This is a genomic window from Cognatishimia sp. WU-CL00825, from assembly GCF_040364665.1.
GTDB lineage: Bacteria > Pseudomonadota > Alphaproteobacteria > Rhodobacterales > Rhodobacteraceae > Cognatishimia.
The window spans coordinates 1-56,617 of the sequence record NZ_BAABWX010000003.1 but is presented as its reverse complement, the minus strand read 5'-3'; the positions used below and the strand labels follow the sequence as shown (position 1 = coordinate 56,617).

Below are 56,617 nucleotides of genomic sequence, written 5' to 3'. Positions count from 1 at the left end.
GGCCGCGCTGGTGAAGGCCATGCCACAGTCTGTGATCTGACCGAACCGATGCTGGTGGCCGGGCGTCAGCGAGCCCAAGCAGAACAACTGGCCGACAGTTTGGATTGGGTTGTTGGCGACGCAATGGCGCTGCCGTTTGAAGACAGCACCTTTGATGTTTATACAATTTCTTTTGGCATCCGTAACGTGACACGCCCACAGGAAGCCTTGAACGAAGCCTATAGGGTGTTGAAACCCGGTGGCCGTTTGATGGTGCTAGAATTTAGCCAATTGCCAAACCCAGCTATGCAATGGGCCTATGATCGCTATTCCTTTAATGTGATTCCTGAAATGGGAAAACTGATCGCCAACGACCGCGACAGCTATCAATACCTTGTTGAATCTATTCGTAAATTTCCAGACCAAGAGACCTTTTTAGATATGGTAAAAACCGCTGGATTTGAAAATGCGAAGTACCGAAATCTGAGCATGGGCATCGCCGCCCTACATTCTGGGTGGAAAATCTAATATGCGCGGACCCCACAATATCTGGCGCTTGATCCGCACGGGTGCAACACTTGAACGCACCGGCGCGATGAGCGTCGTTCTAGAGGCCTTTGAAGCCCCCAAAGCCCTGCGCATTGTTGCCCGAGGTTTGGTTTTCCCGTTCCGTTGGATTGGTATCAAGGGCGACGTTAGCCAGCCACCGGTCGTGCGCGCGCTAACCGCCCTGGGACCGGCCTATATCAAATTTGGCCAGGTGCTTTCGACCCGGCCTGACGTGGTGGGCAATGAATTGGCGACGCAATTGCGCGTGCTGCAAGACCGCCTGCCTCCCTTTAGTGTTGCAGAAGCCAAGGCGGCTGTGGCCGCGGAACGCGGCACAGACGCTGACGAAATCTTCTCTGAGTTTTCGGAACCGGTTGCAGCAGCTTCCATCGCTCAGGTGCACAAGGCGCGACTGGTCGACAGCGGCGAAGTTGTGGCCGTCAAGGTGCTGCGCCCCGGTATCGAACGCGCCTTTCGTAAGGATGTGGATGCGTTCTACTTTGCGGCGGATTTCATCGAATTCGTTGCCCCGTTTTCGCGCCGCTTGCGGCCGCGCGCAGTGATCGAACATTTTGACGGAGTGGTAACTGGTGAGCTGGATCTGCGCTTGGAAAGCAGTTCTGCCAGTGAGTTTTCTGCCAATACTGCGGCAGACGCCGGCTTTCAGGTGCCGGCTGTAAACTGGGAACATTCAGGGCGTCGTGTTATGACGATGGACTGGGCTGAGGGCGTTTCTTTAGGGGATAACGCGGCATTGGACGCGGCCGGCCACGATCGTCATGCGCTTGGCAGCCGAGTGCTGGAACTGTTTTTAAGCCACGCGTTGCGGGATGGGTTTTTTCACGCTGATATGCATCAGGGCAACCTGAAAGTGGCCGCCAATGGCGATATCATCGCCTATGATTTTGGGATCATGGGCCATATCGACGAATATACCCGCCGGGTATATGCGGAAATCCTCTATGGGTTTATCCAACGCGATTACCAGCGTGTGGCCGAAGTGCATTTTGAAGCTGGCTATGTGCCTGCTGATCAAGATGTCGATGAATTTGCCCGAGCGCTTCGGGCCGTCGGCGAACCGATATTCGGCATGGACGCCAGCAAGCTTTCAATGGGTCGGCTGCTAAACTATCTGTTTGAAGTGACTGAACGGTTTGGCATGGAAACCCGTACCGAACTTATTTTGTTGCAGCGCACCATGGTTGTGGTCGAAGGCGTGGCGCGGTCCTTGGACAATTCCCTAAATATCTGGGATGTCGCTAAGCCGGTTGTCGGCGGCTATATTAAAGAGTCGATTGGTCCAAAGGCCGCGGCACGCGATCTGTTGAAAACCGCAAAAGTACTGGCGCGGTTTGGGCCACGTCTTCCCGGGCTTGTGGAAGCAGCGCTTATCAAACAGGTCACACCGCAAGACACAGCAAAGAAACGCGCCTGGCCACTGGTGACACTGGCTGGATTGGGCGGTGTTATGATCGGGGCTGCAGGGGCTTGCGCGATCTTCTGGTTGATTTAAGCAAGGCGGCGGGTCTGCTGTTGCATTACCTGCTAGGCCATGATCCCGCCGGTAGCCGAAGGCTGGGGTAGCTGGGTCGGTCGAATGCCTCTGGCAGGGGTATTTAGGTCAAGAACAACATGGTCGGTCAACGAAAAGCCCCAGCGTTGGCCAGGGCTTTGTAGATCGTAGCGGACTTGCTTAGTCAATCAGGCCTGCGTGGCGCATGGCGGCATCAAGTTGGGCTTTGGTTTCATCCAGCAGCCCCGTCAGCGGCGAGCGCACTTCTTCGGAGCACAGGCCGAGTTTGGCCATTGCATATTTTGCACCCACCAGGCCGGGTTCGACAAAGATGGCTTCGTGCAAAGGGAACAGGCGATCCTGTAGCTCAAGCGCTTTGGAGTAGTCGCCCGCCAATGTGGCGGCCTGAAATGCAGCACAAAGGCGGGGCGCGACATTGGCTGTTACTGAAATACAGCCTTGGCCGCCATGAGCATTAAACGCCAATGCTGTGCCATCTTCGCCAGACAGCTGGACAAAATCTGTGCCGCAGGTCAGGCGTTGCTGGCTGACACGATTGATATCGCCAGTGGCGTCTTTGACCCCAACAATGCGCGGCAGTTCTGCCAGCTTGCCCATGGTTTCCGGTGTCATATCGACAACTGAACGACCGGGGATGTTATAGATGATGATGGGTAAATTGCAGCAGTCATGGAGCGCGGTGAAATGCGCGATCAGGCCACGTTGCGTTGGCTTGTTATAATATGGCGTCACCACAAGCCCCGCGTCAGCACCGGCTTTTTCGGCGAACTGCATCAGGCGCATGGCCTCTAGCGTATTGTTGCTGCCGGCTCCTGCGATCACAGGCACCCGTCCTGCGGCGGCGCGCACAACTTCTTGGATCACTGTTTCATGTTCTTCATGCGTCAGTGTCGGAGATTCGCCGGTGGTGCCAACCGGCACAAATCCATTGGTGCCTTCGCCAATATGCCATTCGACCAGCTTCTTAAGCGTTTCCAAATCCAGCTCGCCGTTCGTAAACGGCGTGACGAGTGCGGGAAAAGACCCTTTGAGCATGACACGCTCCTTTGTTTTTGCGTAGCTGGGCGAAACGCCCGATGATAGATCGCGCGGACACTAGCGATATGTCGCCAGTTTGCCAAGTTTGTGATTGGCGCTTTTTACTGCACGGACTAATGTTTGGTTCGTATCCAGTGTCACCTAGGAAAATGCAAGACATGATAAGGCTAATTTGGGCGGTACTGTTGACGGTGTTTTTGGCAGATGCGGCGGTGGCGCAGGCAAGCCAGCGTTTGGCGGCCGCGATGGAAGCAGTGCGCCAGAAAGACTGGGTTGCGGCAGCACGGGCTGTCCAGCGTGAAAATGATGTGCTGCGCGATTTGGTCGAGTGGCACCGCTTACGCGCAGGCGAAGGGAGTGCAGGCGAGGCCGCGGCGTTTCTTGCCCGTCGCGGGGATTGGCCCGGTCTGCCCTATTTGCGCAAACAGTCAGAGCCGTCTTTTCAGAATGCCAGTGCCGACCGTGTGATTGCCTTCTTTGATACGCCGGGCACGCAGACGGCAAGGGGCGCATTAGCCTATGCACAGGCGTTGCGCTCCAAGGGGCGGCGCGGAGATGCAGAGGCCGAGATTGTCAAAGCTTGGCTAAGCTTTCCAATGGGGTCAGAAACCCATGATGCCTTTTTGAAAGATCATGGGCGATTGCTTAAGAAACACCATGCGGCAAGATTGGACCATGCCCTGTGGCAGGGCTGGGAAAGTGACGCCAAGCGGCTTTATCCATTGGTGAGCGATGGGCGGCAAAAACTGGCGCAAGCACGCTTGGCGTTGCGGTTTGATCGTCAAGGGGTTGATAGCTATATCGCGGCGGTCCCCGGACGGCTTGCCAAAGATCCAGGGTTGGCATTTGAGCGGTTTCAATGGCGCGCGCGCAAGGGGCGCAATGCCAGCGCGATAGAATTGTTACTGGCCCAAAGCAGCGCAAATCGACTGGGGGATGCGGCCAAATGGGCCGGGTGGCGGCGCGCACTGGCCCGCAGCGAAATGCGTGCGGGACGTCATAGCATGGCGTATCGCGTTGCATCAGCCCACGGTCTGTCAGACGGCAGCAGTTATGCTGATCTAGAGTGGTTGTCAGGCTATCTGGCGCTGCGGTTTTTGAACAAACCCGGCGTGGCACTGCAGCATTTTGTGCGCTTTGAGCAAGCGGTCGCAACCCCAATATCTTATGGTCGTGCCGGGTATTGGATTGGCCGCGCTTACGAGGCGATGGGCGAGCGTGACGCGGCCTTGAGGGCCTATGCGGGTGGAGGCGCACATCAAACCTCTTTTTATGGTTTGCTGGCTGCCGAAAAAGCCGGGCTGCCAATAGAGCCGGGGCTTTCTGGCAATTCAAAGGTCACACCTTGGCGCGGGGCTCCTTACACACGCACATCCGTGCATCAGGCCGCCGTTGTTTTGCTCAATGCGGGCGAACTATCTTTGGCGGAACGGTTTTGGACACACCTGGCGGAAAGTCAGGACTCAGCTACAATGGCACAAATGGGCCAAATGGCGATTGAAATCAACGAACCGCATATCGCGGTGATGTTGGGCAAGCGATTTGTACAATATGACACAACGGTGGTCGCGCCTTATTATGCCTTGCATCCCTTGGCCAAACGCAACTTGCCTGTACCTGCTGAAATGGCACTGGCCATTGCGCGACGCGAAAGCGAGTTTGATCCCAAGGTGGTATCTGGTGCAAATGCGCAGGGCTTGATGCAAATCTTGCCCGGCACGGCCAAGCAAGTTGCGGGTGCCTTAGGCGTGCCCTATTCCAAATCACGTTTGTTGTCTGATCCAGATTATAATGTGACGCTTGGGACCGCCTATTTGGCGGGTCTGGCTGATGAATTTGAAGGCAACGTGATCATGGTGGCTGCGGGGTATAACGCTGGACCTAGCCGTCCAACGCGCTGGATGAAAACCAATGGCGATCCGAGACGCCGGGGCGGGATGGATATTATTGATTGGATCGAACACATTCCGTTTAATGAAACCCGCAATTATGTGATGCGCGTCGCAGAAAGCCTTCCAGTGTATAGGGCGCGATTGGGTAAGATCCCACTGCCTGTCCCCTTTAGCAAAGAACTGGTTGGTGCGACTTTGTTACAGCGCTAGACCAACGTCTGAAGTAGCACAAAACAGCCAGAAACTAGCAAGAGGCACAAAATCCAAATTCGGAAACTATTTTCTGATACCCGCGCATAGGCTTTGACACCAAACCAAGCGGCGATCACCGTCAGGGGCACCGCAAAAAGGGCCAGCTTCAAGACTTCGGCTGTTATCACGCCGAAAATGGCCATGGAAAGTGCTGAAAGCGCCAGAATGCACAAGTTAAAAGGCTGATAACGTGCGCGTTGCTCGCTTGCGGGCAGGGCCTGCAATTGCAGCCATACGATTGGCACAGGGCCCGCCAGACCTGCGATGCCGCCAAGAATGCCGCCAATAAACCCAATGGCGCGGTCAAGCGCCAAGGGCTGGGGGCCAATCGTGATGCGGAACTTTTCACCCAGCATTTGCCACAAGGCATAGCTGACCAAAAACAGCCCAATGCCCAACTTGATCACCCAAGGCGATAATACAAACAAAACCAATGTGCCAATCGGCACCCCAATGATTCCACCTGAAATCAGAGGTAAAGCTCGCTTGAAAGTCAGTTGTCTTTTCAGGCGGGCCAGTCCGACGATTTGGCCAGCAACCGCTGCCAGAATGACCAGTGGCGGCACAAGATGTGCTGGCAACACCGCAAACCAGAACGCCGAGGCAAACAAAGCCGTGCCAAATCCAGCAAAACCGCTGACAAACCCCGACACCAAAGCCCCGGTTCCAAGCGCAACCAACGTGTAAATATCCACTGTATTGGCTTCCCCGCTATGGCCCCTGATGATGCTCGCGCCAAAGCGTAAACACCCCAGCACACACCACAATGCTCGCACCCATCGCTACGTTGATACGCAATGTTTCTGCAAAAAAAGCTATACCCAAGATTACGGCAAAGGGCAGCTGTAAAAACGCAAAGGGCTGAACGACGCTTGCTTCTGCATATTCATAGGTTTTGATCAGCAGCCAGTGCCCGACCAACGCGCCACAGCTCAGGATAAGCATCCAAACCAAATCTGTTCCGACAATAGGTTGCCAATAAAACAGTCCGATCACGGTCATGACCACACAACCGCTGACCCCGGTATAGAAAAAACTTGTGGCCGTTGAGTCCTTGATCGCCACATAGCGCGTCATCAGGTGATAAGCCGCAAACATCGCAGCCCCCAATAGGGGCACCGCTGCGGCGGGTGCAAATACCCCATTACCTGGGCGCAGTATCACCAGGACTCCGACAGCCCCCAATCCAATGGCAAACCAGCGCCTGATCCCAACCGTCTCACCCAATACAGGGCCTGAAAGGGCCGCAATCATCAGCGGAAAACAGGCGAAAATGGCGTGGGTTTCCGTTAACCCCAATAGCGTGAACGCTGCGACTGTCACGCAGATCTCCAGTGCTAAAATCAGGCCCCGGATAATTTGCAGATAGGGATGCTTGGTGCGCACCGCCTGTCCAAGCCCCCCATTGCGCATGGCCATCAGAATAACAAATGCCGCAAAAAACCAATATCGGATCATCACCACGACAAAGACATTGTAGTTTTCTGCAAGATGCCGCGAAAGCCCGTCCTGCAACGCAAAGACGAGGGACGTCAGGCACATCAACAGGATGCCAAGCCGATTGTTTGACTTGGCCATATTTAGGTCTTTAACGCCGTTGTCATATGACGTTTGCGGCCAAAACCAGATAGACGGGTCACATCAAATCCGGCGGCTTGCAAATTTCTGCGTACAAACCCGGCAGCAGTATAGGTGGCGGCGGTACCCCCAGCTGTCGTGTGCCGCCCAACCTCTGCCATCAATTTCTCGTCCCAAAGCTCAGGGTTCTTTGCGGGGGAAAACCCATCTAGAAACCAGGCGTCCGCCTGCCAGCTTTCGCGTGGCAACGTCTGTCTGGCGTCACCCAAAATCACCTTGGCCTCTACGCCTTTCAATGTCGCAAGTGTTTTGTCTTGGGCCCAAGCGGCACAGAGCCGCTCTGCAAAAGCACCGACCTCGGGAAAAGACGTCAAAGCCCGCGCCATGTCTTCGGCCTCCATCGGAAAAGCTTCGAAACTGGTAAACTTCAAAGGCGTGGTTTGCCCAGACGCCTCCCAAGCACGCCAGGCAGCCAAAAAGTTCAACCCCGTGCCAAAACCCAACTCGGCAATATGGAACCCTGGCGTGAACCGCGCTGGCAGATTATTGCCGGACAAAAAGACATGACGGGTTTCATTCAGGCCATGGTCCAAGCTGAAATATGGGTCGTCGAAATGGGTCGAGACGGGAATCTTTTCGTCGCGCCATTCCAGTTTTGCTGACTGGTCGCTCATGCGGGAATGCCTTAGAGAATATGGAACGCGTAACTGTGGGCAATGACAGGTGATTTGGCAATGGTGGATGTAACCGTGATGGGGGCAGGGGCCTTTGGGCTTTCAGTGGCTTGGGCCTGCATTCAACGTGGGGCCAAGGTACAGGTCATTGATCCCAATGGTGTAGCCGCGGGCGCATCTGGCGGCATAGTTGGCGCGCTCGCACCGCATACGCCTGAAAACTGGAACGACAAGAAAGCCTTTCAGTTTGAAAGCCTGATTATGGCACGGCAATTTTGGCCCAAAGTGGAAAGTGTCGGTGGTAAGGCTTCAGGATATGGCAGCACGGGGCGCCTGCAGCCCATTGTTGACACGCGTGCGCTGGAATTGGCACACAGGCGGTCTGAAAACGCTCTGACGCTTTGGCAAGGCAAGGCCACGTGGCAAGTGTTGCCTGCCAATTCGGCAGATACATGGTCACCGCAATCAGTCACAGGTTTCCTGATCAAAGACAGTCTAAGTGCCAGAATCCACCCGCGTATGGCCTGCGAAGCATTAGCCGCCGCTATTTTGGCCAAAGGCGGGCGTATATCCACAGATGCCCAGCCCAAGGGGGCTGTTGTCTGGGCGACAGGATGGCAGGGTTTGACTGAGCTTTCCACAGAGCTTGGACGGCCCATCGGCAATGGCGTAAAGGGTCAGGCGATCTTGCTTAAGTACAACCAGTCTTTGATGCCACAGCTCTTTGCAGACAGTGTTCACATGGTGCCGCACATTGATGGCACAGTTGCGATCGGCTCGACCAGCGAACGTGAATTTGACGACCCAACAAGCACGGATGCGCAAATCGATCTGGTACTTGCCCGCGCCATCGAGGCCGTGCCAAGCCTTGCAAAGGCCCCGATATTGCGCCGCTGGGCGGGCGTAAGACCGCGGGCAAAATCTCGGGCACCCATGCTTGGTGCACACCCGACTCGCCCAAAGGACTATATCGCTAACGGCGGCTTTAAAATTGGCTTTGGCATGGCCCCCAAAGTGGGTGAAGTCATGGCGGACCTTATCCTAGAAAACCGGGACACAATTCCCGAACCGTTCAAACCTTCTGCGTCGCTCTAGTGCAGGTCCACACCATCCTAACGCCCGCGGTTAAGGTCAGTCTGCAAAGCCTCCATCAGTCGTTGCACTGCGACCTGATACCGCTCTGAGATCAACCGCCCCTCTGCGTCAAATGCGTCAGCGCTGCTTGAAACGGCCACTTCCGCAGCCGGAACAATACGTGCTTTGAACGGGGTCATACAGGTGCGCAACATGGTTTGAGCGCGAATGCCGCCAGCCCGTCCCGCCGCCGCACTCATGACCGCAACAGGTTTGCCGTCCCAAGGTTTGAGTTTGCTGCGGCTGACCCAATCCAAAGTATTTTTCAAAACACCTGTGATGCCCGAGTTGTACTCTGGGGTTGAAATCAATACCGCATCAGCCTCGGAAATTTGTTGCACCAGTTTTTGCACCGCCAATGGCAACCCGTTTTGCACTTCATCGTCCCCGTCATACAGCGGGATATTCAGGTCAGCCTGCACATAGTCCGCATCGCCAAACAAACGCGCAGCCTCGCGCACAAGCTTGGTATTTGTGGCGTCTTTGCGCAGAGATCCCGAAATGCCAAGCAATTGCAATGTCATAGTGTTCCCTTTAAATCCCTGTTTGCTCAATCCAGAGCCTACGGAAAAACACGCCATAAACAACTTTGATTGCCGCTCATTGGCGCACAGGGTCTGTGCAACCATTGTTCGATCGCCAAACACCTCGTCTGCAATCCTCAAAAAAACCCCGGCACAATTGCACCGGGGTGTCTTAAGTCAATAGATTGCACGGTTGCCGCTATCAGGCGTTGGGTAAAATCACAATTTCAACCCGGCGATTCTGAGCACGACCCTCGGGGGTCAGGTTTGTGGCAAGCGGCTGGTCTTCTCCGCGACCGCTGGTCTGAACACGGGCAAACGGCACACCCGCCTCAAGCAACACATCCGCCACAGCTTCGGCGCGGCGTTGGCTTAGCCCCTGATTGTAGCCCGCATCGCCGACATTGTCGGTGTGGCCTAGAATTTGAATGGTTGAATTTGGATAGGCGCTGAGATTGCCCGCGATGGTACGCAGATCCCGTTGCAAATCAGAACGCACTGCACTGCTGTCAGTTGCAAACAGGATGTCCTGCGGCAGAGTGACAATCAAACGATCACCGGTGTTGGTGATCTGAACATTGTCATTGTTCAGATCGCGCCTCAGATCGGCCTCTTGTTTATCAAGCTCGTTGCCCACCAATGCGCCGATACCAGCGCCGATGGCCGCGCCACGCACCGCCCCTTTGCCTTTGTTGTCGGCGGTCAGGGCACCAAAGATACCCCCCAAAGCCGCGCCAACAGCGGCTCCGTTTTTGGTTTTTGTGCGGTCGATGCCCGCATAATTTGGATCAGTACAGGCGCTAAGCAACAGCGTTGCACCAAGGGTCAGGCCAATGGCCAATTTTGCTCGGATCATATTTGCCTCATTTATGCAGGTCCGTATGCCGGACATGTAAGCTCTGAAGCAAACCTGCGCCTTAGATATGTAAGTCACAAGGGGGAAATCGGCGAGGAATTGCCCATTTTCCTAGGAAAACCGACATTTCAGGCCTCCGCACGGGCTGTTTCATAGGCCAGCATGGCGCGTTTCACCGGCAAACCCCAATGATATCCGCCCAAGCCCCCTGACTTGCGTAGGGCACGATGGCAAGGGATCAGCCAACTGATCGGGTTTCGCCCGACGGCTGTGCCCACGGCGCGCACCGCCTTTGGGTTGGCGATCGCTGCTGCAATTTCCGAATAGGTGGTCACCTGTCCCGAGGGCACGGACAGCAAAGCTTCCCAGACCTTGATTTGCATCGGGCTGCCAATCAAATGCAGCGAAAGGGATTGATCGGTGCGCTTGTCTGCAAAGGCTGCTTGTCCCCACGGCGCTACGCGCGCGCTATCTTCGATGAACCGCGCCATTGGCCAACGCGATTGTAAGTCTTCCAAGGTCTGATCAGCGCCGGTTTCAGCGGCAAAGCCGACCCCACAAATGCCTTTTTGGGTCCCCATTACAATTGCTGGCCCAAACGGCGAGTCAACCCAACTCCAATAGATGTCCAGCCCTCTCCCGTTTCGGGCATACTCACCGGGGCTCATCGCCTCCCAGCGCAAGAATAAATCGTGCAAGCGCCCACTTCCCGAGAGCCCCAGCTCATGCGCTGTATCCAAAGTGGTGTGCTGCGCACGCAGCAACGCCTTTGCATGCCCTAAAGTTAGGTATTGCTGGAACCGCTTTGGAGAAACGCCCGCCCACCGAGAGAACAAGCGCTGAAAATGTGCTGGACTCATGCCCATGGCTTTCGCCAGGTCATCCAGCGACAAATTCTCGTTGCTGTCATCAATCAATTCGATGGCGCGGCGCATAACGCCATAATGATAACTTTGGTCCATATCGCTCATTGCGTCGCCTCCATGCAAAATACCCTAGGGACCAAAATGTCCCAGCGCGACCCGAAACCTGCTGTTTTGCAGACCAAAGATTGATCTTCTGCTACGACACATTTATGGCGACTTCTGTTGTCACCAACCGTCCGGAAGCGATATGGCAAAGCAGCTTGATTATCACACGATCCGCGAGATTTTCACCCGTTTTCACGCGGCAGAGCCAGAACCCAAAGGGGAACTGGACCATGTAAACGCCTTTACGCTTGTCGTGGCCGTGGCCCTGTCTGCCCAAGCCACAGACGTTGGTGTGAACAAAGCCACTAAAGAACTGTTTAAGGTCGCTGACACGCCGCAAAAGATGTTGGATCTCGGCGAAGAGGCTCTGATTGCCCATATTAAGACCATCGGTCTTTATCGCAACAAAGCCAAAAACGTGATGAAGCTCTCCAAAATTTTGGTCGAGCAATATGACAGCATCGTGCCCAATTCTCGCGCTGCCCTTGAAAGCTTGCCTGGCGTAGGCCGCAAAACTGCCAACGTGGTGCTGAACATGTGGTGGCAAACGCCGGCCCAGGCCGTCGACACCCATATTTTTCGCTTTGGCAACCGTTCGGGTGTTTGCCCGGGCAAAGACGTGGTGGCAGTCGAACGGGCCATCGAAGACAATATCCCAGCGGATTTTCAGCTGCACGCCCATCACTGGATGATTTTGCACGGGCGCTATCATTGCAAAGCGCGCAAGCCACTTTGCGGCACCTGCTTGATCCGCGATCTCTGTATGTTTGAGGACAAAAACCTATGACCACCTATCAAGTTGTCGGAATTGGCAATGCAATCGTCGATGTTATCAGCCAGTCAAATGACAGCTTTCTGGACCTGATGGGCATTCAAAAAGGCATCATGCAGCTGATCGAAAAAGAACGTGGCGAATTGCTATATGGCGCGATGACCAACCGGGTGCAGGCCCCGGGAGGGTCTGTGGCAAACACTTTGGCAGGCCTTGGAAATCTGGGTTTGACCACGGCCTTTATCGGCCGCGTGAATGACGACGCGTTGGGCCGGTTTTACGCGCAGGAAATGGTCTCTGGTGGGACCGATTTCCCAAATGCGCCGGTGACAGATGGCGAGTTGCCAACGTCACGTTCGATGATCTTTGTGTCCCCGGATGGCGAGCGTTCGATGAACACCTATCTTGGTATCTCGTCCGAAGTTGGCCCCGATGATGTAGCCGATGACGTGGCCGGACAGGCGATGATCTTGTTTCTGGAAGGCTATTTGTATGACAAGCCCAAAGGTAAAGCCGCCTTTGAGCGCGCCGCGCAATTGACCAAAGCAGGCGGCGGCAAAGCCGGAATTTCATTGTCTGATCCCTTCTGCGTTGACCGGCACCGGGAGGATTTTCAACGACTGGTCGGCGAGCTGGATTATGTGATCGGCAATGAACACGAATGGAAATCGCTTTACGAAACCGATGATCTGGATTTGGCGCTAAGCCAAGCGGCAGAGGCGTCAGGTCTGGTGGTCTGCACCCGGTCTGGTCAGGATGTTTTGCTGATCAAAGGCACAGAGCGCGCGACCGTTGCGGTGACAAAGATTGTCCCGGTCGACGCCACTGGCGCGGGCGACCAATTTGCGGCAGGTTTTCTTTATGGCTATGCCACAGGTCAGGATCTGGCCACCTGCGGACAGATGGGTTGCCTGGCCGCAGCCGAAGTGATTGGCCATTTCGGTGCGCGCCCCGAACATGACCTGAAGGCGCTGTTTCGCAAAAATGGGCTGATGTAGCCAGGCTTTGCGCGCGTGAATTTGGGTATTTGAATCAAGAACAAAGCCAAGGTGCACCTCGCCCTTGCGCCGTTTGAAACTGCATCAATGCTTACGCAAAGGACGGGGCGACTTGTCCTTGAGCGGTCATCGGCTCCCCAGCCTGTACCGCAGAACAATCATTGCTGAATTTGGTTAACAATTTCTTGCCCTTGTTCTTGACCTAAATACCCGGGGGAGAGGCGGTGCTTTGTGGCAGCGCCCCTCAGCGCAGCTCCTTGCGGATCACCAGCTTCAGGCCGGACCAAGTGCTATCAACCGCGCAAACCTTGATATCAACCAGCCCCAACGGCAGGGCGGCCTCGCGGATGACGTCTTCAGTCACAGTTGTGGCAACCTTCGACGACTTTTTAGGCCAGCTTACCCATAGCATTCCGTCACGCGCCATTTGGGCGCGAAAATCTGTGCAATGCTGGCAAAGTTCGGGCCGGGATGTTGTAAAAACATGGCCAATATCACAGCCCTCAAACACCTTAGATCGCCAGATGATGTCAGGCGCGCCTTTTCCCAGCAATTGCTGATAATTGTCAGGCGCTGCAATCAAGGCACCCGACATGCCGGATCTTAGCCCAAGTTTTTGAAACAACTGTCGATCTGAATAGCCAGCCATTTTAGTCCCCTAATTTGGCATGCACCTCATCCAGATCAATGTCTCCGATTGGCAGCTTATTTGACGGATCACCGGCGTCATATTTGAATAGATCAAAATCTCGTTTGTACATTTCATAGACCAAGTGCATTGACAGATCGTCAAAATAGTCTTCGATCGGATGCGCCCGTTTGGGCCCGTGACCTTCGGATTCATTAAAGCGTGGCACATCCGCCAAGGTAATCGGATGCGCGACCTCTATTTGATCCAAAACAGTTCGCATGCCGTCATCAAATTTTTCTGTCCATATGATTTGATCATAACGGCCACCATTCACAATATAGGTGGACACATGTCCCGAACTGGCGGACCAGTGAATGTCCGGGTCCATCGGCCGCCGCCAACGGATGGTGTCCCGCGCAAACAGCAAGAACCGCCGGAAACTTTTGATTTGGTCAAACTCTGCCTGCCCATCATCGCCGCCAACATCAATGCCGTACTTTTGCACCAGCATCGGCACCAGATTTCCGCGATAGCGTCGACCATTGCGTTGAATGCCACAGATCTTGTCAAAGTAAGAACTTAAGATGCGGGTGTATGGATTGCGCACGCAGGTAAAAGCATAGCTGCTGTGATCCTGTACGACCTTGCGGATAGGCTCTTTGCTGTCCTCATGCGCCCATTTGTGCAACCCTGTCTTTGCATCATGGATGTCACCGTCAAAATACGCGCCATGATCAGTGTAATACATGATCTGACCAATGGTGGAACACGCGCATTTTGGAACAACGCGGTACACAACACTCTGACTTTCTGTCATCCAGGTGCCCGGGAATCCCATATTCAATGCCTCCGGTTATTGGCAGCTTAAATTCTTCAAGCCACACTTTTGTATTGGAATTAAAAAACCAAAATTTCGCTGTTTATTCAATCTGTCTTCACCTTTATCAAGTAAACAATCGGGTTAACACAGGGTTACAGTTTCCAGTATGGCAAAGATCGCATACATTCTTTTGTGTCACAAAGACCCGGTGGCGATTGTTCAACAGGCGCAGCAATTGACGGCCAAGGGCGACTGCATGGCCATCCACTTTGATGCCAGCGCTGACCCACAAGATTTCCAAGAGATTCAAGCGGCGCTTGCGGATAACCCCAATGTGACCTTTGCAGATCGGCGCATCAAATGTGGTTGGGGGGAATGGTCTTTGGTTCAGGCCACGCTACATGCGATTTCTGCAGCGCTGCGTGATTTCCCAAAAGCCACACATTTTTACATGTTGTCAGGCGACTGCATGGCGATCAAAACCTCTGAATACGTGCACAATTTTGTGGATGACCACGATTGCGACTTTATCGAAAGCTTTGACTTTTTTGAAAGCAATTGGATCAAAACCGGCATGAAAAAAGAACGGCTGATTTATCGGCATTTCTTTAACGAACGCGAACAGAAACGTCTCTTTTATCATGCTTTTACGCTGCAAAAGCGCCTGGGCCTGACCCGGAAAATACCCAGTGACCTTCAGGTGCAAATTGGCAGCCAATGGTGGTGTTTGCGTCGGCCTACGGTCGAAGCGGTGATGGAATTCATTCAAAAGCGCAAAGATGTCATGCGATTTTTCCGCACCACTTGGATTCCGGATGAAACTTTTTTCCAAACGCTCGTGCGTCATCTGATTCCCGCCGATGAAATCAATTCCCGCAGCCTGACGTTTCTGATGTTCACCGACTACGGCATGCCTTTGGTGTTCTATAATGATCACTATGACTTGCTCTTGAACCAAGATTACCTCTTTGCCCGCAAAATCAGCCCAGATGCGGTCGAGCTGAAAGAACGGCTGGGCAAGCTTTATGCGGCCTCGGGCATTGAGTTTAAAATCTCGGGCGAAGGGCCGAGCCTGTTTAAATTCGTCACCGAACGCGGCCGGGTAGGGCGGCGCTTTGCCAATCGCTTTTGGGAAACCGAGGCCACGCTTGGGCGTGATCGCGAGCTGATGATTCTTGTGTGTAAGAAATGGCATGTGGCCAAACGGCTGCTGGGCAAGATCAAACAAGAAACCAACATCCCGGCCATCGATTACCTATTCCAAGAAGAAGACACCGATCTGCCGGATCTGGGGGGCATTCAGGCCACCATCGAAAAACGCACGCGCCACCGGCGGGCATTGATCCGTATGTTGTTTGATTATTTCCAGACCAATCGTATGATCATTTGCATGGATCCGGGCTCGCTAGATCTTTTGCACGATTTTTACAGTGATCGCTCAACCACCCGGGCGATGGAAATTCAATGCAGCTATTCTGACAGCTATCTAAAGGGGCATGCCAGCCGTATCGGCCTTGCGGGTGAACAGACGCCACAAGATACGTTTAATCGAATCCTGCCCACTATTTTGCGCGACATTGATGACGAAAGCGACGCGATTCGGGATGCAAATTTTGAAAACTACGGCCGCATTCGCGAGGTTGACGAGATTGGTGATTTTCTCCAACCAATTGCGTCTTTCCTCTCCATCCCCGAAGACAAAGCGCTTGCAATCGCCACAACCCCCCACCTTTTTTCCGATTAGACAGCCCAGACGAAACCTGCAGCACGCATTGCCGCATTGCAGGTCTTGCCCCCATCTTCTAGATCACTCATATTGCTCGGCAGATTTGACACCCACCCGACCGCCCAAAAGGACTGTGCCACATGACAATCGACGCGCCAGAAACCAAAATCGTAGACAGTTTTCGCGTTGCCTGTGACGGCGGAGAAGGCGCATTGGGGCATCCTCGCGTCTGGCTTAGCCTGCCACATGACACCGGGGTCGTTGAATGTGGCTATTGTGACTGCAAATTCATTCACAAAGATTACGTCGAAAAAGCCGCTGCCGAATAAGCATTTGTTCTTGAAATAAATACCCAGGGGTGAGCGCTGAAATTGCAGTTGCAGCGCGAGGGGCATCGCCCCTCACTTATCGTGTTGCAAATCGCCTTATAAATGTGTCTGCGCATAATGCCGGTCTGGGGTTTCCAGATGCGGGATGGCGTTGAACTGGGTCAAAAGCGGGCGGTCCAACACCCGGTGCCACCGATGCACCGATGTGTTCATGATCGCAAGACACATGCCGGCCCAGCCCTGCACGGTCAAATCCAGACTGTGGCGCAGGACCGTACTGATCAACCCGCCAGAACTGACAACCAACGCCGGGCCCTGACCGGCTGCAATCTCATCAATGACAGAACGCACGCGTTGGCTAAAGGCATCATGGCGCTCTGGGATATTCTCCAACTCGCCGGCTTCCCAGGCCGCCAATACCTTGGGTATGCTTGCGGCAAAACCTTCCCGGTTTGTTGGCATCGGATGGTTGAATTGCCGCTGCATGGCTTGGGCCAGTGAAAAATACGGAAATTCATTCAAGCGCGCGTCAGTTTGAATCTCGCAATGGGCCGCGGCCCCCATGCTTTCGGCGGTCTCTTGGTGTCGCTGCATCGTGCCGCAATACACCCGCTGATAGCTTTCGCCAGACTGACGTAAGTGCGCCCCCAGCCACCGTGCTTGCTGATGCCCAAGCTCTGACAATTTGTCATAGCTGGCCTCATCCTGCGCCGAGGAATTGGCCTGCCCGTGGCGTATCAAGGTCATATTTGACATATCTGCCCCTCTTGTTGCCACCTGCCTAGGGTGTGCGCCTTGATTTGAAAAGGGGCGAAGCTCTAACTTGACCTTTGCTGCCAAAAGGAAATTTTTGCGCTCAAGCGCAGCGGATGGCGCAAACTTACGTTTGTTCGTCGCGAAAGCCGCCTTGGCACCTTGATATCTTAAGGTAAGCTGGCCGCAACCAAGGAGACGCAGCATGTCTGACCCCATCACTTTTGTCTTGGACGGCAAAGAAGTTACCGCTGAAAAAGGGCTGACCATTTGGGAAGTTGCACATGGCAGAGGGTTGGTGATCCCGCATCTGTGTCATAAGCCAGCCCCAGGCTACCGCCCTGATGGCAATTGCCGCGCCTGCATGGTCGAGATTGAAGGCGAGCGGACCCTGGCGGCTTCTTGTATTCGTGAACCCCAAGACGGCATGGTTGTACATACCAACACCGCACGCGCTGAGTCTGCGCGCAAGATGGTGGTCGAGATGCTACTGGCGGATCAGCCAGAGCGGGACCAAAGCCACGACAAATCCAGCCACCTCTGGGATATGGCTGATTTGAACGGGGTCAGCGAAAGCCGCTTTCCAAAACTCGAAGATGGCCGCATTCCTTTGTTGGACGCGTCACATGTTGCCATGAGTGTCAATTTGGATGCCTGTATTTCCTGTGGTCTCTGCGTACGCGCGTGTCGCGAAGTGCAGGTCAACGACGTGATTGGCATGGCGGGCCGCGGCCACGATGCCTATCCAACTTTTGATATCGCCGATCCTATGGGCACCTCATCCTGCGTGGCCTGTGGCGAATGTGTGCAAGCCTGCCCAACCGGGGCCCTGCTGCCCGCAACCGTGGTGGATGAAAATCAAGTTGGCGACAGCGCTGATTTTGACAGCGAAACCGAAAGCGTGTGCCCGTTTTGTGGCGTCGGCTGCAAGGTCTCACTCAAAGTCAAAGACGGCAAAGTCAAATATGTCGAAGGCGTCAACGGCCCAGCAAACGAAGGCCGCCTATGTGTCAAAGGCCGGTTTGGGTTTGACTATATCCACCATCCGCACCGGTTGACGAAACCACTGATCCGCCGCGACGATGCACCTGCCAAGGGGTTGAATGTCGATCCAGGTAATTTGGCCACGCATTTCCGCGAAGCCACTTGGGACGAAGCATTGAACTTGGCCGCCAACGGTCTGATGAAACTGCGCGACGAAAACCCCAAGAATGTCGCGGGATTTGGCTCGGCGAAATGCACCAACGAAGAAGCCTATTTGTTCCAAAAATTCATCCGTCAGGGCTTTAAACACAACAACGTTGATCACTGCACAAGGCTGTGCCACGCCTCATCCGTAACCGCGTTGATCGAAAACGTTGGCTCTGGTGCTGTGACCGCAACTTTCAACGAAATCGAAAATGCGGATGTGGCGATTGTCATTGGGGCAAACCCAATTGAAAACCACCCGGTTGCCGCAACCTATTTCAAACAGTTCACCAAACGCGGTGGCAAGCTTATTGTGATGGATCCGCGCGGCGTTGGCCTGCGTCGCTTTGCAGATGAAATGGTGCAATTCCGCCCCGGCGCCGATGTGTCGATGCTGAACGCGATTATGAATGTGATTGTCGAGGAAAAGCTCTACGACAGCCAATACATCGACCGCTGGACAGAAAACTGGGAGGCCGAAAAAGCCCACCTAGCGGGGTTCACGCCCGAGGCCATGAGCGAAATTTGTGGGGTTTCCCCCGATCAAATCCGTCGCGTGGCACGTACATTTGCCAAGGCAAAAGCGGGGCTAATCTTTTGGGGCATGGGCGTCAGCCAGCATATCCACGGCACCGACAATTCTCGCTGCCTGATTTCACTGGCGCTGATGACCGGAAATGTCGGCAAACCGGGGGCAGGCCTGCACCCGCTGCGTGGACAAAACAACGTTCAGGGGGCCTCGGATGCGGGTCTTGTGCCGATGTTCCTTCCCGATTACCAAACGGTGACCAGCGACGACGTGCGCAAATCCTTTACCGATGTTTGGGGTGGTGGCGATTTCAGCAATGAAAAAGGTCTGACTGTCACCGAAATTGTTGATCAAGTCTATGCTGGAAATATCAAAGGCATGTATATTCAGGGTGAAAACCCGGCAATGTCTGACCCCGATGTCGAACACGCGCGCGACGCGTTTGCCAAACTCGAGATGTTGATCGTTCAGGATATCTTTCTGACCGAAACCGCCAATTATGCGGATATCATCCTGCCGGCTTCTGCGCTTTACGAGAAAAACGGCACTGTCAGCAACACCAACCGTCAGGTTCAGCGCGTGCGCCCGGCCGTGACCCCGCCAGGCGACGCCCGCGAAGACTGGAAAATCACCGTCGAGCTGGCACAGCGCATAGGCCTGCCATGGGACTACAAAGAGGTTTCAGAGGTCTTTGCCGAAATGAAGCTGAACATGAACAGCCTCAACAATATCACCTGGGAGCGACTGGAAACAGAAACCGTAACCTACCCGTCGTTGTCGCCAACTGATCCCGGTCAGGCGATTGTATTTGGCGATGGTTTCCCACGCTCGGAGGGTCGGGCGCGCTTTACCCCAGCCAGCGTAATTGCCCCAGACGAGGCCCCAGACGCCGAATATCCGATGGTTCTGACCACCGGGCGGCAGCTTGAACATTGGCACACTGGGTCGATGACTCGCCGTTCGCTGGTTTTGGATGCGGTTGAGCCGGAAGCCAATTGTTCGTTGCACCCCAAAACACTGCGCCGAATGGGTGTTCAACCGGGCGAGATGCTGCGCCTGTCAACACGCCGCGGCACCATCGAGATTATGGCGCGCGCAGACCGCGCGGTGGCCGAGGATATGGTTTTTGTACCCTTTGCTTATGTCGAAGCCGCGGCAAATGTTCTGACCAACCCGGCCATCGACCCTTATGGTAAAATTCCAGAATTCAAATTCGCCGCCGTGCGCGTTGAAAAGGTCGAAAATCAGATCGCCAACGCCTAGCGCAAGATTCACATTGCGCGGGCTTCACATTTCTCAAAATACTCCCGCCGGAGGCTCCGTCGGGGCCTCTGGTTGCAAGGTTTGTGATTGGGGCTTAGGCCACTGCCAAAGCGCGATCCAGCCTTAAATACCCACGGCGCTGGGCCCGTTTGCGCAACCTATCGGCTGCTTCTGACGCCTCGCGTAGGTTGGAAAACGTGGTTTTCAACTCAATGCCTGCGCCACCAGCCACACCCCATTCGCAAAACACCGATACATGGTCAAACATGTCATAGCTTATTTCGACCCGATAATACCGAGGCCGGGCAGCGCGACGTTGACGATATAAGAGACATACAGCCATAGGTAGAGTTTAGCGTTCCATGTGGGAGGAGGCAACTATCCTGTGGAAGATCAGCGTTCAACCACAAATTAACATGGTGTTAATGCTTGAATTTGGTCGAAGAGATACATGGCTGCCCAGCCCTGTCAGAAAACGTCAGTGGGGTTACTGCATCGGATAATTCTGGGGGGAATTACCTTGATGGCTACGCGTAAGTGCATAGATAGCGAGTCAAACCCGCGCCTTTGCAGGCACGACATGCGAAAATGCAGAGGATAGACAATGGCAGCTCACTGGGACGATCTAAAAACCGTGATGCATTTGGTACGCGGGGGCTCGTTGGCGGCCGCTGCGGATGCGCTTGATGTTTCTTACACAACAGTCGCGCGCCGCGTTAAACGCGCCGAAGAAGACCTTGGTTTGCAACTCTTTGACAGGCTAGCCGATGGTTACCAAGCCACCGCCGCCGGTGAACGCGTCGCCGAAAAAGCCTCAGCGATGGAAATGGAAGAGCTGGATTTGATGCGCGGTCTTGTCAGCGAAGATCCAACGCTTTCTGGCTCGCTAACAGTCACAGCCCCACAGCTTGTTTGCTCGCAAATGCTGCTGCCTGTCTTTCAGGAATTCACTGAAAAGTATCCCGAAGTCGAGCTTCACATTCGGGCGGATGCGCAGCTTTTAGATCTTAATCGCCGCGAAGCTGACATTGCCATTCGGGTGAGTAACGAGCCGGGCGACTCATTGACGGGCCGCCGACTTGCGTCACAAAAATGCTTGGCCTATGGCACCCAAAAATGGGCGGATCTCATTGCCGAGGGCAGCAATGCCGAGGTCTCTTGGATCGCGCCAGAACGCATTCCAGCGGCGTTCAAGGATTTTGTGCCAGATTTGGGCAATGCCAAAGTGTGCCTGCGGTCCGACGATATGATCACTATGATCGAAGCCGCGCGCGCAGGTATGGGGGTCCTATGCCTGCCTGTATCTTTGGGTCGCAGTTACAGTGACCTTGTACAACTGCCGCTCCTGCCACCCTTGCCCTTTCCTGATATCTGGGCCGTTGCGCATCGTGATATCTGGCGGTCAGCGCGTGTCACGGCATTCCGTGAAATCTTGTTTGCGCATTTCAAATCCACAGAAGCGCTATTCAGGCTTTCAGAAACAGAAAGCCCCCGCGGATAAAGCGTCCAGCGGGGGAAGTGGGAGTGACTAAGCCCGGTACGTTACTGAGGCAGACGGCCCGAGTTTCCATTCTTGGAAGAGAAAATCAGTCTTAAGCTCCGATAAGGCCAATATAGCCCAATTCGGCACGACTTTCCAGATATTGTGTTTTCTTTGGCTCGAGGCGCTGTATGTTGAGCAGTTTTTTGCCGCTACATCCAGGTCACTTCCCCTAGAAAGATGTAACCAGCCCCGTAAATGGTCTTGATCAACTGCGGGTTTTTTGGGTCTTCGCGCAATTTGGTACGCAGCCGCGAAATGCGCACATCCATGGCTCGATCAAAGCTTTCCCCGGCGGCTCCCCCCAGGGTCTCTTGCATTTGGGCGCGGCTGATCAACCGGTTTGGGCTGTCAAGAAACAGGCGCAAAACCTCTCCCTCGGCATGGCTAAACGGCGTTTCAACGGCCTCTTCGTCAACCAGAACATAGCGATCAAAATAGGCGGTCCAGCCACTGAATTCCGCGGTATTAGAGCTTACCGCGGCAGGTTTTCCTTGCCGCAATCGCGCCCGCACTCGGGCCACGACCTCGGCAGGGTCAAACGGTTTGATGATATAATCGTCGGCCCCAAGTTCCAGGCCCGTGACCCGGTCTTGCACCTGGGCCCGTCCAGAAATGATGATCACCACTGCACCCTGCTCAAGCGCAAGCCGATGTACCAAGGTCAGGCCGTCTTTGTCAGGCAAACTCAGATCAACCAGACACACATCAGGGGTGAATTTGCGCAACGACGCTTCAAATTCAGTGGCGCGCCCAAAGCTCATGGTGCGAAATCCAGCGTCTTCCAAAGCATCTGACAAGATTTGCCGTATCTCTGGCTCGTCATCCAGAATGGTGACCAAAGGTGCCGTCATTATATGACCTCCAGAGCCAAAAACTTGGCCAGCGCACTCGCGCCAAATGGTTTGCTAAGAATGGGTGCTTGTGCAGCACCTTCGACATAAAGCGGGTGGGTTTGCGCCAAGCTTGTCATCAAGAACACAGGTATCGCATGCGGACCTGAATGCAACTGTTTTGCCAGATCAACACCCGTGGCCGCTCCCTCCAGCTTAACGTCTGACAGCACCATCGAAATGCCGGGAACTTGATCCAACAAAGATAATGCTTCATCCACCCGCGTCGCCTCAATCACCATATGTCCGATATCTGTCAGCATGCCGCGGATCAGGCCGCGTAATTCCGGATTGTCCTCGACCAACAAGGCAAGACCCGGCGTCGACATCGAGGGCACCCACCGCAGCGGCAAGCGCAAAGTGACCCTTGCCCCATTGCCCTTGTTTCCAATGCGAATCTCGCCCCCCATCAGCTTGATCGCGTCATAAACCATCGGCAGGCCCAGCCCCGATCCTTCGCTGCCTTTTGTGGTGAAAAACGGGTCTAAAGCGCGGTCCAAAACCCCATCGGGAAACCCACCGCCACTGTCTTGCACATCAATCTGCAACCAGGTGTCTTTCACAGCCGAAACCGAAATTTCTATCTTTCCGGTGTCACCACATGCATCACGTGCATTCAGGACAAGGTTCAAAAGACCGTCCTGCAACATGCCCCGATCCAGCAACAATGCGCGATCAGGGAAATCATTTTTGATCACTAGCAAGATTTCCGGAGGCAGGCTGGGAACGGCGATGGTTTCCAAATTTGCTAGCAGGTTTTTGATATGGGTGGGCTTCAACTGGGGTGTGCGCTGAGCGGTCATATCAGCGATGCGGTTCAACAGGGTGCCGCCACGCCGCGCCGCACCCAGTGTTGCTTCTACCAGTGCGGCAGCTTCGTCTGGCAAGGTCATTTTGCCCATTCGGCTTTGCATGCCCAAAATGATAGTCAGCAAGTTGGAAAAATCATGCGCCAACCCGCTGGTCATCTGTGCTGCCAATTCGCGTCTGTGGGTTTGCTGCAAGGCGGCCCGCGTTTGGGTCTCTTCGGTGATGTCCATCGACAAAATATAGACGCCCCGCGTTGCGTCCGGTTCGCCGTCCGGGGTCAAGGCCACGCGAATGCGGCGCGCACTTAAGACGTCATTGAACTCAAACACGCTGGGGCTGCCACCAAAAGCGGCAATAAGATGCGGTTCAATGTGTTCAAAAGCCGCGCGCCCCATGGTTTCTGAGATGGCAGCCCCGACAATATTGCTGGGGCGGCCAGGCATCACGGCTGTCAGCCGACGGTTAGAATAAGTATAGTTTCCATCCCGTCCGACATGCGCAATATGGGCGGGCATCATCTCTGCGGTTAGCCGCATCCGGGCTTCGCTCTCGATCAATTGGCGCTTGGCTTCTTCCAGCGCGACCACAGTGCTTTCCAGCTCTCGGTTCGCTGCTGACAATTCTTCGGCATACCGCAGCAGTTGATCTGACAGTTCTTCAGAGCGCCCGCGCAGCAATTCTTCTTGGCGTTTGCTGCGGGTGATATCGGTATAGACCGCAACCCAGCCGCCATCGGGCAAAGGCGAACCCTCTACGCTGATCCAGCGCCCGTCAGATCTTTGACGCTCCAAGTAATGCGGTTCAAAATTCAGCGCGCGCCTGACGCGTTCGCGCACCAAGGCTTCAACGTCGCTTGGGTCGCCATATTCCCCCCGCGAAGCGATCACCCGCAGGGTGTCTTCAAAAGAGGCCCCCGGCTCTAGCAGCGGACGGGGCATCTCAAACATCTCGCGGAACCGCGCATTGGCCACAACCAATTTCAGGTCACTGTCATAGATCGTGAGCGCCTGTTGAATCAGGTTCAATCCAGCCATCGTCATGGCTTGCGTTGTATCGGTCCTGGCAGACATTTGCGGCCTCCTCTCTCTTGGCTAGCACTGCAATATGCCCTTGGGGAAGGGGCAAATCCCACCTGTTACAATTCGTAAGGATTGGGAAATGTTCGAGAAAAAGTTGACGACCAATAATTAACCCACGCCTAATAAGGTAGAGAATCGCACCTGCGGTTTCAGCTCATAGTTGTGAGCTTGAGGGAGGAATGAATTTGGTACAGTCGTCACAGGCGACCGATGGGCTTATGTCCATCCCCGCACTATTGCAGCGCAATGTCGAAAAGTTCGGCACCAAGGCTGCCTATCGAGAAAAAGAATTTGGCATCTGGCAAAGCTGGACCTGGGCAGAAGCTGCCCAGGAAATAGAATCCTTTGCATTGGGTTTGATCAACCTCGGTGTCGGCGAGGGCGATTTTGTCGCCATCATCGGCCGCAACCGTCCCTATTTCTACTGGGCCATGGTTGCGATTCAATCCGCTGGCGCTGTCCCAGTGCCGGTCTACCAAGACAGTGCCGCCGAAGAGATGGCGCATGTCTTGGCAAACTGTGGCGCGCAATACGCCGTGGTTGAGGATCAGGAACAAGTCGATAAGGTCATCGATATTCTTGATCAGCTGTCAGAATTTAAGCACATGATCTATGTGGACCCGCGCGGACTGCGGAAATATGACCACACAACATTGCATGAATATTCGCATGTCCAAAACCAAGGGCGCGCTGCCTATGATGAATATATCGGCGAACTAAAAAGCCGCAGCGCCAAGCTGACCTACGACAGCATCTGCGTCATGCTTTATACCTCTGGGACAACCGGCAAGCCCAAGGGCGTTGTCCTGTCTAATCGCAATATCATTGAAAGCGCCAAAAACGCGTCTGAATTTGATGGGCTGCACAAAAACGACGAGGTATTTGCCTATTTGCCTATGGCTTGGGTTGGCGATTTCATCTTCTCGATCGGTCAGGCCTATTGGACAGGCCTCAGCGTCAATTGTCCTGAATCTGAAAGCACAATCAGCGCAGATTTGCGTGAAATTGGCCCGACGTACTTTTTCGCCCCACCACCGGTATTTGAAAAACACCTCACCGAGGTGATGATCCGGATGGAAGATTCCGGACGTTTCAAAAAGTGGTTGTTTGATCACTACATGGCGCATGCCAACAAAGTTGGTCCAGCTATTTTGGATGGTAAATCCGTTGGGCTTTGGGATCGGCTCCAGTACAAACTGGGTGAATTATTTGTCTACGGACCACTGAAAAACACCCTTGGCTTGTCTCGGGTGCGGGTTGGATATACCGCGGGCGAGGCCATCGGCCCCGAGCTTTTTGATTTCTACCGCAGCCTCGGCATCAACCTTAAACAGCTATACGGCCAGACCGAAGCGACGGTGTTTATCACGCTTCAGCCCAACGGTCAGGTGCGCGCCGATACTGTCGGTGTGCCCGCGCCTCAGGTCGAACTTAAGATCGATGACTCCGGAGAGATCTATTATCGCTCGCCGGGCGTATTTGTCGAATATTACAACAACCCAGAAAGCACGGCGTCCACCAAAGACGCTGACGGCTGGGTTGCCACGGGCGATGCTGGCTTTATCGAAGAGAAGTCTGGCCATCTGCGCATCATTGACCGCGTCAAAGACGTGGGCAAATTGATTGACGGCAGTATGTTTGCACCAAAGTTCGTCGAGAACAAAATGAAGTTCTTCCCGGACGTCCTGGAAGTGGTGTTGTTTGGCAATGGCAAAGATCGCTGCGTGGCCTTTATCAACATCGACCTCACCGCGGTGGGCAATTGGGCGGAACGCAATAACATCGCCTATGCCTCTTACCAAGAATTGGCTGGACATCCCAAGGTTCTAGACACCATCCAAGAGCACGTGGAAACCGTGAACAAGTCAGTTGCCGAAGACACGATGCTGTCAGGCTGCCAAATTCACCGCTTTCTTGTATTGCACAAAGAACTTGATGCCGATGATGGCGAAATGACTCGCACACGCAAAGTGCGGCGCAAGATTGTCGAGGAGAAATTCTCGGATCTGGTGACAGCGCTGTATGACGGGTCTTCTGAAATTCACACCACAACCGAAGTGACTTACGAGGATGGCCGCAAAGGCAGCATCAGCGCCACGCTAGAGCTGCGCGATGCTGCAGTTGTGCCGGTTGGTATCCAAAAGGTGGCTGCAGAATGAACGATATGACCCCCGATAGCTATGTCACCAGCGACGGCCGCACGATTGGCGGCGTTGTCATGGAGATGAAAAACATCACCCTGCGTTTTGGTGGTGTGGTCGCGATCCAGGATATTAGTTTTGACATTCGTCAGGGCGAAATCCGTGCGATCATTGGTCCAAACGGGGCTGGTAAATCCTCGATGCTGAACGTTATTTCAGGGTTCTACAAACCCCAAGAAGGTCAGGTCATCTACAAAGGCAAGCCGCGCCCCGCGATGCGCCCCTATCAGGTGGCACGTCAAGGCATTGCACGAACCTTCCAAAACATCGCCTTGTTCGAAGGCATGTCGGTGCTCGACAACGTCATGACCGGACGCATCAATCAGATGAATGCCGGCTTGTTCAGCCAGGCCCTGTGGAAAGGCCGCGCCGAAACGGAAGAAGTCGAAAATCGCGAGGCCGTCGAACGCATCATCGACTTTCTTGAAATTCAACACATCCGCAAAACGCCTGTTGGCCGGCTGCCATATGGGTTGAAAAAACGCGTCGAACTGGCGCGGGCCTTGGCCGCAGAGCCTTCTATTCTTCTGCTGGACGAACCGATGGCCGGCATGAACGTCGAAGAAAAAGAGGACATGAGCCGCTTTATCCTGGACGTAAACGATGAATTTGGCACGACAATTGCCCTGATCGAACACGATATGGGCGTTGTCATGGATCTGTCTGACCGCGTGGTTGTGATGGATTACGGCAAGAAAATCGGTGACGGCACCCCACAAGAGGTGCGCAGCAACCAAGACGTCATCGACGCCTATCTGGGGGTCGCTCATGACTAATCCAACACTCACGAAATGCGGAGGTCTGCGCCATGTCTGACCAATTAATTTTTGGCATGGAGGTCTTTTTGAATGGCCTCATGGCTGGCGTGCTCTATGCGCTTGTCGCATTGGGCTTTGTCCTGATTTACAAAGCTTCTGGCATCTTTAACTACGCTCAGGGTGTGATGGCGCTGTTCTCGGCACTCACACTCGTGGGGATCATGGAGGGCCAGATCCCCTTTGCCCATGTGATCAATGCGATCTTTGGCACGGAAATCCATCACTTTGGTTGGCATGTCCCCGGCATTCTGGCCATTGCACTGACCATGGTTGTCATGGTGGTGCTGGCGGTTTGTGTGCAAAAATTCCTGTTCCGCCATCTTGTCGGCCAAGAGCCGATCATCTTGTTTATGGCCACCATTGGTCTGGCATACTTTTTGGAAGGTGTCGGTGACCTGATGTGGGGCTCCGAGATCAAAAAGCTGGATGTTGGGCTGCCCCAGGGCATCAACCTGGTGATTGACGAAGTCACCGCTGGTTGGTTCGGCTATGGGTTCTTTATCGACAACCTTGATATCGTGGCGACGGTGATTGCTGCCTTGCTGGTCGCAGCGCTGGTGATCTTTGCGCAATATACCAAGCAAGGCCGCGCCATGCGTGCGGTGGCGGATGACCACCAAGCCGCGCTGTCTGTTGGTATTTCCCTGAACTTCATCTGGGTGATGGTCTGGTCTGTGGCTGGCTTCGTCGCACTGGTGGCCGGCATCATGTGGGGCACAAAGTCAGGCGTTCAGTTCTCGCTCTCTCTGATCGCTCTGAAAGCACTACCCGTTTTGATGCTCGGTGGCTTTACTTCCATCCCTGGCGCGATTGTTGGGGGCTTGATCATCGGGGTTGGCGAGAAACTCTTTGAATTTGCGATTGGCCCATTGGTGGGTGGCGCAACCGAAAACTGGTTCGCTTACGTGCTCGCCCTGATCTTTCTGGTGTTCCGTCCGCAAGGCCTATTTGGGGAGAAGATCATTGAACGCGTCTAGCTTACCGCAGCTTCCCCTCACCCTCACATCCCTAGCACTACATCGGGAGTTTTGATCCATGTTCTATCGTGAAGCGGGCGATTTCAAAACGTCTTACGCCGAAGACAACCAGACGTTCCCGATCAAATTTGATCGCTATCGTTACTATGCAGTGATGTTTGCGGCCTTTGCTGTCGTGCCATTCCTGATCAACGACTATTGGGTCAACGCAATCTTCTTGCCCTTCCTGATCTATTCCATCGCAGCCATTGGCCTGAATATTCTGGTTGGGTATTGTGGTCAGGTCAGCCTGGGCACCGGTGGCTTTATGGCAGTAGGCGCCTATGCCTGCTACAAGTTGATGACCAGTTTCCCCGAAGTCAGCATCTTTTTTCACGTCATACTCGCGGGCGGTGTCACCGCCTTGGTCTGTATCCTGTTTGGCCTGCCGTCGTTGCGCATCAAAGGGTTTTACCTTGCGGTGGCTACCCTTGCGGCACAGTTTTTTCTGGTCTGGTTGTTCAATCGCGTGCCGTGGTTTTACAACTATTCAGCTTCAGGTCAGATCAACTCGCCAGAACGCACCGTCTTTGGCATCGCAGTCACGGGTCCGCATACCTCGGCTTGGGCAACCTATTTGTTCTGCTTGGTGTTCCTGACCGCCTGCGCTTTGATTGGCCGCAACCTGACGCGCGGCATGGTTGGCCGTAAATGGATGGCCATTCGCGACATGGATATTGCGGCCGAAATCATTGGGGTGAACCCACTTAAGGCCAAAATCTCTGCCTTTGGTGTCTCAGGCTTCTTTGTCGGCATCTCCGGTGCATTGCTCTTTGCTGTTTACCTTGGGGCCGCCGAAGCTGGCGACAGCTTTGGCATCAACAAAAGCTTTCTGGTGCTCTTCATGATCATCATTGGCGGTCTGGGCTCTATCTTTGGCAGCTTTGCTGGGGCGGCCTTTCTGGTCCTGCTGCCAGTGCTGCTGAAAAACGTCCTTGTGGGCGTGCTTGGATGGCCCACTGACATGGCTGCGCATCTTGAATTCATCATTGTTGGGGGGCTGATCATCACATTCCTGATCCTTGAACCCCATGGCCTTGCCCAGCTTTGGCGCGTGGCAAAAGAAAAACTGCGTCTCTGGCCCTTTCCGCACTAAGGCGGGGCCTCTGGCAACCAAAACTTAACACTTAAGGGGTGATCAACATCCCATCAGTCGGATTACCTAAGGGAGGAAACACCGATGAAATTGAAATTAGCAACCCTAGCGCTTGGCGCAACGATGGCAGCAGCCCCTGCGATGGCTGACCTTGTATTCCCATCGCTCAGCTATCGCACAGGCCCCTTTGCCGCAGGTGGTATTCCATTTGCCGACGGTTATGCAGATTACTTTACGCTGCTCAACGAACGCGATGGCGGCATTGGTGGGGAATTGACCCAGGTGCCAGAATGCGAAACAGCCTATAACACCGAGAAAGGTGTGGAATGCTACGAAGCGACCAAAGATTCCGGCGCTTTGATCTATCAACCCTTGTCCACAGGCATCACCTATCAGCTGATCCCCAAGGTCACCGCAGATGGCATTCCGCTGCACACCATGGGCTATGGCCGGACTTCTGCGAAAAACGGCAAAGTCTTTAGCCACGTGTTCAACTATCCAGCCAACTATTGGGATGGGGCCTCTGCGGGCGTAAACCACTTCCTCGAAAAATCCGGTGGGTCACTCGAAGGCAAAAAGATCACATTGCTGCACTTCAACGGTGCCTATGGCCGCGAGCCAATCCCGACATTGGAAGCATTGTCTGAAAAGCACGGCTTTGATTTCAACGCGATCCCAATTGACTACCCGGGCCAAGAGCAAAAATCTCAGTGGCTGCAAATCCGTCGCGAACGTCCAGATTTCGTTCTGTTCTGGGGCTGGGGCGTCATGAACCAAGTTGCGATCCAAGAGGCGGCTAACATCCGTTTTGACATGGAAAACTTCATGGGCATCTGGTGGTCTGGTTCCGAGAATGACGTGAAACCGGCGGGCGACGGCGCAAACGGCTACAAAGCGCTGCAGTTTCATAACGTTGGCAATGATTATCCAGTATTTGACGATATCCAGAAATATGTTGTGGATAGCGGCAAAGCAGCGGGTGCAGGCGATCAAATCGGGACGGTTTTGTACAACCGTGGCGTCTATGCAGCCTTCCTCGCGGCCGAAGCTGCCAAGCAAGCGCAAAAAGCAAACGGTACGTCTGCCATCAATGCTGCAATGATGCGTGATGCGATGGAAAGCCTTGAAATCAATGCGGAAATCATGACCGCTGCGGGCCTTCCAAACTTTGGTCCAGAATTCAATGTTACCTGCACCAACCACGGTGGTGAAGGCATGGCTGCAGTGGCGCAATGGGATGCCGGTGCTGCCAGCTGGTCGTTGATTTCTGACTTTGCCCCTGCAGACGCCTCTGTAGTTGGGCCGCTGATTGATGCGGACTCCGCAGCATATGCCGCAGAAAACAACATCGAAATGGGCTGCAACTAAGCTCTGTTTGCCTGGCCGGCACCGTCGGCCAGGCACCTTCTGAATATAGGAACAACGCTCATGTTTGACGCGCCCCCAACCGAAGAAAACCTGCTTGAGGTCAACAATATCGAGGTGATTTACAATCACGTTATCCTGGTGCTGAAAGGCGTCAGTCTCAATGTGCCAAAGGGCGGAATCACGGCGCTTTTGGGTGGCAACGGTGCTGGCAAAACCACGACTCTCAAAGCCATTTCTAACCTGCTGCATTCTGAACGCGGAGAGGTGACCAAAGGGTCGATTTCTTATCGTGGCAAACGCGTGCAGGATCTGGATCCCGCATCGCTTGTCAAAACCGGTGTGATTCAGGTCATGGAAGGCCGGCATTGCTTCGAGCATCTGACTGTTGAAGAAAACATTCTGACCGGGGCTTATACCCGCACAGACAATCGCGCCGACATTCAGCGCGATCTGGAAATGGTCTATTCGTATTTCCCACGTCTCAAAGAACGCCGCAAATCCCAAGCGGGCTATACCTCGGGTGGCGAGCAGCAAATGGTTGCTATGGGCCGCGCCTTGATGAGCCGACCGGAAACCATCCTGCTGGACGAGCCGTCCATGGGGTTGGCACCGCAATTGGTTGAACAGATTTTTGAAATTGTGAAATCCGTAAACGAAAAAGAAGGCGTTAGCTTTTTGCTGGCAGAGCAGAACACCAATGTTGCGCTGCGCTATGCCCACTACGGCTATATCCTGGAATCAGGCCGCGTTGTCATGGACGGTCCAGCCGCAGATTTGCGTGAAAACCCCGACGTCAAAGAATTCTACCTTGGCGTTTCCGAAGAAGGCCGCAAATCCTTTCGCGACGTGCGCTCTTACCGTCGCCGCAAACGGTGGCTCAGCTAATATGCCTACAGGTCATCCAGAACAGCGGTCAGTGCTTTCTTGGCCTCTGCGCGTGTCTTGCAAGTCGTATTGTGCAACCGCACCTGCAGCGAGACACGGTCCAAATCTTCGCGCTGTTCGGGTGACAAACCATATTGCACCGCCCCCAAAGCGGCCCCTTCAAGCAGCCGGCGCAGTCGAAATGACCAACGTATCCATGCGGGCTGATCGACTTCAAACCCTGTGTTGCAAGTCAGCAAAAACCACCGACGACGTGTCTGTTTAATCCGTTGTTCCACGTAACCAAAATAGGCATCCACATCGCCTGCATTTCGAAATCTGAGGTCTGAATGATCCAGCTCCAAAATCAGATGATCCGGTTCAAACCGCAAACGTTGGTCAAAATCGGCGACGTTCATTGGGGTGCGCGCTTGCGCGAGGGTTTCTTGGCGCGCAGAGGTCAGCTCGGCCACGCGTTTCAACGCAGACTCCCGATCCGCCAGCAAATTGGCGTCAAAATTCTCGGATTGGGCGCGGCTTTCAATCTCCAGCCGGGTTTCCGGGGTGGCGTCACAGCGCACCGATCCCTGACTATGGGCCAAATTCAGCCGTTTGCCGCGCAAGGCAAATGTGGGCCAAGCTTTGGGCGTGATGTGGCAGCGCGAATAATTCACCAGAAAAAACCATTTGCTATGGCCGCTCTCGGCTATGCGTTGCTCGATGCGATCATAAAACCGATGCACAACGTCAGCATTGGCAAAGTGGAAAGACGAAAAATCCGCCTCCATGCATTCCAGATCCTCGTGAAACTGCAAGCGCTGGTCAAACCCGTGGGTGAACGAGTTTGTCGCAGTTTCGGCATTCATCACGGAATCAGACGTTCCTGGCATTGCACGACTTTCTTGAGTGGGCGTCACGCGAAATCTTGCCTTCAAGACGTAAACAAATCCTTCGTGCGGGCCGCGAAAATTCATAAAATCAAAAAGGATCGGGACTATGCGCCGGTATTTTGACGACTTAGAAACCAGATCTTCGGATGCAAGGGCTGCTGATTTGGCAGGTGCTTTGCCCAAACAAATTGCGCGGGTCAAAGCATTGGCGGGCTATGCGGCGGCATTTGCCGATGTGGACGCAGCAGAGATCACCTCTGCGGATAAGCTGGCCTCTTTGCCCGTCTTGCGCAAATCTGACATCGGAAAGGCTCAGGCCAAACACCCACCCCTCGGAGGGTTCAACGCGATTCCAGTTTCGGATTTCTCTCATATCTTCCAGTCTCCTGGGTCGATTTACGAGCCCGGAAAAATCAGCCATGACTGGTGGCGCATGGGGCGGTTCTTGCATGCCTGTGGCATCGGGCGGGGCGATATTGTGCAAAACTGCTTTGGCTATCACCTGACCCCCGCTGGTATGATCTTTGAAAACGGTGCACAGGCTGTCGGGGCCACAGTTGTACCTGCTGGAACAGGCCAAACCGAACTGCAGGTGCAGGCCGCCGACGCTATTGGTGCCACCGCCTATGCAGGCACGCCTGATTACCTAAAAGTAATCTTGGATTGCGCCGATGCGCTTGGGACCCGCTTGGCCTTTACCAAAGCGGTGGTTGGGGGTGGGGCGCTCTTTCCCAGTTTGCGCCAGGAATACGCTGATCGTGGCATCACTTGCCTTCAGTCTTATGCCACCGCCGATTTGGGCAATATCGCCTATGAAACCCCCGCCCTCGACGGGCTTGTGATTGATGAACATGTGATTGTCGAAATCGTCACACCGGGCACTGGATCACCCGTGGTCCCCGGCCACGTTGGCGAAGTTGTGGTCACCAGTTTGAACCCAGATTACCCACTGATCCGTTTTGCCACCGGCGACCTTTCCGCCGTTTTACCGGGGCAAAGCCCCTGCGGCCGCACAAATATGCGCATCAAAGGCTGGATGGGCCGCGCCGATCAAACCGCCAAAATCAAAGGCATGTTTGTGCGCCCCGAGCAGGTTGCCGCCCTAGTAGAGCGGCATGAGGATGTTGCCAAAGCGCGGGTGATTGCCTCACGCGAAGGCGAAATGGATATCATGACCGTGCAACTTGAAACCGATGTCAGTGACAGCGATCTTTATCGCGACAGTGTGGTTGGGCTGCTCAAGCTGAAAGGCCGCATCGAATTGGTTGCTCCAGGGACCCTGCCCAACGATGGCATCGTGATCGAAGACAAGCGCAAATACGACTAAACGGATTTTCCTCCCCGTCAAAGGCGCGCCTCTAGGGGCGCGCTTTTTCGTATTTTTCCCCGCCAATTTCCCAAATCTTTGCTCTAGCCTTGATTATAGCGCACACTGAGACCGGGGTGCTGACACAAGTAGGGGGGAACCAAAATGCGTTTTCTGATGGCGGCCTTGACCGCAAGTCTTATCTTTGCAGGCACCGCAGGGGGCGCCCGTGACCTGGCGTTGCTCATTGACCAACAGGACTATCGGTATTTGCCTGACCTGCGCAATGACCGTGCCCTAGAGGACCTGTCCCAAGATCTTCAGCAAGCGGGTTTCGAAGTCACCCGCCTGAAGGATGCACGACTTGGTGCCATGCGCGCCGCCTTGTTTTCCACCCAAGCCAGCGCCCAATCGGAACCCGGGCGTTTGTTGATCGTATTGCGCGGTCACGTGCTGAGCGATGGGCGCGACAATTGGCTTGTGGCACAGGACGCTCGCCGTCCGGACGGATTTGACATCGGTAGCAAGGCCATTGCGCTTGGTTCAATGGACACGACGTTGCAGGCTGCGGCGGGGCATGCTGTTCTGGCGGTGATCACCCAGCCAGCTCCGCTCAGTGGGCTGGCGGATCTGACAGCAACCACACAGGCCCACCCGGTGCCTCAGGGAGTCACAACGGTCTTTGGCCCGCAAGCAGATGTTGTGCGGTCTCTTTCGCAATTGCTTCAACCAGGCGTCACTTCGCAAGAGGTCGCGCAAAATGCAGGCCGCGCCACAATCGCCGGTTTCCGGTCGCGCAATGTGGCCTTCACTCCCGAGGAAACGCCACAACAACCTTTGCAAGATATGGGCGAGCTGGCCTATTGGAGTGCTGTGCGAGACATCGGCAGCAAAGAGGCGCTAGATGCCTATTTGAACCGCTATCCGACGGGGCGCTTTGTGACCGAAGCCCGCCGGTTGATATCGCAACAGATTTCAGATCGTGAAACGCAAATTCAACAAGCAGAACAATCTCTTGGCTTGAACCGATCCCAACGCCGCAACATTCAAAAAGACCTCAATACTTTGGGGTATAACACGCGCGGAGTTGACGGGGTGTTTGGCCCTGCCACGCGCAGCGCAGTGGCCGCTTGGCAGGCAGATACGGGCTATGAGGCTCATGGTTATCTCAATTTGGATCAATTGCGCGACCTACAGGAATTTGCCCGCTTGCGCGCCGCAGAACTCGAGGAAGAAGCCCGCCGTCGTCGCGCCATCCAAGACGCCAGAGACCGGGCTTATTGGCAAGATACCGGGGCACGTGACACCGAGGCGGGTTATCGCAGCTATTTGCGTGAGTTCCCCAATGGGGTGTATGCCACCCTGGCGCGGGACCGGCTGCAAGACATCGAAAACGCGCGCCGCCCAACCCAAGATCAGCTGGAACGCACCGCTTGGAACACAGCCAGCACGCAAAACACCGAACGGGCCTATCAAAACTTCCTTAACGATTTTCCAAACGGGCTCTTTGCGCCCGAAGCTCAGGCGCGTTTGTCAGCCCTACGCAGTCAGGCCAGCGATGATGAAGCGCGCAAACGCTATCTGCGCGCCGAGCAATCTGTGGTGGGCAACTCAGCGGCGCGCTTGCTGATTGAAACCCGCCTGTCGCGCCTTGGGCTTGATCCCGGCCCGGTGGACGGCAATTTCAACGAACAGACCCGCGCGGCTTTGCGCCAACTGCAAAAGTCGCGCAATATGCAGCCCACGGGTTATGTCAATCAGGCCACTATGTTGCAGCTGTTGCTGGGGCGATAATCTTGCAAAAGCCGCTTAGGTTTGCAGGCACCTGATGCCCACAAATGGCCCTATTTGCACACTATACTTGCTGTTGACCTCAGATTTGGGCCACGATTCGTTGTTTTTGGCCCATCAACAGCCAGCAAAGGACACGTCATGCCCGCGACGTATACAGACCAGTTTTGGATAATTGATCCCTATGCTCCGCCCGCGGTGGGCACCACTTTGACCGTGCAAAAATATGAAATGGTCGACCAGGATGATGACGGTGACATTGGCAGCGTCAGCACAGGATCAACCCCCGATACAATCAACGGGCTGGATGTCACGCGGGCCTATCCCGGCGATACAATCACCGTGGATCTGGCGGGGGGCGGAACCACCACAATAACCGGCACAACCTTCTATCTCTCAGATGGCACCCAGGTGTTCACCCCTACCGACGGCAGTGTCTTAGAGGACTCTGATCTGGTGTCGACAACCTATGTGTCTTCAACCGGCGAATTGGATGTCGCAGACCTCGGGCCACCCTGTTTGGTCAAGGGCACACAGGTTGACACTCCGATGGGTTTGATCCCGGTCGAAAACCTCAAGGCTGGCATGTCTGTGCTGGGCCAAGACGGGCAACACCTGACGCTACGTATGGTGCTTTCCACCGAATTGTCAGCTGCGCGACTGGCGGAAAACCCCAAGCTACAACCGATCTGCATTGTGTCAGGCGCGCTGGGCCATGGCTTGCCAAAACGCGACCTCAAAGTCTCGCGCCAACATCGCATGGTGGTGAATACCCCCGTGGTTTCGCGCATGTTTGATCAGCCCGAAGTGCTTGTGCCCGCAATCAAATTAACCTCTTTGCCCGGCATATATGTCGATAGCACCGCAAGCGCTGTCACCTATTTTCACTTGGTGTTTGATCAGCACGAAATCATCTTTGCCGAAGGTGCGGCCACCGAAAGCCTTTATACTGGTCCCGAGGCTTTGAAATCGATATCGCCAGAGGCCCGAAGCGAGTTGTTTGCGCTGTTTCCTGATCTCAAACGTCGCCCGAAGTTAAAGATCGCCGCGGCGCGCCACATTCCCAGCGATAGCAAACAAAAGGCATTGGTCAATCGCTTGGCCAAAAACCAGCAACCCGTTCAAAAAGACGTGTTGCCAAGTTGATATCCACAAGTTGATATCCAGCTGGCAAACATCCTTCTGCCATAAAAAAAGCCGCTCCAAAAAGGAGCGGCCTTCTATCTCTGCCAAAACGGCGTCGGGAAATTAACCCTGACGTGCTTTGAAACGCGGTTGCGTCTTGTTGATGACGTAAACGCGGCCCTTACGGCGCACAACACGGCAATCGCGGTGACGCTGCTTGAGCGAGCGGAGTGAGTTCTTGACCTTCATGGGTCTTCTCCTTAGTCGCGGCGCGGCGTGCGCCTGTTACGGGCGGCCCAGAGTGGGCCAGTGAATTCATGGTGGGCGATACAAGGATCGAACTTGTGACCCCTTCGATGTCAACGAAGTGCTCTACCGCTGAGCTAATCGCCCATGAAACCTTTGCAGAACTTCGCCCCTTAATAAAAAGGAGCGCGGAAACCCCGCGCTGGTGGAGCGGTCTATAAAAGGAGTCGCAGAGGGGATCAAGGGCTTTCGGCAATTATCTTTTTTGGGCTATGCTTTATTTTGAACAGGAGAGCAAATGCCCGCACGCGCCTTTATATTAGACCGCCCAGCCGAATGCACGTCATCGGTGGTTTTTGCGTCGCCACACAGCGGCAATGATTACCCCGAGTGGTTTTTAAAGCGCACTATTTTGCCTGGCCTGGCGATCCGCAGCTCTGAAGATGCCTTTGTAGACAGGCTTTTTGACCATGCTCCCGAGGTTGGTGCCCCGTTTCTAAGGGCCGCAGCACCACGCGCCTTTATCGACTATAATCGCAGCGCAGAAGAGCTGGATCCGGCATTGATCGCAGGCGTGCGAAAATTGGGAAACAACCCGCGCGTGGCCTCGGGTCTTGGGGTGATTCCCCGCGTGGTGGCCAATGGCCAGCCCATCTATCGGGGAAAATTGCGTCTGGAGGAGGCCGAAGAGCGCCTAAATGGCTATTGGCGGCCCTATCATCTGGCACTACAGGGGCTGCTGGATGACGCGCGTGCCCAATTTGGGCAGGCGATTCTGATTGATTGCCATTCCATGCCCCGCGAAGCTTTGGATGCATCCGGCGGGAGTAAGGCCCGGCGGCCGCAAATTGTACTTGGGGACCGTTTTGGGGCCTCGGCTGATCCACGGGTCATCAACGGTGTTGAAGCGGCCTTTGTGAATGCCGGTTTTGTGGTGTCGCGTAATGCACCGTTTGCTGGTGCCTACGTGACCCAAAACTATGGCCGCCCGTCGCGCAACCAGCACGCCATCCAGGTTGAAATCGACCGCTCGCTTTACATGGATGAAACACGCATCACCCCAAATGCCAATTTTGAGGCTTTCCGCCAGTCCCTGCGCAGCGCCATCGCGGACATCGTAACCCTGGGTCGGCCGCTGCAAAAGCTTGCCGCCGAATAACCCGTGAAGGCGTGCGGGGGCTTTGCCCCCATCGTTGAAACAGGTTTCACCGATCCCCCCAGAGTATTTTTAGAAAGATGAAGTGCGGGGCTAACGAATGCCGCGGCCCTTTTGGATTGCATCTGAACCAAACCGCGCACGAATGGCGTCGGTGGCGCGTTCGGCTTTGCGCCGTTGCGCGGCCTTTGGGTCCAGAAAATCGCCGCTAAGGTCAGCAATACTTTCGTCCACGATGTCAGATATTCCAACCCCAATCAGTCGGTAAGGGCCCTGGTTGCCCACCTGGTCAAACAGCCCGCGCGCTGTCTGATAAATGGTGTCTGCCATCTGGGTGGCATCCCGCAAACTCAGCCGGCGCGAGATCAGCGAAAAATTTGCCCGTTTCAGTTTTAGCGTCACCACGCGGCCGGCTTTTCCCTTGGCTTTGGCGCGGTCCGCCACCTGTTCGCTCAGCCGCCAAAGATGGCCATCCAGCAAATCAACGCTGCTGGTGTCCTCAAAAAACGTGGTTTCCTTGCTGATGCTTTTGACCGGATTGCGGGCAGACACTTTGCGTTTGTCTTGGCCGCGCGCCAGATGCCACAGCCGATAGCCCATCGACCCAAAACGCTCGGACAAATCCCGTTGATCCCAGCGCAGCAAATCGGAAAACGTGCGAATGCCCGCGCGTTCCAGCCCCTCTTGCGCCGCAGGTCCGACGCCCCAGATCATCCGCACCGGCTTGTCGCACAGAAACGCATCGGTTTCTGCCGCGCCAATCACCGCAAACCCCTGGGGTTTATCCAGATCGCTGGCGACTTTGGCCAAAAATTTGTTGTGCGACAGTCCAATGGACCCGGTCACCCCAATTTCTTCCTTCATGCGTTTCACCAAACGCGCCAGCATCACCGCTGGCGGGTGCCCATGGAGCCGCGCCGTGCCACCCAAATCCATAAAAGCCTCGTCCAAAGACAAGGGTTCCACCGAGGGCGTCAACGCGTCCATCAAAGCGCGAATTTTGCGGCTGGTCTCTACATAAACCGACATGCGTGGTCGCACGACCACCGCATCCGGGCACAGTTTTAGCGCCTGAAACATCGGCATCGCCGACCTGACCCCGCGAATGCGCGCCACATAACACGCGGTTGATACAACTCCGCGCTTGCCACCGCCAATGATCACCGGCTTGTCGGCCAGCTCGGGGTTGTCGCGCTTTTCCACGCTTGCGTAAAAGGCATCGCAATCCATATGTGCAATAGTCAGGTCAAACAATTCGTCATGTGCCACGATTCGCAGACTGCCGCACTGTGGACAGCGGCGCGTCACGGGCACCTCATTTAAACATTCGCGGCACAGGGCTGGCATTTGCATACTCTTATGAACGACCTGCCCAATATAGCATTCCAGCGTGGCAATCACATCCGCTTTTGCGGGGCCAAGCTGACAGTTTTTGTCGGCAGTCAGATTGTCACTTTGCTACGCGATGACATTGCCAGCATCCCAATGCCCAATCATTGGGACTTGCCGGGGGGCGGGCGCGAAGCCGATGAAAGCGCCTGGGACTGCGCCACCCGAGAAACCTTAGAAGAGGTAAATTTGGACCTGCGTGCCACAGAGCCAAGTTGGGCGCGGGCTTATCAAAGGCAGGGGCATCTGACTTGGTTTTTTGTGGCACATGTTCCAGCAAGTCGCGCCGCAGAGCTTGTGCTTGGGGACGAGGGGCAGGCTTTCAAACTGATGCAGGTTGACGAATATCTGACCCACCCCAAAGCCATTGCATATTTTCAAAAACGCTTGGCAGACTGGATCGCCGGTTCATAGCGCATTTTGTACCCTGTTGCCCAACTGTTGGCTTTTGTTCCTATTGAATTGCTGTCAAATTGCCAGCGAAACAACCGCTATGAACAAAGTAAAGGAGTATGAGTATGGGACTAGGGGATATGCTTGGCAAAGCCGTCGGTGCCTTGGGCGGCGTTGATGAAATCGTGTCGAAAATCAGCGAAAGTGGCGTTGATTTGTCGGCTTTGGCCAGTCTTGATGCCGAGGCGGTCACAGCCTTGCTTACAGAAAACGGCATCGACCTTTCAATGTTGGAAGGCCTTGGCCTGTCGGTCGAAGATGTGATCGAAAAGGTTAAAGAACACCTCGCGTGAACTCCGCGCAAAAGACGCAAAAGGGCACCCATTGTGGTGCCCTTTTTCAGTCAAGCTTGGATTGCGCGGCCTTAAACAGTTGCAAGCTCATCCACGATGGCTTGTGCGGCACCCTTTGGATTTTCGGCCTGCCAGATTGGGCGACCCACAACGATGTGATCTGCCCCATCCGCCACAGCACTTGCTGGTGTCGCAACCCGTTTTTGATCCCCTAATGCCGCCCCCGCTGGGCGCACGCCAGGCGTGACAATCAAACGCCCCTGTGCTTCGGGCAGCGCGCGGATCAAGGCGGCTTCTTGCGGGCTGGCGATCACGCCATCCGCCCCGGCTTCTAAGGCGCGGCCTGCGCGTTCCTGCACCAGATCCTTGATATCGCCGTCTTTGATCAGCGCGCCATCCAGGTCCGCCCGGTCAAGAGAAGTCAAAATCGTCACCGCCAAGATCTTTAGGTCTTTGCCAGCCGCGCCCTCTTTGGCAGCTTTCACCACATAGGGGTCGCCATGGACCGTCAGAAAATCCAGATCAAATTGCGCCAGGCCACGCACCGCATTTTCAACGGTTGCGCCGATATCAAACAGCTTCATATCCAGAAAAATGCGCTTGCCGTGTTCGCTTTTTAGTTCGTTGGCGAGCGCCAAACCACCGCCGGTCAACATGCCCAGGCCAATCTTATAAAACGATGCGGCGTCACCAATGGTCTCGGCAAGTTTCAAGCCTTGCAGGGCATTGGGGACATCAAGGGCGACAATTAGGCGATCATCAGACATGGCAAGCTCCGGCGCAAAGAAATCGGCCTTGTCTATGCCGCATGGGGCCTGATCGCAAGCCACAGCACCTGTTAGCGCGCCGAAAGTTGAACCACGCGCTTTTTGCGCCCTTTTGGCATGGCAAATTCCGCCTCTATAGGTGGGTTACGGCGGAATTCTGGCATGCGCCTAAGCTGTCGCATGGCGTCTTGGGCAAGCGCACCGTTGATCGCCCCCATGCCCCCAATGCCATAATAAGGAATGTCGCAATCCACCCGAATGCTTTCACCGCCATCGCCATGCACACACATTTTGCCCCTGCAACGTCCGTTTGGCGTGATGCAGCGTTCCAGCAATTCTACATGCGTTACTTTCATTTGGACCCCTCCAGATGTGCAAAGCTTAGCGTCGAAAGTCTTAACAGGAGGCAAAGGATCAAAATTTTTCCAAAATCTCCGCGACCGAATGTACTAACCCCTTGAACCCACCGCAAAGCTTGCCCAAATTAAACCGGAGGCCCAAACTGGGACGTGCCGCAAAGCGGGCGTTAGATTAAATTGGGCGCTTATAGAAGGAGAGAGACCATGGACTTCAACAAGTTCACGGAGCGGTCGCGCGGCTTTGTCCAGGCGGCTCAAACCATTGCAATACGGGAAAATCACCAGCGCGTGCTTCCCGAACATATTCTCAAAGCCCTGTTAGATGATGACCAAGGATTGGCGTCCAATCTGATCACCCGCGCCGGCGGTGCCCCGCAGCGTGTGTTGCAATCGGTCGAGGCAGCTTTGGGTAAAGTGGCCAAAGTCAGCGGCGACACCGGACAGGCCTATATGGATAATGTCTCGGTCAAAGTGTTAACCGAAGCCGAAAAAGTTGCGCAAAAAGCCGGCGACAGCTTTGTGCCGGTTGAACGCATTCTTATGGCCTTGGCCTTGGTCAAATCCAAAGCCCGCGAGGCGCTAGAGGCGGGCGCTGTTAACGCCCAGGCGCTGAACTCTGCGATCAACGATATCCGCAAGGGTCGCACCGCAGACACGGCCTCTGCCGAAGAAGGTTATGATGCGCTGAAAAAATACGCCCAAGACCTGACCGAACGGGCCCGCGAAGGCAAAATTGATCCGATCATTGGCCGCGACGACGAAATTCGCCGCGCCATGCAGGTTCTATCGCGTCGCACCAAAAACAACCCGGTGATGATCGGTGAACCCGGCGTTGGTAAAACCGCCATCGCCGAGGGCCTGGCTTTGCGCATCGTCAACGGCGATGTGCCCGAAAGCCTGCGCAATAAACAGCTGCTCTCACTGGATATGGGTGCGCTGATTGCTGGCGCAAAATACCGCGGTGAATTCGAAGAGCGCCTCAAGGCGGTTCTGACCGAAGTCACCGAGGCCGCCGGAGAAATCATTCTGTTTATCGACGAAATGCACACCTTGGTTGGCGCAGGCAAGGCCGATGGTGCCATGGATGCGGCCAATCTGATCAAACCCGCCCTTGCGCGCGGCGAATTGCACTGCGTCGGTGCAACAACATTGGATGAATACCGCAAACACGTTGAAAAAGACGCAGCTCTGGCGCGGCGTTTTCAACCGATCATGGTCGAAGAACCAACCGAAGTCGACACGGTGTCCATCCTGCGCGGCATCAAGGAAAAATACGAACTTCACCACGGTGTGCGCATATCTGACGCCGCACTTGTTGCGGCAGCTAACCTGTCTCACCGTTATATCACCGACCGCTTTTTGCCGGACAAAGCCATCGACCTGATGGACGAAGCCGCCAGCCGTTTGCGCATGGAGGTCGACTCTAAACCAGAGGAATTGGATGCTTTAGACCGTCAAATCCTGCAACTCCAGATCGAGGGCGAGGCCCTGCGTCTAGAGGATGATCAAGGCTCCAAAGATCGTCTTGAAAAGCTGGAAAAAGATCTTGCTGACCTGCAAGACCGCTCTGCTGAAATGACCGCTCAGTGGCAGGCGGGCCGTGACAAACTTGCCTCTGCGCGGGATCTCAAAGAACAGCTTGACCAAGCGCGTGCAGAACTGGATATCGCCAAACGCGATGGCAACCTCGCCAAAGCAGGCGAGCTGTCCTATGGGGTGATCCCCGGCCTTGAAAAGCAACTGACCGAGGCCGAGGCGCAGGACCACAACCTGACCGTCGACGAAGCGGTGCGCCCGGCGCAAATCGCCGCTGTGGTCGAACGTTGGACAGGTATCCCCACCTCAAAAATGCTCGAGGGCGAGCGTGAGAAACTCTTGCGCATGGAAGATGACCTGCACAAGCGTGTTATCGGTCAAAAACAGGCGGTCACAGCCGTTTCCAATGCCGTGCGCCGCGCGCGCGCTGGGCTGAACGACGAAAATCGCCCGCTGGGTTCTTTCCTTTTCCTTGGGCCAACCGGTGTCGGTAAAACCGAGCTGACCAAGGCAGTCGCCGATTTCCTGTTTGATGACGACAACGCCATGGTGCGCGTCGACATGTCTGAATTCATGGAAAAACACGCGGTCGCCCGTCTCATTGGTGCGCCTCCGGGCTATGTCGGCTATGACGAAGGCGGTGTGCTCACCGAAGCCGTGCGCCGCAGGCCGTATCAGGTTGTGCTGTTTGACGAGGTGGAAAAAGCCCACCCCGATGTCTTCAACGTGCTGCTGCAGGTGCTGGATGACGGCGTGCTGACAGACGGGCAGGGCCGCACGGTTGATTTCAAGCAAACGCTGATCATCCTGACCTCCAACTTGGGGTCGCAAGCGCTCAGCCAATTGCCCGAAGGGGCTGATGCCTCTGACGCACGGCGCGACGTGATGGATGCGGTGCGGGCGCATTTCCGGCCAGAATTCCTGAACCGTCTGGATGAAACCATCATCTTTGACCGTCTGGCCCGTGATGATATGGACGGCATTGTTGATATCCAGTTGGCGCGCCTGATCACACGCTTGGCGGCCCGTAAAATCGCGATCTCACTGGATGAGGCCGCCAAAACATGGTTGGCAGACGAAGGCTATGATCCAGTGTTTGGCGCGCGCCCCTTAAAGCGCGTGATCCAACGGGCCTTGCAGAACCCTCTGGCTGAAATGCTGCTGGGCGGCGAAGTTACGGATGGCGAAACCATTCCGATCACAGCCACCGAAGATGGCCTTAAAATCGGCGATCGCCTTGGCACGTCAAAGCGCCCCCGCCCTGACGACGCCGTGGTGCACTAAACCAATAGTAGGCCGGGCTTCAGCCCGGCCTTTTGCTATGCCTCAACGCTCCGCTGAGCGGGCGTGGCAATGCGGTCTTGCGGGAACCCGCAATTAATTTGCGCGATTGGCAATTTAGCCATCAAACACATCTTGGTAAGCTGCCCAAGCCACCAGTTTCAGGTGCAAGCAATGGGTTTGAGCAATTTGAAACACCACGCAAATTTCGCGTAGCCAAGCAGGTCGCTTGGCCGCCAGCTTTCCTCAAGAGGTTATGTTGAAAAACAAAAAAAGGTATGATCAACTGAATACACCCGGGGAAGGGGTATCAGCATTAATGCCAAATTCTGAAGAAGCGCTGAACTGCTATCTTGCGATTGCTCAGGCCATTGCTGGGCCAACAGACTACGAGCTCGTGCTGGAAAATTTTGCCAACAGGCTGCGCACGCTCATTTCGCATGATCACCTTGATATTGTGTTGTTACATCCGACCGGCACGCAAATCTGTTACGAAGCCCGGATGCACACTTCCTGGAGCCATTCGCGCAATGCTGCGCAGCCAACTGAAACCAGCCCCATCAGAGATGTGTTGCGCGGTGACACCCCGTTTTTGCTGACAGACGACGCATGGACCGATGCGCGCTTTCATTTTGACGGCGCAGATACGGCCCCAATTTTTGACGCTGATCTGCACAGCAGGATTGTAGTGCCATTGCGCGTGCAGGGTGACCTGATTGGGTCACTAGCGATTTCAAGCCACAAAAAGAGTTATTACAATCAGGAACTCGTCGTCTTGGCCCAGGGCGCGGCGGATCTGGTCTCTGCCTATTTGTTTGCTCTAGAGCGTGGCAAAGAGGCCAAAGATTCCGCTGTGGCTGAACTTGAAGCAACGGCAAGAGAACGCACGCTGCGCATCGGAGCGCTGCGTCTGACCGAAGGCATGGAGCGTGAACGGCAACGACTTGGGATGGATCTGCACGATCAAACCCTTGCAGATCTGGCCCGCATTCGCAGACGTCTGTCGCGCATCGAAGGTGGCTCTGCCATCGCCACAAAAGAACTGACCGCAATTCAGGACGAACTTGACCATTGTCTGGATGAGGTGCGCGGAATTGTCGAAGATATGAAACCGGGTGTTTTGCAACTCTTTGGCTTTGCAGAAGCGGTGGACGCCCATCTGCAACGCTGTTTGAAAAACATGCGTCGCCCGATAAAAATGCAGGTCAGCGACCAGACTGATGGCATGATGGATCAATTGCAGGACACGGTGCGCACCGCGATGTACCGCATTGTGCAAGAGGCCGTGAATAATGCGCTGAAACATGCGGAATGCACCAAGGTTGCAGTGACGATTGCAAGCCATGGAGACACGCTGACAGTTGTCGTTCACGATGATGGTACGGGCATTGAAGTCGCCGATCTTGTTTCCCTCAGCGGAATTGGAAATATCAAAACCCGCGCAGATCTGATTTCAGCTGATGTGCGGTTTGAAACGCCAGAGCCAGCCCTTGGAACGCGGGTGTCCATTTCGGTTTCAATGATCGAAAACAACCTCCAATCGGACCCTACCTAGATGGGTCAGTGGGATACATTATGCGTCTGTTAATAGCCGAAGACGACAAGCTGCATCGCGCCTTTCTTGAAAGCGTCGCGCGCAACACTTTGCCGGTTCTGCAAGATTTATCCATCACCGGTGACGGCGCAGACGCCATTACTGCTTTTGGGGCCGCAGACTTTGATGCGGTCATCTTGGACCTTCAGATGCCCAAAGTGACGGGCGTCGAAGTTGCGAAATATATTTGGGCGCGCAAACCGCGCACCAAGATCCTGTTTTGGTCAAATTACACCGAAGAGGCCTATATCCGCGGCATCACCAAAATTGTGCCCAGCGAAGCGGTCTATGGCTATATCCTGAAATCAGCCCCCGAAGAGCAATTGAAACTGGCGTTGCAAGGCGTGTTTGTCGCCGAACAATGCGTCATTGACCGCGAAGTCCGAGGCGTGCAGCAGCGTGCTGGCGACCGGCTGTCCGGCCTAAGCGAATTGGAATACGAGGCGTTGATCGATCTGTGTTTGGGTTTGACCGACAAAGCCATGGCCGCCCGGCGCGGTGTCTCCCTGCGGGGGGCTCAAAGCCGATTGCAACATCTCTATCAAAAGCTTGGGCTTGAAAAGGCAGATTTTCCAACCGGCGACTATGGACCCAGCTTCAATTCGCGCACTCGGGCAATATCCTTGGCGCTTTCTCAGGGCATCCTGAACGCTGATGCTCTGCGCCGCGAAGAAGAAAACCTGCAAGTCTGGCTTTCAAAGCTCAAAAAGTAGTTCATTTCCAGTGGCTTGCGGGAACACGCAATTTCCCTGTGTTTCCCCGCGCATTAGATGCGTGACCTGACGCATACCCAAACACCGCCTCCCCCTAGTCTCGTCTCAAGAGAAACAACCAGAACCCGCGCAGATGTTGGGCATGGAGAAAAGAGGAGGACATCGATGCCATTTGTGAACATCCGCATCGTTAAGCAAGTCATCGAGCAGGACCCCGAAGGTATCAAAGCGAAGATCACCAAAGACGTCACAACCTCGATCAGCGCTGCGGCGGGCATTCCAGAAGAAAATGTCTGGCTGGTGTTTGAAGAGGTCGATGAAACCGATTGGTTTTCAGGCGGTGCGCGCGTGAAAGAGTTGAGGGCTCAATCATGACAATCGAAATGCGTGATCCGGCGATGGCCGACATTCTGGATCCCAAAGCAAAACTCGAAACCGTTGCCAGCAATTTCCTGTTTCTAGAGGGGCCGATCTGGCACCCAACTGAAAGCCATCTGACCTTTTCAGATATTCCCGGCAACGAAATGTTTCGCTTGAACAAGGACGGTTCTGTGAGCTCGTTCCGCAAGCCAAGCAATATGGGCAATGGCAATACCTATGATGCCCAGGGGCGCATGCTGACCTGTCAACATGCCACCAGCAGCCTGACCCGCACCGAACAGGACGGCAGCATTGTCACCCTAGCCACACATTATAATGGCAAAGAGCTCAACAGCCCAAACGATGTGGTCGTGCGCAACGACGGCATGATCTATTTCACCGATCCCACTTATGGCCGGCTGGATTACTTCGGGCTGGAACGTGACTTGGAAATGGGCGCGCAGGGGGTGTATTGCGTGTCCCCTGATGGCAAACAGCTGACACAGCTTGCCGATGATTTCGCCCAACCCAACGGTCTCTGTTTCTCGCTGGATCATCAGACACTTTATGTGAACGACACAGAACACAAACACATTCGGAAATTTTCAATTGCCAAAGACGGCACGGTTTCTGGGGGGGATGTCTGGGTTGATGTCACCACAGGCGAAGGCGAGGGCCATCCTGACGGTATGAAGATCGACAGCTTGGGCAATGTCTATTGCACCGGGCCCGGCGGGGTTCATGTGATCACCCCACAGGGCAAAACACTGGGTGTGATCCGCATGAAAGAGTTTACCGCGAATTTTGCTTGGGGCGGCGATGATCTGAAAGATCTGTATTTCACCTCATCAACATCGCTCTATCGCATCAAAGTCAAAACGCCGGGTCTCCCGCTGTTTTGAACCATCAAGGCCAGAGAAGAGGAGTCTTTGGTCCAATAACTAAGTTAGTTTGACAACTAGGGAGGAAGACATGCAAATGAATAAGAAAACTATTGGGACTTTGGCAGCGCTATCCATGACCGTGGCGGTACCAACCTTTGCGATGGCGTCTGATGACGTTATCACAATTGGCGCGCTGTACCCAACGTCTGGGCCATGCCAGCTGATTGGGGAAAACGCGCTGCTGGGCACGCATATTCTCGTTGATGAAATCAATGCGGCGGGTGGCTTAAACGGCAAACAGGTTGAAGTTGTTCACCGTGATTCCAAGTGTGACCCCGCCGAAGCCACAGCGATGGCACGCGAGCTGGTGACGCGGGAAAATGCAGACTTCTTAGTGGGCGGTGTCAGCTCTTCTGTTGGTCAGGCGATTTCAGAAGTCGCGCGTCAGCAAGAAACCATCTATGTGGCGGCCATTCCAAAATCCACACAAATGACCTCTGCTGAAAACTTCCACAAATATGTTTTCCGCGCGGCAGCCAACACCAATACCGAGGGCAAGTCTGGCGCGGTGATAGCCGAACGCCTTGGCGCAGAGAAAATCTGTACAATCCTGATGGACTACTCTTATGGCCACAGCCTGAACGAAGCCTTCAGCGCGCATATAGCAAAGATCGCGCCGGATGCGGAGATTGTTGCGCAGGAATGGCCAAAGAACGGCACCACAGACTACACAGCCCATATTACCAACGTAATGGCTTCGGGCTGTGACACCGTCTTTTCTGGTGTTTGGGCTGGCCTGTTCCCAGCATTCGCTAAACAGGCGGCCCCGTTTGGTTTCTTCAATCAGGTGAACTACATCACCGCTGGCGAAGTTGGCTCTCCAGAGACGGCTGAGCAGATGGGGGAAGACATGCCAGAAGGTATCTGGGCAAACTCTTACGAGTTATTCTACTTTCCAGACACTCCGGCGCATAACGATTTTGTAAAAATCGTTCAGGACAAGGCGCAGGGCGACAACACGCCGTCATGGCCAGTTGTCGGATATGTGGCCGCACAATGGGTCACCTCTGCCATTGCCAAAGCCGGCAGCGCAGATACTGACGCTGTGATTGCCTCGCTTGAAGGCCTATCGATCGACACTCCGATTGGGGAACAATCCATGCGGGCGTCTGATCATCAGGCCAACCGCGGTCAGTTCTGGGGTCAGATGAAACAATCTGAAGATGCGTCCTATCCATATCGGATGATGAAACCTGTGGAATACATCCCAGCAGATGATTTGATGGACTAATCTACTTCTGCTTGGTCGGCCGAACATAACGTCACCTCCCATGGACGTTTCGGCCGACCCACTTTTCTTTGACTCGAACTCTTGGATCCTGACGAATGTTCAATAATCCGGTTCTCCTATTCATTCAGCTGTTGAATGGCCTTTCGCTCGGCATGTCGCTCTTTGTGATCGCCGCGGGTCTGACTCTGATCCTGGGTGTCTTAAGGGTACTCAACTTTGCCCACGGCGCATTCTATATGCTGGGCGGCTATGTGTGTTTTTCGCTGGTGAATGCCTTTTCCGGCATTCCCGGTGGCTTTTGGTTTGCGGCGATAGGTTCTGCCATCGCGCTTGCGGCCATGGCCTATGTGGTGGAACGCACAATGTTGCGCCACCTGTATGATCGCGATCACCTATACCAACTGCTCTTTACCTTTGCGCTTGTCATGATTGTCGGCGACCTTGTTCGCGTGACCTGGGGCACACAGGTTCTGTCGGTGTCTTTGCCAGCGGGCTTCAAAGGCGCTGTTAATCTGGGCATCGCATATTACCCGTCTTACCGTCTGTTTCTTTGTTTCGTAGGCGTGCTTGTTGCGATTGGCATGTGGTATTTTGTGAACCGAACCCGGTCTGGCCGCTTTGTGCGCGCCGCGCGTCAGGATCGCGAGATGCTGGAATCCCTGGGGATTAACGTGGGGCGCATCTATATGCTGGTCTTTATGGCAGGCTCTGCCCTGGCCGGCCTCGGCGGCGCCTTGGCCGCGCCTGCGGTGGCTTTGTCGCAAGGCATGGATGCCGAAATCATCGTGCAGTGTTTCATCATCGTCATCATTGGCGGCATGGGCAGTCTTGGTGGTGCCTTTCTTGGGGCCCTGATCCTCGGACTGCTGAACTCTTTTGGCGTGATGCTGGTTCCGAGTTTTGAAATCGTTTTGATCTATTTGATGATGATCTTGGTTCTGCTCATTCGCCCTTGGGGCCTGTTGGGCAAACCGGAGGCTGAATAACATGACTTTGACCAACAAACATAAACTTTTGATCGCTGGGGCGGTCGTATTGGCTCTGCTCTTGGTCCCAATGCTTGGCAGCCTCTATATGGTCTATCTCATTACAGAGATCCTGATCTTCGCGCTCTTTGCCCTCAGCTTTAATCTGCTGCTCGGATTCGGAGGTATGATCTCCTTTGGTCATGCAGCCTATTTCGCCATTGGCGCCTATGCCTGTGCAATCTTGCTGACCACGTTAAACTGGCCTTTGCTTGTCGCCTTCCCGATTGCCATAGCAATCAGCGGCGTTGTGGCCTTTGTGATTGGCTATTTCTGCACCCGTCTGACTGAAATCTATTTCGCCATGCTGACACTGGCCTTTGCACAGCTGGTCTGGGCCATCGCCTTCAAATGGGCCGCCGTGACCGGGGGAGACACGGGCTTCATCGGTGTGAACGTGCCAGATTTCCTAGACGAGCCCAAACGCTTCTTCTACTTCGCCCTCGCGGTTGTTGTCCTCAGCGCCTACCTTCTTTGGCGCATCGTCAACTCTGCCTATGGCTTCACCCTTGTCGCCACCCGCGAAAATCGCAATCGCGCGGAATTCATCGGCGTCAACGTGCGCCAAGTCCAACTCGTCGCCTTTGTTCTGTCGGGCACCTTCGCAGGTGTCGCCGGGGCCCTGTTCACCATGTTCAACCATGCGGTCTTTGTAGAAAGCGCCTGGTGGACGCAATCCGCCGAGGTCATGATCATGTCGATCCTTGGAGGGGTGGGCACCTTTATTGGCCCCGCCGTTGGCGCAGCTGTCTTGCTGCTGCTGGATCGCTTCATCACCGAATGGACCGTCTATTGGCCAACCGTTCTGGGCATCATCTTGTTGTGTATCCTGTTCTTCTTCCCGGAAGGCCTCACCGGGGTCCTCGGCAAACGTTCTGGCAAAAAGGATTAACCCGATGCTCAAGATCGAAAATCTCGGTATGAACTTCTCCGGCTTCCAGGCACTGAACGTCAGCGGTCTGGAGCTGCAAGAAGGCGAAAAACATGCGGTGCTTGGCCCCAATGGGGCTGGGAAAACCACATTTTTCAATTGCCTCACCGGACAGTTGAAACCCACAAGCGGCAAGGTCCACTACAAGGACGAGATGATCACCGGCTATTCCCCAAGTAAGATTGTAAAGCTTGGTATCGCGCGGTCCTTCCAGCGGATCAACATCTATCCAAAGCTGTCGGTGTTTGAAAACGTGCAAGTGGCCTTTATTGCAGACCGGGGCATGATGTTTCATCTCTTCCGACCCGGCGCAGAACTGTTTCGAGACGAGACCCATCGCATGTTGGAATTGGTCAATCTGACCGAAGAGGCTCAAACCACCGCCGGGCTGATGTCCTACGGCAAGCAAAAGCAGCTCGAGTTGGCGATTGCCTTGTCGTCAGAGCCTGATCTTTTGCTTCTGGATGAGCCAACAGCTGGCATGTCGCCACAAGAAACCATCGATTCAATTGGACTGATCGGCGACATCGCCGCCAAGCGCAAGCTTACGTTGTTGTTCACAGAGCACGATATGGCGGTGGTCTTTGCCATTGCTGACCGAATGTCGGTGCTGCACCACGGCGAGTTGATCGCAACAGGCAGCCCAGAAGACGTGCGCAACGACGCCGAAGTGCGGCGCATCTATCTTGGGGAGCACGCTGATGACGCTGCTTGAAGTTAACGGAATCCACACCGCCTATGGGATCTCCGAAGTTTTGTTTGGCATCGACATCAAAGTCGAAGACGGTGAATGCATCGGGCTTTTGGGCCGCAACGGCGTTGGCAAAAGCACAACGATGCGGTCGATCAATGGTCTGACGCCGCCGCGCAAGGGTAATATCAAATGGCGTGGTCAGGATATCGTCGGCAAAGCGACCTACGATATAGCGCGCCTTGGCATTGGCTTTGTGCCCGAAGATCGCCGGGTGTTCCCTGAACTCACCGTTTGGGAAAATCTCGACATTGCCCGCCGGTCCCGTGGCAAGGACAATGAATGGGATGAAGAGCAGGTCTATGCGCTGTTTCCCGAATTAAAAACATTTGGCGAACGCAAAGGCGGCTATTTGTCAGGCGGCCAGCAGCAAATGCTGACGATCGCGCGCTCTTTAATGGGCAATCCTGACATCCTCTTGCTGGACGAACCCTCCGAAGGGCTTGCGCCTCTGGTGGTGGACAAGTTGCAAGAGCAGATTGCCGAACTGAAATCGCGGGGCTTGTCGTTGATCTTGGCCGAGCAAAACCTGAACTTTGTGCTCGATCTCAGTGATCGCGTCTACATCCTTGAAAAAGGCGAGGTCAAATACGAGGGCACGCCGGATGAGGTGCGCGCAAATCCTGATCTCGTCAAACGCTACCTGACAGTTTAACCAAGGAGTATCCCATGGCACATGTCATGCCTGACCTCTTCAAAATAGATGTGAAAGGTCACACCGTTACCCATGCGCGCACCGAAATGGTGGCACGCGGCAAGGTGATCACCACTGATGAACCCCCGGAACGGGGGGGCACCGATTTGTTTGCCACTCCGCTTGAGACCATGTTGTCGTCGTTTTTGGGCTGCACAAATGTCATCGCCAATTATGTTGCGGGTCTATTGAAAATGAAAATTCGCAATATGGATTTTGACGTCAGTGGTCATTTCGATACGCGCGGCGTTTTTGGCAAGGCTGAAATCGGCACACCTTTTCCGGTGATCGAATTGACGGTGCGATTGGACACCGATGCCAGTGACGCGAAAATCGCTGAACTGGCACGTATCACCGGTGAAAAATGTCCGGTGTCTGTATTACTGCGACGTGCGGGCTGCGAGATTCAAGAGAGCTGGGTACGGCACGTGTAGCGCCAAACAGACAGCATTGCGAAACCAGAAATTGGCCGGGGATGATCCTCGGCCCTTTTGCATTTTTGAACTGTGCTGGTCTTCAGTGCGAATCGTACAATTCAGCCCTTCAAACGTACAAATTGTACAAATAACCAAACCTGAAGCCTGCGCCCGTTGCGGCGTGCAAAATCCGCTCTTGACCAATTTCTGATCAGAGGCTGGTCAGGCGCTGTCAGCTTTGTGACTTGCAGGTTCGCCGCGAAAAACTCAGGGTATCTGTAAGCAAAAACGGATGGGAATTATGCAAGACACTATGGAAATGACCGTCGATATTCTGCAGATCCTCGCTTTGATCTTTGTGTTCATGGTTGGGGTGATGGTTCTTGTGGCCATGGTGCTTTTTGTGATTGATCGCAGCCAAACTGGCGACGCGGTGCGCCGCAACTATCCGGTGATCGGGCGGTTTCGTCATCTGTTTACCGAACTGGGCGAATTCTTTCGCCAGTACTTCTTTGCGATGGACCGCGAGGAACTCCCGTTCAATCGCGCACAGCGCGACTGGGTCAAACGGGCGTCCCAAGATAAGAGCAATACGCTTTCATTTGGCTCGACGCGCAATCTGACTGTGGTGGGCACACCCATCTTTGTAAACGCAGCCTATCCACCGCTGGACAATCAGTTTGCGGCCAGCACGGCTTTGGTCATAGGGGCAGGGGCCAAAACGCCTTTTGCCGCGCCCTCTTTCTTTAATATCTCTGGTATGAGTTTCGGCGCGCTTTCAAAACCCGCTGTGCAAGCGCTTTCTAAAGGGGCAGCAAAATCAGGGGTTTGGATGAATACAGGCGAAGGTGGCCTGTCGCCCTATCACCTTGAAGGCGGTTGTGACATCGTTTTTCAGATTGGGACTGCAAAATATGGTGTGCGCGATGCTGAGGGCAATTTGTCGGACGAAAAACTGCGCGAGGTCGCCGCGCATGCGCAAGTGCGCATGTTTGAACTCAAGCTTTCTCAGGGGGCCAAACCGGGCAAGGGCGGCATTCTGCCGGGTGGCAAGGTCACCAAGGAAATCGCGGCCATCCGTGGTATTCCAGAGGGCAAAAGCTCTATCTCTCCAAACCGGCATCCCGAGATCAGCAATGATGACGAGTTGCTGGATATGATTGCCCGTATTCGCGAGGTGACGGGCAAACCCGTGGGCATAAAGCTGGTGGTTGGATCTCCTGACAGTGTGCAGGCGTTGTTTGAAACCATCGCCAAACGCGGTGCGGCTTCGGCTCCGGATTTTATCACGATCGATGGCGGCGAAGGCGGCACAGGTGCTGCGCCCATGCCTCTGATGGATCTGGTGGGCATGTCGATCCGCGAGGCTCTGCCCCGGGTTGTGGATCTGCGCAAGAAATACGGGTTTGATTCGCGCATCCGCATCATCGCCAGCGGCAAATTGATCAATCCCGGAGATGTTGCATGGGCCTTAGCCGCCGGTGCCGACTTCATAACCTCCGCCCGAGGCTTCATGTTTTCACTTGGTTGCATCCAGGCGCTTAAGTGTAGCAAAAACACGTGTCCCACAGGTATTACCACCCATGACCCTCGGTTCCATAAGGGATTGGTACCAAAGGTAAAATTTGAACGCGTTGCGGCCTATGCTAAGGGCGTGGTCAAAGAAGTAGAGATTATTGCGCATTCCGTGGGCGTATCAGAACCCCGACAACTACGCCGCAATCATGTGCGTTTGGTCCAAGACACTGGACGTTCGGAACGCATGAGTCAGCTTTATCCTGAACCCTAGTTCATGGTCCTTTACGCGACAGAGTTTGCCCGTCGGACCGCAGGCAAGATCCACAAATGTTACAACTCACCCACCGCATCGTTATTCAACGTGGTTTGGAATGTTATCGCGCCTAGACTACATCACTCTTAACCACAAAGGAGTGAATGATGGCCAAGCGCTGGACAAATGATCTGACCCATAGCGACGTAACACCCTATGCCGATTTTCTGAATCGTCGTCAGATAATGGCCGGCATGGCCGGTCTCGGCCTGGCGACACTGGCAGGCACCCAAGCCAAGGCTGCCACATTGAAGCCTAACAGCTACGAAGACATAACCGAGTACAATAACTTTTATGAATTCGGCACTGGCAAAAGCGACCCGGCCAAACACGCACATCGCCTTACAACTGCTGGCTGGTCAGTAGAGATCGAAGGCCTGGTAGATCGTCCTGGCAGTTACGGCTTTGATGACATCATGCAGCAAATGACCATCGAGGAGCGGATTTATCGCTTCCGCTGTGTCGAGGCCTGGTCGATGGTTGTGCCTTGGAACGGGTTTGAGTTGAAAGACCTGTTGGATATGGCTGGCGTTCAAAGCACGGCAAAATATGTGGCCTTTGAAACCCTCTATCGACCCGAAGAAATGATTGGCCAGAAATATGGCGTGCTCGAATGGCCCTATGTCGAGGGATTGCGACTGGACGAGGCACAGCATCCTCTGACGCTGATGGCAACGGGCATCTATGGCAAAGATATTCCCAACCAAAACGGTGCCCCTCTGCGACTGGTGGTGCCGTGGAAGTATGGGTTTAAGTCGATCAAATCGATCGTGAAAATCACACTGACCGATAAAGAGCCGCCAACAAGCTGGAACAAATCCAACCGCCGAGAGTATGGCTTTTATAGTAACGTGAACCCAAAGGTGGATCATCCACGATGGTCACAGGCCACTGAACGCCCAATAGGCGGGGGATTGTTCGCAAAACGTAAAGAGACATTGATGTTCAATGGCTACGAAGCAGAGGTCGCAAGCCTCTACGAAGGCATGGACCTGAAACGGAACTTTTGATCATGATTGATTGGATCAACAAAACCCTGCGCAAGCTGCCCAGCTGGCCGTTGTATGTGCTTGCCACACTCTATCCTGCATGGATGTTTTGGCTGGCCCTGAACGGTGGGCTGGGGATTGATCCGGTCAAGGGATTAGAGCATGCGCTAGGAGAGAAAGCGTTGCAGCTTTTGATCCTCGGCCTCGCGATCACACCTATGCGCAAACATCTTGGGGTGAACCTGATCAAGTTTCGCCGCGCGATTGGGGTGATTGCCTTCTCTTATGTCTTTGCGCATCTCTTGGTGTGGTTGGTTCTGGATGTTCAGTTGATTGGGCAGATTTGGGCGGACATTGTGAAGCGCCCCTATGTGACGGTTGGTATGGCCGCTTTTGTCTTGATGGTGCCGCTTGCCATAACCAGCAACAATTTATCAGCACGGCGGCTCGGTCCTAAATGGCGTAAGCTTCACAAGCTGACTTATGCAGTCTGTCTGTTAGGGGGGCTGCATTTTGTAATGTTGGTCAAAGGCTTTCAGCTTGAACCGCTACTGTATCTGGCGTCCGTGGTTTTGCTTTTGGGCCTGCGCATCAAGCGTCCAAAGCCGGTGCCTGCGCGTCGCAGTGCGTGATTTTTGATTTTCCCAGCAGCGCCGGCTCTCGTTGAGTCGGCGTTTTGCGTTTTAGACTGCCGTTTTGATTCTTCATGACCAGCCTGCCTGAAGCAGCACAAAGCATGATTTAGTGGATTCGGGGACGCTGATCACAGGATATAGAGTTTGCGATGATGCAAGTGCAGCATGATCGGGCGCCGCGAATACGAAAAATGCAGGATGCACCAAGCCGATTGCGCTCCAGTACGCGGTGATGA

Annotated in this window: 54 protein-coding genes and 1 tRNA gene (1 of these 55 cut by a window edge); 36 read left to right on the top strand and 19 right to left on the bottom strand. The window is 54.5% G+C overall.

What is annotated here, in order from left to right; translation table 11 throughout:
• Both ubiE and ubiB read left to right on the top strand, forming a co-directional pair.
• On the top strand, positions 1-507 hold the 3' portion of the coding sequence (gene ubiE / locus ABXG94_RS12450) for a bifunctional demethylmenaquinone methyltransferase/2-methoxy-6-polyprenyl-1,4-benzoquinol methylase UbiE (RefSeq protein WP_353534621.1). The gene continues 246 nt to the left of window position 1, outside the view; 507 of the gene's 753 nt are visible here — the last part of the coding sequence; its start codon lies beyond the left edge, outside the window; the stop codon is at positions 505-507.
• A gap of 1 nt (position 508) precedes the next feature.
• Complete coding sequence (gene ubiB / locus ABXG94_RS12445) at positions 509-2,041, top strand: 2-polyprenylphenol 6-hydroxylase (RefSeq protein WP_353534619.1); 1,533 nt, start codon at positions 509-511, stop codon at positions 2,039-2,041.
• A gap of 180 nt (positions 2,042-2,221) precedes the next feature.
• Here the strand turns inward: ubiB and dapA are convergent, their stop codons facing one another.
• Positions 2,222-3,097 carry a 4-hydroxy-tetrahydrodipicolinate synthase gene (gene dapA / locus ABXG94_RS12440; protein ID WP_353534617.1) on the bottom strand — a complete coding sequence of 292 codons (876 nt, stop codon included), beginning with the start codon at positions 3,095-3,097 and terminating at the stop codon, positions 2,222-2,224.
• A gap of 161 nt (positions 3,098-3,258) precedes the next feature.
• Here dapA and ABXG94_RS12435 point away from each other — a divergent pair, with 161 nt between their 5' ends.
• Complete coding sequence (locus ABXG94_RS12435) at positions 3,259-5,202, top strand: lytic transglycosylase domain-containing protein (protein ID WP_353534616.1); 1,944 nt, start codon at positions 3,259-3,261, stop codon at positions 5,200-5,202.
• Here ABXG94_RS12435 and ABXG94_RS12430 read toward each other — a convergent pair.
• From ABXG94_RS12430 to mnmC2, 3 genes are read right to left on the bottom strand one after another with little or no spacing between them, the layout of a single operon-like run.
• Positions 5,199-5,939 (bottom strand): sulfite exporter TauE/SafE family protein, encoded by a 741-nt coding sequence (locus ABXG94_RS12430; protein ID WP_353534615.1) that lies wholly within the window; start codon positions 5,937-5,939, stop codon positions 5,199-5,201. The two genes, ABXG94_RS12435 and ABXG94_RS12430, sit on opposite strands and share 4 nt — an antisense overlap.
• 16 nt (positions 5,940-5,955) lie before the next feature.
• Positions 5,956-6,822, bottom strand: coding sequence for a DMT family transporter (locus tag ABXG94_RS12425; RefSeq protein ID WP_353534614.1), 867 nt, complete (start codon positions 6,820-6,822; stop codon positions 5,956-5,958).
• Between the two features lie 2 nt (positions 6,823-6,824).
• Entirely contained in the window at positions 6,825-7,496 is a 672-nt protein-coding gene (gene mnmC2, locus ABXG94_RS12420; protein ID WP_353534612.1) for a tRNA (5-methylaminomethyl-2-thiouridine)(34)-methyltransferase MnmC2, read from the bottom strand.
• A gap of 60 nt (positions 7,497-7,556) precedes the next feature.
• Between mnmC2 and ABXG94_RS12415 the strand changes: the two genes are divergently transcribed.
• Positions 7,557-8,591 carry an NAD(P)/FAD-dependent oxidoreductase gene (locus ABXG94_RS12415; RefSeq protein WP_353534611.1) on the top strand — a complete coding sequence of 345 codons (1,035 nt, stop codon included), beginning with the start codon at positions 7,557-7,559 and terminating at the stop codon, positions 8,589-8,591.
• Positions 8,592-8,608: 17 nt separating this feature from the next.
• On the opposite strand, the gene ABXG94_RS12410 is transcribed toward ABXG94_RS12415, so the two are convergent.
• From ABXG94_RS12410 to ABXG94_RS12400, 3 genes are all read right to left on the bottom strand, one after another.
• Positions 8,609-9,154 (bottom strand): NADPH-dependent FMN reductase, encoded by a 546-nt coding sequence (locus ABXG94_RS12410; RefSeq protein WP_353534610.1) that lies wholly within the window; start codon positions 9,152-9,154, stop codon positions 8,609-8,611.
• 202 nt (positions 9,155-9,356) lie between these two features.
• On the bottom strand, positions 9,357-10,010 hold the full coding sequence (locus ABXG94_RS12405) for a YiaD family glycine zipper/OmpA-like lipoprotein (protein ID WP_353534608.1): 654 nt from the start codon (positions 10,008-10,010) through the stop codon (positions 9,357-9,359).
• A gap of 128 nt (positions 10,011-10,138) precedes the next feature.
• Complete coding sequence (locus tag ABXG94_RS12400; protein WP_353534606.1) at positions 10,139-10,981, bottom strand: methylated-DNA--[protein]-cysteine S-methyltransferase; 843 nt, start codon at positions 10,979-10,981, stop codon at positions 10,139-10,141.
• A gap of 142 nt (positions 10,982-11,123) precedes the next feature.
• Here ABXG94_RS12400 and nth point away from each other — a divergent pair, with 142 nt between their 5' ends.
• Positions 11,124-11,768: an endonuclease III gene (gene nth, locus ABXG94_RS12395; protein WP_353534604.1), complete on the top strand. Its 645-nt coding sequence runs from the start codon at positions 11,124-11,126 to the stop codon at positions 11,766-11,768.
• Positions 11,765-12,751, top strand: coding sequence for an adenosine kinase (locus tag ABXG94_RS12390; RefSeq protein ID WP_353534603.1), 987 nt, complete (start codon positions 11,765-11,767; stop codon positions 12,749-12,751). The genes nth and ABXG94_RS12390 overlap by 4 nt, the downstream gene beginning before the upstream one ends.
• A 244-nt stretch (positions 12,752-12,995) precedes the next feature.
• Here the strand turns inward: ABXG94_RS12390 and ABXG94_RS12385 are convergent, their stop codons facing one another.
• Entirely contained in the window at positions 12,996-13,400 is a 405-nt protein-coding gene (locus ABXG94_RS12385; RefSeq protein ID WP_353534601.1) for a DUF3052 family protein, read from the bottom strand.
• A 1-nt stretch (position 13,401) separates the two neighbouring features.
• Complete coding sequence (locus ABXG94_RS12380) at positions 13,402-14,220, bottom strand: sulfotransferase family protein (RefSeq protein ID WP_353534599.1); 819 nt, start codon at positions 14,218-14,220, stop codon at positions 13,402-13,404.
• 148 nt (positions 14,221-14,368) lie between these two features.
• Here ABXG94_RS12380 and ABXG94_RS12375 point away from each other — a divergent pair, with 148 nt between their 5' ends.
• Both ABXG94_RS12375 and ABXG94_RS12370 read left to right on the top strand, forming a co-directional pair.
• Entirely contained in the window at positions 14,369-15,946 is a 1,578-nt protein-coding gene (locus tag ABXG94_RS12375) for a DUF5928 domain-containing protein (RefSeq protein WP_353534598.1), read from the top strand.
• Positions 15,947-16,068: 122 nt separating this feature from the next.
• A complete protein-coding gene (locus tag ABXG94_RS12370; RefSeq protein WP_353534596.1) occupies positions 16,069-16,257 on the top strand; it encodes a zinc-finger domain-containing protein in 189 nt (62 codons plus the stop codon).
• Between the two features lie 96 nt (positions 16,258-16,353).
• On the opposite strand, the gene ABXG94_RS12365 is transcribed toward ABXG94_RS12370, so the two are convergent.
• A complete protein-coding gene (locus tag ABXG94_RS12365; RefSeq protein WP_353534594.1) occupies positions 16,354-17,013 on the bottom strand; it encodes a histidine phosphatase family protein in 660 nt (219 codons plus the stop codon).
• A 202-nt stretch (positions 17,014-17,215) separates the two neighbouring features.
• Between ABXG94_RS12365 and fdhF the strand changes: the two genes are divergently transcribed.
• Positions 17,216-19,990 carry a formate dehydrogenase subunit alpha gene (gene fdhF / locus ABXG94_RS12360; protein WP_353534593.1) on the top strand — a complete coding sequence of 925 codons (2,775 nt, stop codon included), beginning with the start codon at positions 17,216-17,218 and terminating at the stop codon, positions 19,988-19,990.
• 94 nt (positions 19,991-20,084) lie between these two features.
• Here the strand turns inward: fdhF and ABXG94_RS12355 are convergent, their stop codons facing one another.
• Positions 20,085-20,333, bottom strand: a complete 249-nt coding sequence (locus ABXG94_RS12355) for a WGR domain-containing protein (protein WP_353534591.1) — start codon at positions 20,331-20,333, stop codon at positions 20,085-20,087.
• Positions 20,334-20,594: 261 nt separating this feature from the next.
• Here ABXG94_RS12355 and ABXG94_RS12350 point away from each other — a divergent pair, with 261 nt between their 5' ends.
• Positions 20,595-21,491 carry a LysR family transcriptional regulator gene (locus ABXG94_RS12350; protein ID WP_353534589.1) on the top strand — a complete coding sequence of 299 codons (897 nt, stop codon included), beginning with the start codon at positions 20,595-20,597 and terminating at the stop codon, positions 21,489-21,491.
• A gap of 191 nt (positions 21,492-21,682) precedes the next feature.
• On the opposite strand, the gene ABXG94_RS12345 is transcribed toward ABXG94_RS12350, so the two are convergent.
• Both ABXG94_RS12345 and ABXG94_RS12340 read right to left on the bottom strand, forming a co-directional pair.
• Complete coding sequence (locus tag ABXG94_RS12345) at positions 21,683-22,384, bottom strand: response regulator transcription factor (protein ID WP_353534587.1); 702 nt, start codon at positions 22,382-22,384, stop codon at positions 21,683-21,685.
• Positions 22,384-24,303 (bottom strand): hybrid sensor histidine kinase/response regulator, encoded by a 1,920-nt coding sequence (locus ABXG94_RS12340; protein WP_353534585.1) that lies wholly within the window; start codon positions 24,301-24,303, stop codon positions 22,384-22,386. The genes ABXG94_RS12345 and ABXG94_RS12340 overlap by 1 nt, the downstream gene beginning before the upstream one ends.
• Positions 24,304-24,491: 188 nt before the next feature.
• Between ABXG94_RS12340 and ABXG94_RS12335 the strand changes: the two genes are divergently transcribed.
• From ABXG94_RS12335 to ABXG94_RS12310, 6 genes are all read left to right on the top strand, one after another.
• On the top strand, positions 24,492-26,471 hold the full coding sequence (locus ABXG94_RS12335) for an AMP-binding protein (RefSeq protein WP_353534584.1): 1,980 nt from the start codon (positions 24,492-24,494) through the stop codon (positions 26,469-26,471).
• Complete coding sequence (locus ABXG94_RS12330) at positions 26,468-27,289, top strand: ABC transporter ATP-binding protein (RefSeq protein ID WP_353534582.1); 822 nt, start codon at positions 26,468-26,470, stop codon at positions 27,287-27,289. Before ABXG94_RS12335 ends, ABXG94_RS12330 begins: the two co-directional genes overlap by 4 nt.
• 32 nt (positions 27,290-27,321) lie before the next feature.
• Entirely contained in the window at positions 27,322-28,308 is a 987-nt protein-coding gene (locus ABXG94_RS12325; protein ID WP_353534581.1) for a branched-chain amino acid ABC transporter permease, read from the top strand.
• A gap of 58 nt (positions 28,309-28,366) precedes the next feature.
• A complete protein-coding gene (locus tag ABXG94_RS12320; RefSeq protein ID WP_353534580.1) occupies positions 28,367-29,443 on the top strand; it encodes a branched-chain amino acid ABC transporter permease in 1,077 nt (358 codons plus the stop codon).
• Between the two features lie 84 nt (positions 29,444-29,527).
• Positions 29,528-30,811 (top strand): ABC transporter substrate-binding protein, encoded by a 1,284-nt coding sequence (locus tag ABXG94_RS12315; RefSeq protein WP_353534579.1) that lies wholly within the window; start codon positions 29,528-29,530, stop codon positions 30,809-30,811.
• Between the two features lie 60 nt (positions 30,812-30,871).
• A complete protein-coding gene (locus ABXG94_RS12310) occupies positions 30,872-31,696 on the top strand; it encodes an ABC transporter ATP-binding protein (RefSeq protein ID WP_353534578.1) in 825 nt (274 codons plus the stop codon).
• Positions 31,697-31,701: 5 nt separating this feature from the next.
• Here the strand turns inward: ABXG94_RS12310 and ABXG94_RS12305 are convergent, their stop codons facing one another.
• Positions 31,702-32,565 (bottom strand): hypothetical protein, encoded by an 864-nt coding sequence (locus tag ABXG94_RS12305; RefSeq protein ID WP_353534576.1) that lies wholly within the window; start codon positions 32,563-32,565, stop codon positions 31,702-31,704.
• A 106-nt stretch (positions 32,566-32,671) separates the two neighbouring features.
• On the opposite strand from ABXG94_RS12305, the gene ABXG94_RS12300 reads away from it, so the two are divergent.
• From ABXG94_RS12300 to ABXG94_RS12290, 3 genes are all read left to right on the top strand, one after another.
• Complete coding sequence (locus ABXG94_RS12300; RefSeq protein WP_353534575.1) at positions 32,672-33,892, top strand: phenylacetate--CoA ligase family protein; 1,221 nt, start codon at positions 32,672-32,674, stop codon at positions 33,890-33,892.
• Between the two features lie 144 nt (positions 33,893-34,036).
• Positions 34,037-35,665, top strand: a complete 1,629-nt coding sequence (locus ABXG94_RS12295; RefSeq protein WP_353534573.1) for a peptidoglycan-binding domain-containing protein — start codon at positions 34,037-34,039, stop codon at positions 35,663-35,665.
• Between the two features lie 138 nt (positions 35,666-35,803).
• On the top strand, positions 35,804-36,808 hold the full coding sequence (locus ABXG94_RS12290; RefSeq protein WP_353534572.1) for a Hint domain-containing protein: 1,005 nt from the start codon (positions 35,804-35,806) through the stop codon (positions 36,806-36,808).
• 102 nt (positions 36,809-36,910) lie between these two features.
• On the opposite strand, the gene ykgO is transcribed toward ABXG94_RS12290, so the two are convergent.
• Together ykgO and ABXG94_RS12280 are read right to left on the bottom strand one after the other, a co-directional pair.
• A complete protein-coding gene (gene ykgO / locus ABXG94_RS12285) occupies positions 36,911-37,036 on the bottom strand; it encodes a type B 50S ribosomal protein L36 (RefSeq protein ID WP_024810264.1) in 126 nt (41 codons plus the stop codon).
• 69 nt (positions 37,037-37,105) lie between these two features.
• A tRNA-Val gene (locus ABXG94_RS12280) sits at positions 37,106-37,180 on the bottom strand.
• A gap of 151 nt (positions 37,181-37,331) precedes the next feature.
• On the opposite strand from ABXG94_RS12280, the gene ABXG94_RS12275 reads away from it, so the two are divergent.
• Positions 37,332-38,192: an N-formylglutamate amidohydrolase gene (locus ABXG94_RS12275; RefSeq protein WP_353534571.1), complete on the top strand. Its 861-nt coding sequence runs from the start codon at positions 37,332-37,334 to the stop codon at positions 38,190-38,192.
• Between the two features lie 90 nt (positions 38,193-38,282).
• Here ABXG94_RS12275 and ABXG94_RS12270 read toward each other — a convergent pair whose 3' ends face one another.
• Complete coding sequence (locus ABXG94_RS12270; RefSeq protein ID WP_353534570.1) at positions 38,283-39,536, bottom strand: DNA polymerase IV; 1,254 nt, start codon at positions 39,534-39,536, stop codon at positions 38,283-38,285.
• Between ABXG94_RS12270 and ABXG94_RS12265 the strand changes: the two genes are divergently transcribed.
• Positions 39,537-39,992 carry an NUDIX domain-containing protein gene (locus tag ABXG94_RS12265; protein ID WP_353534568.1) on the top strand — a complete coding sequence of 152 codons (456 nt, stop codon included), beginning with the start codon at positions 39,537-39,539 and terminating at the stop codon, positions 39,990-39,992.
• Between the two features lie 98 nt (positions 39,993-40,090).
• Positions 40,091-40,324: a hypothetical protein gene (locus tag ABXG94_RS12260; protein WP_353534567.1), complete on the top strand. Its 234-nt coding sequence runs from the start codon at positions 40,091-40,093 to the stop codon at positions 40,322-40,324.
• 71 nt (positions 40,325-40,395) lie between these two features.
• Here ABXG94_RS12260 and pyrF read toward each other — a convergent pair whose 3' ends face one another.
• Both pyrF and ABXG94_RS12250 read right to left on the bottom strand, forming a co-directional pair.
• Entirely contained in the window at positions 40,396-41,091 is a 696-nt protein-coding gene (gene pyrF, locus ABXG94_RS12255; RefSeq protein ID WP_353534565.1) for an orotidine-5'-phosphate decarboxylase, read from the bottom strand.
• A 71-nt stretch (positions 41,092-41,162) separates the two neighbouring features.
• Positions 41,163-41,447 carry a hypothetical protein gene (locus ABXG94_RS12250; protein WP_353534563.1) on the bottom strand — a complete coding sequence of 95 codons (285 nt, stop codon included), beginning with the start codon at positions 41,445-41,447 and terminating at the stop codon, positions 41,163-41,165.
• Positions 41,448-41,654: 207 nt separating this feature from the next.
• On the opposite strand from ABXG94_RS12250, the gene clpB reads away from it, so the two are divergent.
• The 14 genes from clpB (at position 41,655) to msrQ (ending at position 56,378) form a co-directional block, all read left to right on the top strand.
• Positions 41,655-44,270 carry an ATP-dependent chaperone ClpB gene (gene clpB / locus ABXG94_RS12245; RefSeq protein WP_353534562.1) on the top strand — a complete coding sequence of 872 codons (2,616 nt, stop codon included), beginning with the start codon at positions 41,655-41,657 and terminating at the stop codon, positions 44,268-44,270.
• Positions 44,271-44,586: 316 nt separating this feature from the next.
• Positions 44,587-45,822, top strand: coding sequence for a GAF domain-containing sensor histidine kinase (locus tag ABXG94_RS12240; RefSeq protein ID WP_353534561.1), 1,236 nt, complete (start codon positions 44,587-44,589; stop codon positions 45,820-45,822).
• Between the two features lie 20 nt (positions 45,823-45,842).
• Entirely contained in the window at positions 45,843-46,574 is a 732-nt protein-coding gene (locus tag ABXG94_RS12235; protein WP_353534560.1) for a response regulator transcription factor, read from the top strand.
• 165 nt (positions 46,575-46,739) lie between these two features.
• Entirely contained in the window at positions 46,740-46,949 is a 210-nt protein-coding gene (locus tag ABXG94_RS12230) for a tautomerase family protein (RefSeq protein ID WP_353534558.1), read from the top strand.
• Positions 46,946-47,836, top strand: a complete 891-nt coding sequence (locus ABXG94_RS12225; protein WP_353534557.1) for an SMP-30/gluconolactonase/LRE family protein — start codon at positions 46,946-46,948, stop codon at positions 47,834-47,836. Before ABXG94_RS12230 ends, ABXG94_RS12225 begins: the two co-directional genes overlap by 4 nt.
• Before the next feature lie 76 nt (positions 47,837-47,912).
• Positions 47,913-49,109: an ABC transporter substrate-binding protein gene (locus tag ABXG94_RS12220; protein ID WP_353534555.1), complete on the top strand. Its 1,197-nt coding sequence runs from the start codon at positions 47,913-47,915 to the stop codon at positions 49,107-49,109.
• 95 nt (positions 49,110-49,204) lie between these two features.
• Positions 49,205-50,095, top strand: coding sequence for a branched-chain amino acid ABC transporter permease (locus ABXG94_RS12215; protein WP_353534553.1), 891 nt, complete (start codon positions 49,205-49,207; stop codon positions 50,093-50,095).
• 1 nt (position 50,096) lies between these two features.
• Positions 50,097-51,026 carry a branched-chain amino acid ABC transporter permease gene (locus ABXG94_RS12210; RefSeq protein WP_353534551.1) on the top strand — a complete coding sequence of 310 codons (930 nt, stop codon included), beginning with the start codon at positions 50,097-50,099 and terminating at the stop codon, positions 51,024-51,026.
• Between the two features lie 4 nt (positions 51,027-51,030).
• Positions 51,031-51,780, top strand: a complete 750-nt coding sequence (locus tag ABXG94_RS12205; protein ID WP_353534549.1) for an ABC transporter ATP-binding protein — start codon at positions 51,031-51,033, stop codon at positions 51,778-51,780.
• The gene (locus ABXG94_RS12200) at positions 51,767-52,471 is read left to right on the top strand and encodes an ABC transporter ATP-binding protein (protein WP_353534547.1); all 705 of its coding nucleotides are present in this window, start codon (positions 51,767-51,769) and stop codon (positions 52,469-52,471) included. The genes ABXG94_RS12205 and ABXG94_RS12200 overlap by 14 nt, the downstream gene beginning before the upstream one ends.
• Before the next feature lie 14 nt (positions 52,472-52,485).
• Positions 52,486-52,944, top strand: coding sequence for an OsmC family protein (locus ABXG94_RS12195; RefSeq protein ID WP_353534545.1), 459 nt, complete (start codon positions 52,486-52,488; stop codon positions 52,942-52,944).
• Between the two features lie 295 nt (positions 52,945-53,239).
• A complete protein-coding gene (locus ABXG94_RS12190) occupies positions 53,240-54,715 on the top strand; it encodes an FMN-binding glutamate synthase family protein (protein ID WP_502901705.1) in 1,476 nt (491 codons plus the stop codon).
• Between the two features lie 149 nt (positions 54,716-54,864).
• Positions 54,865-55,767 carry a protein-methionine-sulfoxide reductase catalytic subunit MsrP gene (msrP, locus tag ABXG94_RS12185; protein WP_353534542.1) on the top strand — a complete coding sequence of 301 codons (903 nt, stop codon included), beginning with the start codon at positions 54,865-54,867 and terminating at the stop codon, positions 55,765-55,767.
• Positions 55,768-55,769: 2 nt separating this feature from the next.
• A complete protein-coding gene (gene msrQ, locus ABXG94_RS12180; protein WP_353534541.1) occupies positions 55,770-56,378 on the top strand; it encodes a protein-methionine-sulfoxide reductase heme-binding subunit MsrQ in 609 nt (202 codons plus the stop codon).
• The last annotated feature ends 239 nt before the right edge of the window (positions 56,379-56,617 follow it).

Excerpts from the sequence above, each read along its gene's own strand:
- ubiB (WP_353534619.1), top strand. The coding sequence starts at position 509 with ATGCGCGGACCCCACAATATCTGGCGCTTGATCCGCACGGGTGCAACA.
- dapA (WP_353534617.1), bottom strand. The coding sequence starts at position 3,097 with ATGCTCAAAGGGTCTTTTCCCGCACTCGTCACGCCGTTTACGAACGGC.
- ABXG94_RS12435 (WP_353534616.1), top strand. The coding sequence starts at position 3,259 with ATGATAAGGCTAATTTGGGCGGTACTGTTGACGGTGTTTTTGGCAGAT.
- ABXG94_RS12425 (WP_353534614.1), bottom strand. The coding sequence starts at position 6,822 with ATGGCCAAGTCAAACAATCGGCTTGGCATCCTGTTGATGTGCCTGACG.
- mnmC2 (WP_353534612.1), bottom strand. The coding sequence starts at position 7,496 with ATGAGCGACCAGTCAGCAAAACTGGAATGGCGCGACGAAAAGATTCCC.
- ABXG94_RS12415 (WP_353534611.1), top strand. The coding sequence starts at position 7,557 with ATGGTGGATGTAACCGTGATGGGGGCAGGGGCCTTTGGGCTTTCAGTG.
- ABXG94_RS12410 (WP_353534610.1), bottom strand. The coding sequence starts at position 9,154 with ATGACATTGCAATTGCTTGGCATTTCGGGATCTCTGCGCAAAGACGCC.
- ABXG94_RS12405 (WP_353534608.1), bottom strand. The coding sequence starts at position 10,010 with ATGATCCGAGCAAAATTGGCCATTGGCCTGACCCTTGGTGCAACGCTG.
- ABXG94_RS12400 (WP_353534606.1), bottom strand. The coding sequence starts at position 10,981 with ATGAGCGATATGGACCAAAGTTATCATTATGGCGTTATGCGCCGCGCC.
- nth (WP_353534604.1), top strand. The coding sequence starts at position 11,124 with ATGGCAAAGCAGCTTGATTATCACACGATCCGCGAGATTTTCACCCGT.
- ABXG94_RS12390 (WP_353534603.1), top strand. The coding sequence starts at position 11,765 with ATGACCACCTATCAAGTTGTCGGAATTGGCAATGCAATCGTCGATGTT.
- ABXG94_RS12385 (WP_353534601.1), bottom strand. The coding sequence starts at position 13,400 with ATGGCTGGCTATTCAGATCGACAGTTGTTTCAAAAACTTGGGCTAAGA.
- ABXG94_RS12380 (WP_353534599.1), bottom strand. The coding sequence starts at position 14,220 with ATGGGATTCCCGGGCACCTGGATGACAGAAAGTCAGAGTGTTGTGTAC.
- ABXG94_RS12375 (WP_353534598.1), top strand. The coding sequence starts at position 14,369 with ATGGCAAAGATCGCATACATTCTTTTGTGTCACAAAGACCCGGTGGCG.
- ABXG94_RS12370 (WP_353534596.1), top strand. The coding sequence starts at position 16,069 with ATGACAATCGACGCGCCAGAAACCAAAATCGTAGACAGTTTTCGCGTT.
- ABXG94_RS12365 (WP_353534594.1), bottom strand. The coding sequence starts at position 17,013 with ATGTCAAATATGACCTTGATACGCCACGGGCAGGCCAATTCCTCGGCG.
- fdhF (WP_353534593.1), top strand. The coding sequence starts at position 17,216 with ATGTCTGACCCCATCACTTTTGTCTTGGACGGCAAAGAAGTTACCGCT.
- ABXG94_RS12355 (WP_353534591.1), bottom strand. The coding sequence starts at position 20,333 with ATGGCTGTATGTCTCTTATATCGTCAACGTCGCGCTGCCCGGCCTCGG.
- ABXG94_RS12350 (WP_353534589.1), top strand. The coding sequence starts at position 20,595 with ATGGCAGCTCACTGGGACGATCTAAAAACCGTGATGCATTTGGTACGC.
- ABXG94_RS12345 (WP_353534587.1), bottom strand. The coding sequence starts at position 22,384 with ATGACGGCACCTTTGGTCACCATTCTGGATGACGAGCCAGAGATACGG.
- ABXG94_RS12340 (WP_353534585.1), bottom strand. The coding sequence starts at position 24,303 with ATGTCTGCCAGGACCGATACAACGCAAGCCATGACGATGGCTGGATTG.
- ABXG94_RS12335 (WP_353534584.1), top strand. The coding sequence starts at position 24,492 with ATGAATTTGGTACAGTCGTCACAGGCGACCGATGGGCTTATGTCCATC.
- ABXG94_RS12330 (WP_353534582.1), top strand. The coding sequence starts at position 26,468 with ATGAACGATATGACCCCCGATAGCTATGTCACCAGCGACGGCCGCACG.
- ABXG94_RS12325 (WP_353534581.1), top strand. The coding sequence starts at position 27,322 with ATGTCTGACCAATTAATTTTTGGCATGGAGGTCTTTTTGAATGGCCTC.
- ABXG94_RS12320 (WP_353534580.1), top strand. The coding sequence starts at position 28,367 with ATGTTCTATCGTGAAGCGGGCGATTTCAAAACGTCTTACGCCGAAGAC.
- ABXG94_RS12315 (WP_353534579.1), top strand. The coding sequence starts at position 29,528 with ATGAAATTGAAATTAGCAACCCTAGCGCTTGGCGCAACGATGGCAGCA.
- ABXG94_RS12310 (WP_353534578.1), top strand. The coding sequence starts at position 30,872 with ATGTTTGACGCGCCCCCAACCGAAGAAAACCTGCTTGAGGTCAACAAT.
- ABXG94_RS12305 (WP_353534576.1), bottom strand. The coding sequence starts at position 32,565 with ATGCCAGGAACGTCTGATTCCGTGATGAATGCCGAAACTGCGACAAAC.
- ABXG94_RS12300 (WP_353534575.1), top strand. The coding sequence starts at position 32,672 with ATGCGCCGGTATTTTGACGACTTAGAAACCAGATCTTCGGATGCAAGG.
- ABXG94_RS12295 (WP_353534573.1), top strand. The coding sequence starts at position 34,037 with ATGCGTTTTCTGATGGCGGCCTTGACCGCAAGTCTTATCTTTGCAGGC.
- ABXG94_RS12290 (WP_353534572.1), top strand. The coding sequence starts at position 35,804 with ATGCCCGCGACGTATACAGACCAGTTTTGGATAATTGATCCCTATGCT.
- ykgO (WP_024810264.1), bottom strand. The coding sequence starts at position 37,036 with ATGAAGGTCAAGAACTCACTCCGCTCGCTCAAGCAGCGTCACCGCGAT.
- ABXG94_RS12275 (WP_353534571.1), top strand. The coding sequence starts at position 37,332 with ATGCCCGCACGCGCCTTTATATTAGACCGCCCAGCCGAATGCACGTCA.
- ABXG94_RS12270 (WP_353534570.1), bottom strand. The coding sequence starts at position 39,536 with ATGCCAGCCCTGTGCCGCGAATGTTTAAATGAGGTGCCCGTGACGCGC.
- ABXG94_RS12260 (WP_353534567.1), top strand. The coding sequence starts at position 40,091 with ATGAGTATGGGACTAGGGGATATGCTTGGCAAAGCCGTCGGTGCCTTG.
- pyrF (WP_353534565.1), bottom strand. The coding sequence starts at position 41,091 with ATGTCTGATGATCGCCTAATTGTCGCCCTTGATGTCCCCAATGCCCTG.
- ABXG94_RS12250 (WP_353534563.1), bottom strand. The coding sequence starts at position 41,447 with ATGAAAGTAACGCATGTAGAATTGCTGGAACGCTGCATCACGCCAAAC.
- clpB (WP_353534562.1), top strand. The coding sequence starts at position 41,655 with ATGGACTTCAACAAGTTCACGGAGCGGTCGCGCGGCTTTGTCCAGGCG.
- ABXG94_RS12240 (WP_353534561.1), top strand. The coding sequence starts at position 44,587 with ATGCCAAATTCTGAAGAAGCGCTGAACTGCTATCTTGCGATTGCTCAG.
- ABXG94_RS12235 (WP_353534560.1), top strand. The coding sequence starts at position 45,843 with ATGCGTCTGTTAATAGCCGAAGACGACAAGCTGCATCGCGCCTTTCTT.
- ABXG94_RS12230 (WP_353534558.1), top strand. The coding sequence starts at position 46,740 with ATGCCATTTGTGAACATCCGCATCGTTAAGCAAGTCATCGAGCAGGAC.
- ABXG94_RS12225 (WP_353534557.1), top strand. The coding sequence starts at position 46,946 with ATGACAATCGAAATGCGTGATCCGGCGATGGCCGACATTCTGGATCCC.
- ABXG94_RS12220 (WP_353534555.1), top strand. The coding sequence starts at position 47,913 with ATGAATAAGAAAACTATTGGGACTTTGGCAGCGCTATCCATGACCGTG.
- ABXG94_RS12215 (WP_353534553.1), top strand. The coding sequence starts at position 49,205 with ATGTTCAATAATCCGGTTCTCCTATTCATTCAGCTGTTGAATGGCCTT.
- ABXG94_RS12210 (WP_353534551.1), top strand. The coding sequence starts at position 50,097 with ATGACTTTGACCAACAAACATAAACTTTTGATCGCTGGGGCGGTCGTA.
- ABXG94_RS12205 (WP_353534549.1), top strand. The coding sequence starts at position 51,031 with ATGCTCAAGATCGAAAATCTCGGTATGAACTTCTCCGGCTTCCAGGCA.
- ABXG94_RS12200 (WP_353534547.1), top strand. The coding sequence starts at position 51,767 with ATGACGCTGCTTGAAGTTAACGGAATCCACACCGCCTATGGGATCTCC.
- ABXG94_RS12195 (WP_353534545.1), top strand. The coding sequence starts at position 52,486 with ATGGCACATGTCATGCCTGACCTCTTCAAAATAGATGTGAAAGGTCAC.
- ABXG94_RS12190 (WP_502901705.1), top strand. The coding sequence starts at position 53,240 with ATGGAAATGACCGTCGATATTCTGCAGATCCTCGCTTTGATCTTTGTG.
- msrP (WP_353534542.1), top strand. The coding sequence starts at position 54,865 with ATGGCCAAGCGCTGGACAAATGATCTGACCCATAGCGACGTAACACCC.
- msrQ (WP_353534541.1), top strand. The coding sequence starts at position 55,770 with ATGATTGATTGGATCAACAAAACCCTGCGCAAGCTGCCCAGCTGGCCG.